Consider the following 56583-nt stretch of genomic DNA (forward strand, 5'->3'; position numbering starts at 1 on the left):
GATGTTCCGATGGGTGAGCATACCATCACCGTATGGGATACCGAGGGGGGGCTGGCCAACAGTTGTGACCCGCTGATTTTAAGTGGGGTGTCTATTATTGACTATCCGCATTATTTCACGCCCAACGGCGATGGCATCAACGAAACGTGGAATGTTGTCGGCTTGCAAAATCAACCTGCGGCGAAGATTTACATTTTTGACCGTTATGGAAAACTCTTAAAGCAAATCAGTCCCACGGCAGCAGGATGGGATGGTACCTACAACGGTGCCTTGATGCCTGCCACCGATTACTGGTTCTTGGTAGAGTACTTTGAGGGGAATGTTGCGAAGGAATTTAGAGCGCATTTTTCGTTGAAACGTTAGTGATTAGTGATTAGTGACTAGTGACTAGTGATTAGTGATTAGTGATTAGTGACTAGTGATTAGTGACTAGTGATTAGTGACTAGACTTTAAATATAGAAGCTGCTCGTACAACCGAGCAGCTTTTTTGTTATTTTAAATTTTAAATTATGTATTTTAAATGTTTTGGAGCATAATGTAACACTAGGTTTTCACGATGTTTCATAAGGTATAGCCATAAACTGGCACCCCCTCTTTTTTTCTTGTTTCTTTCTTCTTGCTTCTAAAAAAGTAAAAACATCACGTTTAATCGGATTAAATAATGTTATTATGGTTGGATTTGGAGCACAATGGGGCACTAGGTTTTCACGATGTTTCACAAGGAATAGAATCGTAGAAATTCATAATTCATAATTTAAAATTCATAATTCAATTCGCGCGAGGGGTGGCAGTGGAAATCCTTGACGCAGCGCAGCGGAGGCAAGATTGCAACGAACGACCCGACCCCGAGGTGGATGATTTCATTCGGAAGAGGGAGGAGAATCCGAGGGGGCGCGCCCAATTAATGTGCCAATGTGTCAATATGTCAATGAGGCGATGTGGCGATGGGTCTAGTGACAGGGTTATGGATAATAAAAAACCTGCATGTAAGGAAATACGATGCAGGTGAATAATTTAAAAAAGTGGGTTGAACTTTAGCGAGCGTTGTATGTTTTTAAAGCAGCTTCGAGTATCGCAATGGCTCGTTGTAGGTCCTCTTTTTTGAGCACATAAGCAATACGCACTTCGTTTAAGCCTACCCCTGGAGTGGAGTAAAAGCCCGCTGCGGGAGCAACCATTACAGTTTCGCCATGAAAATCATACGATTCAAGTAACCATTGCGCGAATTCATCGGCATTGGTAACAGGCAATTGTGCTATACAATAAAACGCGCCTTTCGGGACCGCGACTTTAACTCCGGGGATATTTTGAAGTCCTTCCACCAAAAGGTCACGACGGCCTTTATATTCGGCGATGACATCCTCGAAATACGATTGGGGTGTGTCAAGCGCTGCTTCACTGGCAATTTGTGCATAGGTAGGGGGACTCAAACGCGCTTGTGCAAATTTCATTGCGGTAGCCATCACGTCTTTATTTTTGGAAACTAGGCAACCAATACGCGCGCCACACATGCTGTATCGTTTGGAAACAGAGTCAATCATAATCGCATTTTCTTCGATGCCGGGCACATTGAGCACTGAGTGGTGTTGCACATCTGCATCGTAAATAAATTCACGATATACTTCGTCGGCGATTAGGAACAAGTCGTGTTTTTTAACAATGGCAGCGAGTTGTTGAATCTCTTCTTGTGAGTATAAGTAGCCAGTAGGGTTTCCTGGGTTACAAATAAGAATCGCTTTAGTTTTGGGTGTAATGAGTTGTTCAAACGCGGCAATAGGAGGGAGGGCAAAACCTTCTTCTAGCGTAGAAATGACGGGAACTACTTTGACCCCTGACGCCGTAGCAAATCCGTTGTAATTGGCATAAAACGGTTCAGGAATGATGATTTCGTCGCCTGCATCCATCGTGCTTCCAATTGCGAAGAGCAAGGCTTCTGAACCTCCCGTAGTGATGATGATATCTTGCGTTTCCACGGGAAGACCATAGGAGCGGTAGGAAGCCGCCAACTTGGTACGGTAACTCTCAAAACCCGCGGAATGGCTATACTCTAGCACTTCGATAGCTGCATTTTTAACCGCTTGCAGGGCTACTTCAGGCGTTTTAATATCGGGTTGCCCAATGTTTAAATGATAAACTTTTACCCCTTTCTTTTTGGCTATTTCTGCATAGGGAACTAACTTACGGATGGGCGATTCGGGCATTTGTTGGCCTTTGTTCGAAATCTTTGGCATAGTGATTTGTTTTAGCTGTGCAAATTTGCAAATTTTAAGATGATTTTGACGTTAATGCTATCGTAAAAAGCGCTATTTTTTTTAATTTTAGAAAAATTACCCGATGAAGTCCCGAATCTTATTTCTTTTATTGGTTTTACTTGTGTCCGGCGTTCTTGCCCAAGTGGGATTTCAGTTGCCAGAACACCGGAAGAAAATCGTGCTTCCCTTCACATTTGTTCAAAATCTTATCATCATTCCTGTAGTTCTGAATGGGACTCCTCTGAATTTCATGCTCGATACGGGCGTTGAGCATACGCTATTGTTCAGTTTGGAAGACACTGATCAAGTGCAGTTAAATCAGATGGAAGCGGTAAAAGTACGCGGCCTTGGGAACTTGGATGCAATTGATGCGTACAGCTCTGAAAATAATCGGTTGGAAATTGGTTCTATGACTGATAGGGCCCACAAATTATACCTCATTCTCGACGAAAAAGTGAACATTTCTACCTCCGTGGGAATGCCGATTAATGGGATTATAGGGTACCATTTTTTTAAGTCTTACAGCGTTCGTATCGATTATGTTAAGCAAAAGATTATCCTCTCGCGCGAAGTCAATAGGCTCATGAAGCGTCGGGAACCCTTTACAGCAATTCCTCTGACGTTTATACAAAACAAACCGTATCTCCATGCAACGACTGCCTTGGGAGCCAAAGTCACCTCTGCTTTTTATTTACTTGATACCGGAAATACCGATGTAGCCTGGTTGTTTCCCAATGCGCAGCCAGCGTTCTCATTTCAACCCTATCCTTATGTCGATGACTATCTTGGTCGGGGCTTGTCGGGTGATATTTATGGGCAACGGGGACGAATCGATTCAATTGCACTCGGACCGTTTAGTGTCAAGAGACCCCTGGTGGCGTTTCCGAAAGGCGATTTTATACAGCATCTGCTCCAAATCAACGGACGCAACGGTTCGCTGGGTAACGAGCTCTTGAAGCGCTTTCATCTAGTTTGGGATTATCCGAATCAAAAAATCTATGTGTATCCCAATGCTTTGATCAAAGACCCTTTTGTGTATAATATGTCTGGAATTGAAATCGTGCATAGCGGTTTGGAGTGGGTAACCGAAACCAAGGATTTGACTGTTCAATCAATTTATGCCAAAAATGTATTTTCCAATAGCGGGCAGCGCATTAATGATCAAGTCAAGGTTTTGTTTGCCTTGCGTCCCACTTATGTTGTAGATTTGATTCGGGTCAATTCCCCTGGCGATCTAGCAGGGCTGCGTAAGGGAGATCAACTCTATAAAATTAACGGTTACCTCTGTACGAATATCACTCTCGATGAAATCAACGGTTTTTTGAAAATGCGCGACGGAAAAACGGTAGACATCGAATACATTCGAAACGGGAAAACGGTCACGACTTCTTTAATTTTAAAAGACCTTTTACCATAAAAAAAACCTGCCGTAGCAGGTTGTTATTTTTAGGAACGATTCATCAAAATATTTGTTTTTTTCTCTAGAGGATTGGGTTCTTGTTTGACAATTACTTCTCCTTTAATCTTTAGCGCTACCATGCCACCTTCAACATTTACTGCATTGGTTTCTACTGTGATTGTTTTGCGAATGGGCCCCGGATTCATATTGTATTTCACCTTAATTTCACCTGTTTTACCGGGCATAATCGGTTGGTCGGGTTTACTTGGAACCGTACAGCCACAAGTCGATTGTACGTTTTTGATAATTAGCGGTTGATCGCCTGTATTGGTGAACTCAAAAATCCGCTCTCCATTATCAGTTTCCTTGGTTACAGTACCGTAATCTATCGTATTATCTTTGTCTTTAAAAACAATTTTTGGCCCCGTTTGCGCCAAAGTAAATGCTGTGAAAAAAAGAAGACAATAAGGTAAAAATCGTTTCATGACTCTGTTTTTTGTAAAATTACTACTTTCCGTTGGGGTACAAAATTTTAAATCTTAAATTTTTCGTAACGTACTATTTTCAGTACTTTTGCCCACATAGGTACAAAAAACATACCAAAATTTCAGGTGTTAGGATTATCAATTGTTTTATCCACATCACCTCCCGTTTTCGCTTTTATCACTTCATAACGTTAAGTAGATATTGGCTCTCCCTGCTTACCGGCAGGCTGATCGGGGCAATAAGGGAGTTTTTTTTCCAATTCAAAATTTTACACACATGATTCCAGCACAGTACAACGCCCAAGATGTCGAGCAAAAGTGGTATGCCTATTGGATGCAACACGACTTTTTTACCTCCAAACCCGATCATCGTACCCCCTATACTATAGTCATTCCTCCGCCTAATGTGACCGGAGTATTGCACATGGGGCATATGCTCAATAATACCATTCAAGACGTGTTGATTCGTCGTGCCCGCTTGAAAGGATTTAATGCATGTTGGGTTCCCGGTACCGATCACGCTTCGATTGCTACGGAAGCTAAGGTAGTGGCAAAATTGAAAAGTGAAGGCATTCAAAAAAACGATTTAACGCGTGAAGAATTCTTGAAACACGCTTGGGATTGGACCCATAAATATGGAGGTACGATTTTGGAGCAACTCAAACAATTGGGCTGTTCTTGCGATTGGAGTCGCACCAAGTTTACTATGGATCCCGATATGTCGGCTTCTGTAATCCGTTCTTTCGTCGACTTGTATCGCAAAGGATTAATTTATCGTGGTTATCGTATGGTCAATTGGGACCCCGAAGCCAAAACTACCCTTTCGGATGAAGAGGTAATTTATGAAGAGCGCCAAGGGAAGTTATATCATTTGCGCTATGCCATTGAAGGTTCGCAAGAATTTGTAACTATTGCCACTACACGACCTGAAACCATTTTGGGCGATACCGCAATTTGTATTCATCCCGAAGACGAGCGATACCAACATTTGCGTGGTAAAAAAGCTATTGTTCCCATTTGTAACCGTGTGATTCCTATCATTTTTGATGCTTACGTTGATCCTGAGTTTGGAACGGGATGCTTAAAAGTAACGCCCGCTCACGATGTCAACGATAAAGAATTGGGGGAACGTCACAATTTGGAAATCATCGATATTTTCAACGAAGACGCGAGTTTGAATAGCTTCGGATTGCATTATGCGGGCAAAGACCGTTTTGAAGTACGTGAAGCGATTGCCATCGAATTGGAGGCAATCGGTGCCTTGGTGAAAACGGAAAACCATTTGAATAAAGTGGGAACGTCTGAGCGCACCAAAGCGGTAATCGAACCCCGATTATCTGATCAATGGTTTTTACGCATGGACGAATTGGTCAAACCGGCCATTAAAGCTGTACTTGAAACCGAAGAAGTGAAGTTATACCCCTCCCGATTTAACAATACCTACCGTCATTGGTTGGAAAATATTCGGGATTGGAATATTTCTCGTCAGTTGTGGTGGGGCCAACAAATTCCGGCCTATTACTATGGCGATGGAAAAGAAGATTTTGTGGTTGCAGAGACCAAGGAAGAAGCACTTGCTTTAGCCCAAGAAAGAACAGGAAATTCAGCCCTTACCTTTGACCAGCTTACGCAAGATGCCGATGCCCTCGATACTTGGTTTTCGTCGTGGTTATGGCCTATGGCGGTATTTGGCGGAATAATGGATCCCGAAAACAAAGATTACAAATATTACTACCCTACCAACGATTTGGTTACGGGTCCCGATATCTTATTCTTCTGGGTGGCTCGAATGATTATTGCGGGTTACGAATACGCCGACGCCAAGCCGTTTACCAATGTGTATTTAACCGGATTGGTTCGCGATAAGCAAGGCCGTAAAATGTCGAAATCGTTGGGGAACTCACCCGAGCCATTGGAATTGATTGAGCGCTTTGGCGCCGATGGTGTTCGCGTGGGCTTATTGCTGAGTGCCTCGGCGGGTAATGATATTTTGTTTGACGAAGAATTGTGCCAACAAGGGAAAGCGTTTGCCAACAAAATTTGGAATGCCTTCCGCTTGATCAAAGGTTGGGAAGTGGCCGCTATTCCCCAACCCGAATCCTCACGTGTTGCGATAGCATGGTATGAAGCTAAATGGCAACATACCTTAGTAGAAATCGAAGATAATTTTGACAAATACCGTATCTCCGATGCGTTGATGGCCATTTATAAGTTGTTCTGGGATGATTTCTGTTCTTGGTTCCTTGAAATGATAAAACCGGGATACCAACAACCAATAGATCAAGTGACTTTTGATAAAGCGATTGCGCTTTTGGAAACCAACTTGAAATTATTGCATCCGTTTATGCCGTTTTTGACAGAAGAAATTTGGCAATACATCAAAACGCGTACCCCTGAAGAGGCGCTTATCATTGCCCAATGGCCAACTTCGGTTGCTTATGATGCCTCATTGGTGGATGATTTTGAGTTTACCAAAGAGGTTATTTCTGGGATTCGTACGCTACGCAAAGACAAAAATATTCCATTCAAAGAGGGAATTGAATTGAAGGTAGTCAACAAAGAGGGGAGTACCTCCTTTTTTGACAGTATTGTTGCAAAATTGACCAATCTTTCTTCCCTTACTTATGTCAATGAAAAAGTGGACGGTGCTTTATCGTATCGCGTCAAGTCCAACGAATACTTCATTCCAGTAACCGGCGCCATCGATGTTGCCGCTGAGATTGAAAAATTGACGGCTGAGTTGGCCTATACCCAAGGTTTTTTGAAATCGGTTCAAGCCAAGTTATCCAATGAGAAATTTGTTTCGGGGGCCCCTGAAAAAGTAATTGAAATGGAGCGCAAAAAAGAAGCCGATGCCTTAGCCAAAATTGCCATGCTTGAGGCGAGTTTGACAGGTTTGAAATAAAGTAATTGAGTACAAAAAAAAGGAGTATTCTTTCGAGTACTCCTTTTTTTATTTTGAGAAGGTGTTTATTCAAACTTGACCTTCACCGTTTGTGAAACGCCATTTCGTGAAAACACCACTTCGACTTCATCGCCTGGGTTGATTTTGGCTAAAGCTTCCATATACCCATATACATCTTTAATCGGTAACGCACCAATTTTGGTAATGACATCACCTTCCTGAATACCTGCTTTTTGCGCGGGTCGGTTATCGGTTACACCATCGACATGCAGTCCGTCAGGGTGTTCGGTGTAATCGGGCATGATTCCCATGGTTACTTTGTACTTGGGACGTGTTTTACCAGCATTCGCTTTGGTTTTGGTAAACGGAATTTGTTCCATCACATCCAGCGCTTGGGTAATTCGGAACACGTATTCAACGATGTTTTTAACTCCGTAGTAATTGATTTTATCTGCATCGTCACTTGGTTTATGGTAATCGCTGTGCGTTCCAGTAAAGAAATTTAAAACAGGAATGTCTTTTAAATAAAACGAAGTGTGGTCGGTGGGTCCGGTGCCGCTTTCCTCCAGGGTAACATGAAATCCAGCAGGTTTGTTTTTCTCGATGATTTTTGGAAATTCGGGACTCGTTCCTGTTCCTCCAATAATTAGGTCTTTGGAGGCATTCAAGCGACCAATCATGTCCATGTTGATCATGGTAACTACATTGGGGGATTGCGCTTTAATGATGTCTGCGAGTGCTTTGGATCCGATTAATCCGTCTTCTTCCCCAGAAAATAAGGCAAAGATATAGTTCGCCTTTTCTGTCGTTATGTTTTGGGATAGCATTCGCGCCAACTCGAGTACACCTGCGACTCCAGAGGCATTGTCGTCAGCGCCGTTGTGGATTTGTCCTTGGGAATTCATTTGGGTAGAATTTCCGTGTTCGTTTCGGCCTAAATGGTCATAATGCGCCCCAATTACAATCGTTTTGGAGGCTTTATTGTCTAGATAGGCGACTACATTATGGGCTTTGATTTTTACCTCTTGGCTATTCAACGAATCTTTTGGATTGTTTTTGTAAGTATATTCAAAGGGAATTAGATGGGATTTTCCTTGATAGGGCTTGAGTTTCCACTTTTTGAATTGATTCTCCAAATATTCGGCGGCCTTCAGTTCTTCCTTAGAGCCCACCAAACGTCCATTCATAGCATCGGAGGCCAAAAAGGTAATGTGTTTTTGGAGTAATGGCTCTTCAATGTATTCTGCGGGATCGGTATCGACCCAGTCGGCGATGAAAACATTGGTTTCCCGTGCAGCTTCTTGTTGGCGATTGCTCGAGAAAACTAATTTTTTACCGTTGGGGGAAAACATGGGAAATGCGTTGAATTCACTTTCAAAGGTGATTTGACGCAAATGCGTTCCATCGGTGTTGATCATATAAAGTTGAAAATCGTACCCACGTGTTGCATGATGGTTGGAAGAAAAAATAATTTTTTGATCCGAAGGATGGAAAAAGGGCGCCCAGTTTGCCTTTCCTAATTGAGTGATTTGCTTTAAATCAGAGCCATCGACATTGCAGGTGTACAATTCCATTTCGGTGGGAGCGACTACATTTTCTTGAAGGAGTGCTTTGTATTCGTTAATTTCAGCCTCCGTTTTGGGTCGGGAAGCTCGAAACACAAGTTTTTTACTGTCGTGCGAGAAAAAGCTTCCTCCATCATAGCCTAAACCGAAAGTCACTTGTTTCAAATTGGAACCGTCTATATCCATGGTCCAAAGTTCCAAATCCCCAGATCGCGTCGAGGTAAAGGCAATTTTTTTTCCATCGGGAGAAACTACCGCCTCGGCATCGTATCCAGGAGTATTCGTGAGTTGTTTGACAATATTTCCGTTTAAATCAGCGATATACAAATCAAACTCGGGATAAATGGCCCATAAGTATTTACCATCGCGGGGTTTTGGGGGAGCAGGACATTCTTTTTGTGCCCCGTGGGTCGACGCAAAAATAATATGTTTGCCATCGGGCATAAAGTAGGAACAGGTGGTTCTTCCTTGTCCGTTGGAAATGCGTTTTAGACTTTGGGGAGAAAAGGTTTTTTCGTTAAGATTTAAGCTAAAAATTTGATCGCATTCTGCTCCCAAGGCTTTATTGGTAACTTGTAGGGTGAGCAGTTGGTTGTTGGGACTGAAGTAGGCTTCGGCATTGTCACCGCCGAACGTTAGTTTTTGAATATTTTTCAAGTTGTGTTCTTGTCCAAAAAGCGATACAACACAGCCTAAAAAGAAGAGGCAAATTCGGTTTTGAAGCATGATTAATTTTTTTCTCAAAGATAAAATTTACCACTCATTTGCGACCTTCTTTATTCAAAAATTTGCATTAATTGCTCTTTGTCAAGCGGTTTCTCAAGATATCCTTTCAATCCAAGGTAGCTTTCTGCTTTTTGCTTGTCTTTATCGTTGAGCGAAGAGGTGAGAATGTATACTTTATGTTGGTTTAAAAAGTCGGGTAAAACCTTAATAACTTCATCCAAAAATTCAAATCCAGTTAATTCAGGCATATTGATATCCAAGAAGATATACGCATGATTCTTGACTTCTTCATGAATATTTTCAAATACAAAAGTGAGTGCCTGCCGACTAGATAAAAAGGTTTTTATCGAGCAATCGGGACATAAATTACGTATTGTTTTTTCGTGCACGTAATTAAAAATAGCATCATCGTCAATTAGAATACAATACATAAAAATAAATATATTCCTACAAATGTAAGTTATTTTTTATTAAGTGAGATAAAAAATCGAGAACCTTTACCCAATTCAGAGTACACATCAAGGACACCATCGAGTTTTTGAGTGATTTCTTTACAGATAAATAAGCCCAGTCCGGTGCCTACTGCACTGTTTGATCCTCTAAAAAACATTCGAAAAATTTTTGGAAGGTGTTCAGGAGCGATCCCTTCTCCGTTATCTTCTACTTCAATTATTATTTTTTGGGAGGTTTCTGTGAGTTTGCAACGCACAAAAGGATTTGGAAGGCTTCGATTTCGGTATTTGACTGCATTTCCGATAATATTTTTTAACAAAGTTGCCATTCGATAGCGATCGGAGGTAATCCAAGCATTGCCATTGTCTTGAAACGTCATTTCCATTTGTACATCGGATACATATTTTAAATCTTCAAATATCCCATGGATCATTTCTTTAAGATTAAAATGTTCGTACGTCACATCCAATCGTGCATTTCGTGAAAATTCTAAAATTTCCTGAATGGTATCGTCGAGTCGAGCTACACTGACATCAATGAGCTGTATGTATTCTTTTAGGTTGGGTTCTAAATTTTCAGTGGCAAAAATTAAATTAACAAGCCCTTTAATCGAGAGCAAAGGGGCTCTTAAATCATGCGATACACGATATACAAAATTATCCAACTCGTTGTTCAGTTTTTGCAGCTCTTGATTTTTACTTACAATCGTTTTTTGTGTTTTCTTGAGTTCTGAAATATCTACTCCATTGATAATGACATATTGTAGTTGATCTCCAATAAAATAAGGAAACACATCAATTAATCGGTAGCAAGTTTTCTGGTTTGGTGTTGTGATAACATCGGTGTAATGGATTAGTTTTTTCAAGTCAACTGCGTCACTGACTTTTTGAGCCATTCGACGCATATTTTTTAATGGATGTCGTTTGAGACGTAATTGCGTTAACTCACTTATATTTTTTCCAATAAAAGTTTCCCAGTCGGGTTGAACTTTAAGCAATGATTCATTGATAAAGGCAACATTCAAGTTTTTATCGAGGACAATTTTTTGAGAGGGAGAATGGTTAAAAAGACTTTCATAATACTTCTTCAACGCATCCAATTGCATTTCAGCTTCGTGCTTTTCGGTTATATCCAAATTGCTACCGATAAGTTTGATGATCTTACCTTCGGGCGTTCGCTCGGCAATGAGTAAAGTTTTTACATAGCGAATTTCCTTTGCGTTTTTCAATTGTATGCGATATTCATACTCCAAATGACTTTCATTAGAACGCATAAAGTTATGCAAACGCTCTACTGTAGAATTGCGATCTTCGCTATGTACACAATTTTTCCAAAAAGGATAAAAATCGACAGGGGCTAAGTTTCTTGGTATCCCTAATTGAAGCTCTAAAATAGTATTCCATTGGGTTTTTTGACTTTCGGCTTCCCATTCCCAAATACCGATTTGTGCTTTTTCAGCGATAGTTTCAAAGCGTTTGTTTATGCGTAAAATTTCATTTCGCGCCTGTACTTCTTTGGTGATGTCTTTTTGAATCGAAATGAAGTTGGTATGATTTCCAAGTGGGTCAAATACAGGGATTATTTCAATTTGGTTATGATACGGTTTCCCATTTTTAGTGTAATTAATCAATTCAACAGCTACACTTTTTTTGTCGCGTAAAGCATCGACCAATCGTTTGTGTTCGGCCTCAGATTGGGGAGCTCGTTTTAAAAAATCCTTAGGTTTTTTACCAATTATTTCTTTGCGTTGATATCCTGTTGTTTTAACAAATGAATCATTCACCCACTCAATCTCTCCATGGTGGTTTGCTATAATCACATTGTTATTGATTTTCTTTGCTATTAATGAGAGTTTGGTCAACTCCATTTTTGAATTATTGATTTCATCCAACTGATGTTGAATTTTTAAGTGCTGTTGTAATCGTATTGTTAAAGCCAGGAATTGTTGACTAAAAATTTGGAACAGTGTTTCCAATGTTGGATTAAACGCACTAAATAATGGTGACTTTTGCTTGCTGATCAAACCCATACATCCGATATGAATTCCAGCTAAAGTATCTTCAATAACAGTTATCACTCCTCGATCATACGCTTTAAGTTTTTCTACTTTTCTTAGCTGTGAATCCTCTAGTAATGTTATTGAATGGGGAGGAAATTCTTTAAAGAATCGAAATAATGCTGTATTCTTTTTTGATGGTTTTTGAAATTGCAATGGAATCCCTTCTGAAAAAAGTTTTTGTATTCCAGTTTCGGGATGCATAAAAACAATAAGCGAGGCTTCAACTTCGAGAATATCAACCATTGTCTCTACAGCAAGCTGGCCTAAATGTTCAAGACTGGTCGATTGTAAGGCTTTGGAGTTGAATTCAGACAGACGTTTATATAATGTCAGTTCATGATCTAAACGGTCCTGAGCAGCAATTAACTTCTGTTCCGTAGCAGAGAAACGGGTAACGCGAAGTTGAAGCTGTTCATAGGCTTGTTGTAATCCTATGGCATTATTTGAGTTCATGGTAATTTTGGGGCTATTTTGTTTTTATTTTCTGTAAATTACATAAAGTGCTGTAGTATAGTTGTGATATGTGTTCTTTCCATTCAACCGTGCAAATTCACCAAATCCATACATGCCCAACCATGGTGGACAAACCTCGCCCGAGTAAAATGGAGTTTGCATTTGGTGGACCAATTCTTCTTTTAAAACGCGGTTGGTGAGGTAGCGTCCTCGTGCTAAACAATCGGCGTGAAATACCGCTACTGGTTTTTTTCCACCTGCACGTTGGCACATCGATGTTACCATTCGATCCATTTCTTTAAAAATTAACTCTTCATCCCGTATGGTAAACCAAAGCTGGGTACCTTCGTTACACGAGGTGGCATAGTAAATGTGTTCGCCTTCATGCTTGGTAACCACACGCAAAATGTGTTGATTTCCATATTCCTCCGCTACTTCAGGGGGCAGTAGTTCGGCCAATGCCCCTACGGGAATAGTGTGTCCACAATCGGCCTCTTTGGGTAATCCTAATCGCTCCAGAAAAGTCGACCAAGCGGGTTTTCCATTCAGTTCTTCAATAATATGTCCGTTGGATTTAGTTACCGTCATAGGTTCACCTATAGCCATAAAACCATGGGTTGCTTGCGTATCAATGGTTAAAGAAGGATCGCAAAATCCAATGGCAAAAGCTCCATGTTCGGTGACTTGTTGCGCAAACGCTTGGAAACTAACATATCCTTTCATATTATCGGAAGTGGTAGCGCCAAATACGGTTACGTCTTCCCCAAAAACAGTTTCAAATCCCCGAATACACTCTGAATTATTAATATCAATTCCCGAGGCAATAAAATAAATCATATTGATTCCGGTTTTTTGGGCTTGTAAGGCCTTGGCCATTTTGACACATTCGTCGTACGAATTATGACCATAAATAGATGAACTTCCGGCGAGCGCAAATTCATTGCCCGTAAGCGCCATCAAAGCCATATCTTTCATGGATTCACTCACGCCCTCGCGCCCTACAACGCCACAACAAGAGGCAGCTACAATTTGTGCTTGGGGAGCCATTTCATGAGCTTGTTCTATGAGATCTTGAAAATCATGCCCCACAGAAGCATTAAAAATGAGGAGTGAAGCTTGATCGAGGTGTTCCCCTAGGGCAATTTCTAAACATTCCGTAACACTTCTTTTGGTATTAACAATACGAGTAGAGGCAGAATAAAATTGTAGCATAGTAGTAGATTTAATATTCGTAAAAGAACTTTGAAAATGAGTTCGTAAAGCGGTATATTAAATGTACTATAATTAAAATAGATAAATTTATTTTATCGACGAGAGTCCATTTTAATGGCGACGAAAGCTGTTTAGCTGTAGACGAATGAATTAGGGTGTGATAGCCTCTTCAAATTTTTCAGCTACTTTATCCCAATTGATATGTTTGAAAACACTTTCTACATATTTTTTACGACGATTTTGATACTCCAAATAGTAAGCATGTTCCCAAAGATCAATACCTAATATAGGTTTTCCGGGAACTTCTGCACGCGGCATCAGCGGATTGTCTTGGTTGACGGTATTCGTGATTTCAAGTTTTCCTGATTTATTGACAATCAACCATGTCCAACCTGATCCAAAAACCTTTCCTGTAGCATCAATAAATTGATTCTTAAAGCTATCAAACGAACCAAAATCACGGTCGATGGTGGCCGCCAACGAATCTTTGGGTTGGGCTTGCCCTTTGGGAGTTAAGATATCAAAATACAAACTATGATTGTAATACCCTCCTAAGTTATTCTTTAAATCAACATTAGAAATGTCGAGTTTCTTAAAAATTTCAGTAATGGGCAACGGTTCCAAATCGGTTCCGCTTAGTAGTTGATTCAGGTTGTTGGTATAGGTAAGATAATGTTTGGAATAATGCGTTTCCATAGTCAGTGCATCGATGTCAGGCTGAAGGGCATCGTAACCAAAAGGAAGTTTTACCAATTCAAAAGCACCCTCTTGGGCTTTAACATCATCGGGAACCCCAAGCGTCACTTTTTGTTCTTTGGAGGGTAGCGGTACTTCAACGACTTCGGTATATTTTTTCCGTTTACAGGAAGCTGAGGAAATAATGAGAAAACATCCCCACAAGAGCACACACTTTTTCATTACTTACTTTTTTTTTGTGCCAATTCCATAATGGCTTGAATATATTGTTCTTTGGCTTCGTCTTGAGTGAGGTGGTTAATTTGTATCCACGCATTCATTTTGAAAGCATTTCGCAAATCTTGGGGATACACAAATCGATGGGTAGCCCTTCCCAAGGTAGATTGTTTGTATAAAGCATACAAACGCAACTGCACATCTTGGGGCAGGGAAGCTTGTGTCATTGTGTTGGCAATGTCAACTGCTTCATCGAATCGTTCTTCCAACGGGCGATTATCCATGGTTTTTTACAGCAATAATCGTTTGATTACCTACAGCTTTTTGACCGAGTTTTACGTTTACTTCGGTTCCAAGGGGAAGATAAATGTCTACCCGGGAACCAAATTTAATAAATCCAGCATCAGCCCCTTGACGCACCGTCATGCCTTCTTCGGCATAATTGACAATACGTTTGGCCAGCGCTCCTGCAATTTGACGGTATAAAATTTCACCAAAAATACGGTTCTCAATAACCACGCTTGTGCGTTCATTTTCAGTGCTCGATTTTGGGTCCCAAGCTACTAAATACTTTCCAGGATGGTATTTACTGTATTTTACCTTGCCGCTCGTACAATAACGCGTTACGTGAACGTTAATGGGCGACATGAATATGGAAACTTGTAAGCGCTTGTCTTTAAAATACTCTGCCTCGTAGACTTCCTCAATAACAACTACTTTCCCGTCTACAGGCGCTACAATTTGATAATCATTAACTTCCAAAGGCCGCTTCGGATTTCGGAAAAATTGCAAAACCATGATCAATAAAAAAAGCAGTACCAATTGCACCGACTTAAGAATCCAAGGGTTTGCAATTACATACGGTGAACCGAGTAGGAGGACCGTAAAACTGAACGTTGCGATTAAGATGATTTTGGCACCTTCTTTATGAAACATAATCTAGAATTTGGTAAAACAAAAATACAAAGGGCGTGACAAATATAATACTATCTAAGCGATCCAAGATGCCCCCATGTCCTGGCATGATTTTCCCACTGTCTTTCACGCCAGCAATACGTTTAAATTTGGATTCAATCAAATCACCCAACGTACTGAAAACACTGATGATTGCTGCACTTACCGTCCAAATCAACACCGAAGTGTCTGCATATTCAGGTTTGGGTTGAAAATAATAGCGCGAAATCAAGTAGCCGACGAGAATTGTAAACAACATGCCACCCAAAAAGCCTTCGATGGTTTTTTTGGGTGAAATTTTTTCCAATAACTTATGTTTACCTATCGTTTTCCCAACAATATAAGCAAAGGTGTCATTAGTCCAAATCAGTAAAAAGATGCTGATGATGATTTTTGGACGGTATTCATTGTTGGAAAAAGGAATTTTAACTAAAATCAAAAAAGGAAGGATTACATACCCCAAGGTAAAGAGATAGCGTGACCAAACACCAATGTGCTCTTTTTTAAAATTAAACAAAAGCAATAAGCATTTGATGGAGATGAATAGGGTTACTATAAGCAGTAAAATATCGTTGGTTTTATTGGTCCGAAATTGAGATGCCCAGTAAAAGGCAGCAGCACCAATAATCAACGGAGCAATTCGGTTAATATGCACTAATCCACAGAATTCGTAAATCGCAATGAGCATAAAAAACCCAAACAGGATAAAAAAACTATCCATAGAGTAGGAGGTAGCGCCCAGTAACAAGGTTACATAAACGATACCAGAAAGGAATCGGGTGAGGGATTCACTCATGATTACAAATCTTCTAAAAGCAACAAATAGAGGTTTTTATGGCAACTCCCGTACGTGAGAAAGTCCTCCTCCTGCGCTTTTTCAAAGTATTTAATGGTCGTGATATTGGTTGGGTATTCTTTGTCGTATTTCTTTTTGATCACCCGCAGACCGTCACTTTTCGACTCCAAAATTTGACTAGTGGTTGCAAGGATAACAATATTGTCTGGAAGTTCGTTGGGCTTCTTTTGCTTGATTTGGTTGGAAGAAAATAACACAGAACCTTCGTCAGCGATTAAGTTTTCGCAACTGGCAAAAAAGAAGGCAGGCTGAGTCACCGATTGATGGGGAAGACGATTTTCTTCCAATAGACTAAAAAGTTTGGACTCAAAACACAATACTTCTTTTTCAAACCAATCGTTTTCTTCTAATATATTTTCAAATTGTTCTTTAACTTCTGCTAAGTTTTCACAATAGATGAATTTCCCTCCATTTTTTTTAAAATTAAAGGTAAATTGCTCATCTACAGGTAAATTGGAAGGTTTTGGCGAGTTGTATTCGCTTTGGCTTTCCGCTTCGGAACCTTCTTGACCGGAACCAAATATTTTTCTGAAAAGACTCATATATTGGGTATACTTCTTTAAAAAGTTGGACAATTTCAAAGATAAAAAAATCTTAATTCAAAACCGTGCATGAATTAAGATTTTTTAAAATTTTGTTAAAAAGAGATTACAAAGGATTTTCTTCCGTCAAGGTGTGAATTTCCCCAAAAGGGCGTTTGCCAAAAATAGCCTCCAAATCATCTTTAAAAATCACTTCTTTTTCAATTAAGATATCGGCCAACTGCAACAATTTCTCTTTGTTTTCCTTGAGTAATTGAATAGCTCGTTGGTATTGTCCTTCCACCAAAGCAGAGATTTCTTTATCAATCAAAACAGCCGTTTCTTCCGAATAAGGTTTGCTAAAGTTATACTCCGATTGACCGCTGGAATCGTAGTAGGTAATGTTTCCAATTTTGTCATTCAAGCCGTAAATGGTGACCATAGCTCGTGCTTGACGCGTCACTTTTTCGAGGTCGGAAAGCGCTCCTGTAGAAATCGTATCGAAAACAACTTCTTCGGCCGCACGACCTCCCATGGTAGCACACATTTCATCCAACATTTGGTTGGGACGAACAATCAAACGCTCTTCGGGAAGATACCAAGCCGCGCCCAAACTTTGTCCACGGGGAACAATCGTTACTTTGATGAGTGGTGCCGCATGTTCGAGCATCCAACTCACTGTAGCATGACCCGCCTCGTGAACGGCAATAGCTCGTTTTTCCTCAGGAGTAACGATTTTATTTTTCTTTTCTAAACCGCCTACAATACGATCAACAGCATCCAAAAAGTCTTGGCGTTCTACCTGGGTCTTATTTTTACGCGCAGCAATCAAAGCCGCTTCGTTACATACATTGGCAATGTCAGCTCCCGAAAAACCTGGGGTTTGTTTCGCTAGGAACTCCGTGTCCAAATCGTCAGCCTTCTTTAAAGGTGTCAAGTGAACTTCGAAAATTTCCTTACGCTCGCGAATGTCTGGTAAGTCAACGTAAATCTGACGGTCAAAACGACCGGCTCGCATCAATGCTTTATCCAAAATATCGGCTCGGTTGGTCGCTGCCAATACGATGACATGCGTGTTTGTACCGAATCCGTCCATCTCTGTGAGCAACTGATTGAGTGTGTTTTCGCGTTCGTCATTGGAACCTGAAAAATTGTTTTTTCCACGCGCGCGCCCCACAGCATCAATTTCATCAATAAAAATAATAGCCGGTGATTTATCTTTTGCTTGTTTGAACAAATCGCGAACACGTGAAGCGCCCACCCCGACAAACATCTCAACAAAGTCAGACCCTGAAAGGGAGAAGAAGGGCACTTTAGCCTCTCCCGCCACTGCTTTGGCCAATAAGGTTTTTCCTGTTCCTGGAGGCCCAACCAGTAAAGCTCCTTTAGGGATTTTACCACCGAGCGCAGTATACTTTTCGGGATTCTTTAAAAATTCCACAATCTCTTGGACTTCTTCTTTGGCGCCTTCCAGTCCTGCAACGTCTTTAAACGTAACTTTAACATCATTTTTTTCGTCAAACAAACGCGCTTTTGATTTTCCGATGTTAAAAATTTGTCCGCCGCCACCGCCAGCACCACCCGAAGCCATTCGTCGCATGAAATACAACCATACCCCAATAAGGATGATAAGAGGTAAGAAGTTAATAAAGTATTCTGACCAATCACTTTTTTGTTGAAAATCATAAGAAACTAACTGTTTCTTCTTTACGGCTTCCGCTAGCTCTTTTTGAAACAGTTCGTCATTTCCGATATCAAAAGTGTAATGAGGACCTTTATTTACGGTTCCAAATACATCTTTGGCTACTTTTTGGTGTTTTTTCTCTTTCAGCGCTTTTTCGTTAAGATACGCTTCAGCTTTCGTTTTGTTGTAAACAATCACTTTTTGTACCTCACCGCGTTTTAACATGTCGTCAAATTGTGAGACGCTTATTTTAGAATAATCCTGAATGGTAGAACCTCCAATCATGTTCAATACAATGAGCATGAATAAGATAGCGCCAGTAATCCACCAGGGGCTAAATTTTATACCGTTTGGTTTTTTATCTTCAGACATAATTTACTTGGGTTCCTTGTTTTTAGTATTGCGTTTCAATTCGGGTCATTTTGGCATCTCCCCACAATCCTTCAATGTTATAATACTCACGGGGCTCTTTTTGGAAAACGTGGACCACGATAGAAACATAATCCATCAATACCCACTCTCCATTTTCTGTTCCTTCTACATGCCAAGGTTTTTCTTTAAATTCTTTAGAAACAACTTTTTGAATTGAATTTACGATTGCATTCACTTGTGTATTGGAAGAGCCTGTGCACAAAACAAAATAATCACAAACTGCGGTGTCAATTTCTCTTAAATCTAAAAGGTCAATCTCGTTCCCTTTTACTTCTTCGATTCCTTTTATAATGCCCGCCAATAGGACATCGGTACTCACTTCTTTTTTTATCATTTAAAACTGCTTCTTATTTTGCAAAGGTATTATTTTTTGTCATTATTTTTGAGGCTTAACAGAAGTTTAAATCCGAAAATTTACCCCTTTGTCCTATGCAGTTAATCAAACTCGATGCCATAGATTCGACCAATGATTTTTTAAAAGCGTTGGCACGTGCTAAACCCTTGGAAAATTATACCACAGTACTTGCGCATCAGCAAACCAACGGCAAGGGACAACGCGGGGCACGTTGGCTTTCGGAACCGGGTAGTAATTTGATAATGAGTGTTTTGATTCATAATCATCGCGTTCCTACTTCGGCTGTTTTTCATCTTAATGTAGCGGTTGCCATCAGTCTTTTAAAAGTCTTACAACGCTATCACATTCCTGATTTAAGTATAAAATGGCCCAACGACATTTTGTCAGGTAATCAAAAGTTGGGGGGTATATTGATTGAGAATTTGATCAAATCCGATCAATCTTGGGAGGCTGTGGTTGGTATCGGACTCAATGTACACCAAAAAGACTTTAAGGAGTTGCCCAAAGCGACTTCACTTTATAACATTTCACAACAGTCCTTTGGCATTGAACAGCTTGCACAGGAAATCGTTGCCGAATGTCGGGAGAACTATGTTTATGTAGCCCAACAAGAGGTAGCGACGCTATGGCACATTTACCATGCTCATTTGTTTCGAAAAGGGGTTCCTTCTGCCTTTGAATTGCCCAATGGACAGCGGTTTATGGGAAAGATACTGGAAGTTACCACTGAAGGGCAATTGGTTCTCGAAGATGAATGGGAAACGATACGCCATTTTGACCTCAAAGAAATCCAATTATTGTATTAAAAAAAAACCGACTCTACAGTCGGTTTTTTTAACTTTTATAGTTTTCCCATATTGGAAGAAAGTGTTTCTAGAAATTTGGTAATAGGCCCTTTGACCATCATTGCCATCATCGCATTGAATTCGCCTTCAAATTGTAATTGAACAGTAGAAGATGCTTCTCCTGTACCTTCGAGGTGTGCGATTAAAGTGAAAGGGACTTTGTCGCTCGCAGCGCCCAATTTGATATAGCTGTGGGGCGTTTGCTCCTTTAAACGTAATTTGATTTCAGGCATACCGCTTAAACCAAACAAAAAGGTATTTTCATCGGTTACTTCAAATTTAGCGATATTTTCAGGCATCAATTTTTCAAAGTTTTTGACATCTGTCAAGGCGTTGAAAAGGTATTCGGCCGATTTTGGTACGGTTACTTTGGGACTTTCTAATTGCATATGTGTTATTTTACGGCCACATTCCAAGTATCGGGATGCATACGCCAATCGTGTAAAGTAATTAATTCGTTTTCAGTAATGTATTGTTTGGTCACCGCCAAGGGAAGTAAATGCTCGTAATCACTGAGCGTATTTAAATTAACATTTGCTTTTTCAAAGTTGGCTTGCGCCACAGGAAAACCGTACGAAAAAATTGCGGCCATGCCTTTTACATTCGCTCCGGCTTCTCGAAGTGCCTCGACGGCTAGTAAACTGCTGTTTCCCGTGCTGATCAAGTCCTCAACAACAACAACATTTTGTCCTTTTTGTAAAAAACCTTCTACTTGGTTTTGACGTCCATGTTTTTTGGGTTCGGGACGCACATATACAAAGGGTAGTCCCATTTCTTCGGCTACCAAAATGCCGATGCCAATCGCACCTGTAGCGACACCTGCAATCACATCGGGTTTGCCATAGGTTGCTTCAATGTGTTTGACAAATTCATCGCGAATATAATTGCGAATCGCTGGAAATGACAAGGTTAGACGGTTGTCACAATAAATGGGAGAATGCCATCCAGAAGCCCATAAAAAAGGATTTGATGGATTTAATTTAATTGCGTTTATTTGTAGGAGCAATTCGGCGGTTTTCTCGGCTGTTGCGTTACTAAAAATCATAGTACAAATGTATAAAGTTTTTGTGAACGATAAACCACTTTTTTTGACAAACCAAGTGGCCAAAGAAACCGATTTTCAATTGTTTTTATTGGAAAGCATTGACATCGAACAGCTTATTGTGAAGATGTTCAACAATAAGATTAAGAAGGCTTATTTGTACTATCCTGACGAAAAGGAAATCTTAAAAAAGGTTAAAGCCAAAATCCCGGTAAAGAAAGCAGGTGGTGGACTTGTTTACAATCAAAATGGCGAGGTATTGTTTATTTTACGCAATGGGAAATGGGACTTACCCAAGGGTGGCGTTGAACGTGATGAAGCAATTGATGAAACGGCTTTACGTGAGGTCGAGGAGGAGACGGGTGTACATCCGTTGAAGATTACCCGCAAACTTCAAAAAACATATCATATTTTTAAACGGGGTGGTAAATACCGTTTGAAAATTACCCATTGGTTTGAAATGAAAACCCATTTTGAGGGTGTTCCCGTTCCTCAGGCCAATGAAGGAATTGAAAAAGTAGCTTGGCTCAATCCCGAGCAAGTGCAGGAAGCTTTGCAGAACTCCTATGAAAATATCAAATTGCTTTTTGAGGAAATAAAAATGCCGCAATAATGCATTAAGGTTTTACACGTACTGCCGGAGGGACAAGTACTGTATAATCGCCCCCATTGCGCAATACATCCCTTACAATACTAGAGGAAATGTAGGAAGTTTTGGAGGCTGTCAAGAGAAAAACAGTCTCAATTTTGGACAGTTTTCGGTTGGTATGGGCAATGGCTTTTTCAAATTCAAAGTCCGCTGGATTTCGTAATCCACGCAATATAAAATCCGCTTTTTCCTTTTTACACAAGTCGATGGTCAAGCCTTCGTAAGTAATAACGCGTACTTTGGGTTCGTGCTGAAAAGTTTCTTCTATAAAACGTTTGCGCTCTTCCAAGCTAAACATGTATTTTTTTTCGGCATTGACGCCAATAGCCACAATAACTTCATCAAATAAGGATACGCCGCGTTGTATAATGTCGTAATGTCCTAAAGTGATCGGGTCGAAGGAACCTGGGAAAATTGCTCGTTTCATAGCCTCAGTAAAAAAGTTTTGTAAAGTTAGCGAATTAGAATGAATTCAACTTTGATTTTTCAATCCCTTCAATGTAACCTTTAGTTTCCATAGTATTCAGGTCGCTCAATGTTAATGTCTCCTTCTGTTTACTGTAGTTCGACGGTTCATTCAAATCTTCCAAATCAAAAAAAGTATTTTGGATATATGTATTGTGTACAACTTTAAATGTTGGCCCCTTGCGTTCCAAAATTTTAAATGAGGAATAATAGCCGTTTTCCGTTTCATAAAAAACTACATCCCCTTTTTGAAGTTGCTCAAGGGGATAGTCGGTATGCGATTTTACATACCAATTTTTTATAAAAATACTTAGGGACAATAGTATAACCAAAGAACCAGTAAAAGTCCAAATAGGGAAGAGACGTTTTTGATGAGCTATGGCATCTACAGTAGTTTTGCAATCTTGGGAGAGCTCTTCATAAGCAATGGGGGCATTGCATGCTGTACAATGGATACTCCCGTGCCTTTTTACTGGAAATAACGGAATCAGCGTCAGATGCGTATAGTCGCAGTATAATTGTAGTTCTAGGTTGCTGTTGTTCAAATCACAATACGGACATTTCCCTTGTAAGGTACTTTGATATCGAAGGTGAGTCGTTGTTCCAACAATGACCATCATAGCTTAGACCAAATCGGTTTTCGTTCTAAGGCCAACTGAATTTCATTATCCAACAAATCGCCAAACGCCAATTGGGCAAAAGCGGCTTGTTGTGGGAAGATACTTTGCGGAGAAAGTCCGGGATTGGTATTGATTTCAATAAAATTTGGAATCCCGTCCATAATGATGAAATCGGTTCTTGAAAAACCGGTCATGCCTAAGGCCTCATAGACTTTTTTGGCGGTTTCCCGCACCCGTTGCTCGGTAGCGGAGTCCAAGCGGGCAGGCGTAATTTCCTCTGATTTTCCTTGGTATTTGGCTTCATAATCAAAAAAAGCATTCTGAGAAACGATTTCTGTGATACCAAGCACCGTCACTTCGCCTCTGTAGCGCATGACTCCCACCGAAACCTCTGTTCCTTTTAAATAGGATTCGATCAAAATCTCAGGGTCTTCCGCAAACGCAAATGCTAAGGCCTTCTCTAGGTCGTTCAACGATTGTACCATCGACACCCCTAAGGAACTGCCTGACTGGTTGGGTTTAACAAAAAAAGGAAGACCCAATTCTTCAACCAAAGCCGCGCCAGAAATTGCTTCGCCTTTGCGAACATAAACCGATTTTGCTTTGGGAATGCCAAACTTCGACAGTACGGAAAGGGTATCTCTTTTGTTGAATGTTAAAGCCGATTGATAAAAATTGCACCCGGTATACGGCACATTGACCAATTCCCAATAGGCTTGTAAATGCCCATCTTCGCCAGGTGTTCCGTGAACCGTATTGACCGCTACATCAAATTGTATTTTTTGCCCCTTGAGGACACAAGAAAAATCACTTTTGTCGATTGGGTAAGCGACGCCTTCTGCTAAAACATGCCATCCTTCGGGGAGAATATGGACTTCAAATGGGGTGTATTTGTTGCGATCCAATTGTGCTAAAATCAATTGACCACTTCGGAGCGATATTACCGATTCATCAGAATATCCGCCCATGACTACTGCAACGTTCATTCGGTTTATTTTAATTTCTATTCCCACAAAAATAGCATAAATGTGCCACTAAAAATTATATCTTTGTCGAAATTGTTACCTATGAGTTTACGAAAGTATCTAACGAGTAAAGTGTTTTTTGCCCAAATGGGAGCGGCCTTATTGGTTGTTGGGGTATTGGCTTTTTTCTTTTTTCATTGGATCACCTTTGTGACAAATCACGGGCAAGAAATTACAGTGCCTAATTTGAGTAAATTAACGCCTGAAGAAGCCGAGGCTAAACTCGATGAGCTCGATCTTGATTATGAAATTATCGATACCGTTGATTACATTGCTGACTTTCCTAAGCTTTCTATCGTTCAACAAGAACCCACAGCAGGAAGTAAAGTAAAAGGCGGTCGTACCATTTACATCAAGTTGAATGCCTCAACCTATACAATGGTTGCCGTACCTGATTTGATTGAAAAAACCTATCGTCAAGCTGTTCCTACCTTAAAAGCTGTTGGGTTGCAAGAAGGTGAGATCACTTACAAACCCTACATCGGAAAAGATATGGTTATTGAAATGTGGATGAATGGTAAAAAAATAAAGGAAGGAACTAAGGTACTTAAATCCTCCAAAATTGATTTGGTTTTGGGCGATGGTAAGTTGGTGTATCAAGAAACCGAAAACGATTCCATACCCGAAATTGAAACCCCTGTAGATACTTTGACCAATGGACTTTAATGAAGAATGGAGTGAACCCGAAGAGGCCCTTTTTGAGCATTTTCGGTTTGAAGTCCCCAAAGGACAAGGGTTGATGCGAATCGACAAATATTTACAACTACAAATTCCCAATATTTCACGCAATAAATTACAGAATGCGGCCGACAGCGGTCAGGTTCTTGTCAATGAAACGGCTGTAAAATCCAATTACAAAGTCAAACCCGATGATGTGATTCGGATTGTTTTATCGCATCCGCCTTTTGAGCATAAAATAATTCCCGAAGATATCCCTCTCGATATCGTTTATGAAGACGAAGCGTTGGTGGTGATCAATAAACCACCGGGCTTGGTGGTTCACCCTGGCCATGGTAATTATACGGGAACTTTAGTCAATGCCTTGGCCTATCATTACGGCAACCGATTGCCACTCAATAGTTCAGAACGTCCAGGTTTGGTGCATCGCATTGATAAAGATACATCAGGATTATTGGTTGTGGCCAAAACAGAACAGGCCATGACGCATTTGGCCAAACAATTTGAAGAAAAAACATCTGAACGTGAATATATTGCCTTAGTTTGGGGGAATGTTGTTGATGATGCTGGCACGATTGAAGGGAACATTGCTCGTCATGTTCGCGATCGGATGCAAATGGCAGTTTTTGACGATCCTGAAATTGGAAAACATGCGGTAACCCATTACCGTGTTTTGGAACGTTTTGGGTATGTGACCTTGGTGGCTTGTCAGCTTGAAACCGGTCGTACGCACCAAATACGTGTTCACATGAAACATATTGGACATACCTTGTTTAATGATGAGCGGTATGGCGGAAATGCCATTTTAAAAGGAACGACATTTACCAAATACAAACAGTTTGTAGAGAATTGCTTCAAAGTGCTTCCTCGTCAAGCGTTACATGCCAAAACATTAGGATTTATGCATCCGATTAGTAATGAATTTATGCGATTTGATTCGGAAATCCCTCACGATTTAGTCGAATGTATCGACAAATGGCGTACCTATTCAAAGTCGCATACCCTAGACGAAGATTAAAAAAGCCCCCAACGTTGGAGGCTTATTTTTTATTGGATAATTACTTTTTGCGTGATTGATTCTTTCCCAGATTCCATTTTGAAAAAATAGAAACCACTTGGAATATCTTTTATTTCCAAGGTATTGTTGGAAAAAGTGGGCTGTTCCAATTGCATAATTTCTTGCCCATTTATAGTATAAACTACGATGCGATCAAGGGTTGTATGGGTTTGCACATAAACCGAATGGGTGTTTGAAGGATTGGGAAAAATGCCGACATCGGTGGTATCAAAAGTATCTTGATTTAAGAAAATAGTGGGCCAGCGGTTTTGTGCCACAGGGCCTCCCCAAATACGTGTCGCCAAATACGGATTATCGATAAACGGATTGCGATTCCCTTGGGCAAAGTTGTTGAACAAATTGCTCATGTAGGTGTTGCGGTTGTCTTCATATTGCGAAACGGGATCTTCAGCATTCCATTGCAACAACAAATCAATCATATTGGTATCAGATGCCACTGGATTTCCCACGGCAACCATAGAGGGCAAACATTGTGCGCCGTAGTGCAAATACATGTACATCAAAATTCGAGCGACATCCCCTTTCCATTCATCCCCAGGATACCAACTTGTAGTACCAATGGTGTAGGAAGCTGTTCCCGATCCGTTGGCGTACAAACGATTCCCACGACTCGCGTTGCGTTGTACGTCACAAGCACGGAGCATGTGTGCATCGGCACCGGGTCCCATTTGCCCCAAGTCGGGATTTCCCAACGATTGTGCATAAATGTGTTCCCGATTCCAGTCGCCATTGTTACCGCTGTTTGAATTTCGGTCACGCGTTCGGTCATTGGTTGCATCGGCGTCTTGTCCAGATTCCCAGCCGTAAACGAGCAAAACATTACTGGTGTTCGTAGGATCCAAATCAACCGCTTTAATTGCATTCCAAACTCCAGGCGTATACGAAAGTTCCACCGTATGCGTGTCAATAATTTTATTGGCTAAAGCATCTTGCAAGGCACTTCCCGTGAGCGTCCAGTTGAACCCATTGTAGTAAGGCGAGGCGGGTGCGCCATTTTGAGCGGATGCCATACCGATGGCACAGGATGCCAAAAGGGATAAAAATGTTGTTTTCATGTATGTTATTTTCTTTGAAGTAAAGCCATGTAGAATCCGTCAAATCCAGATTCAGAAGCGAGTATTTTTTCGTCTTTAACGAATTGAAAATCCTTTCCGTTTTCGGTTATCAAAAAGCGTTGAACTTGCTCTTGATTTTCAGAGGGTAAAACAGAACATGTCGCGTAGACCAATTTTCCGCCTGGCTTTACCATTTTGGAATAGGTTTCCAATACTTCGGCTTGAACGGCTCGAATGTTATCGATAAACTCCGGTTGAAGTTTCCATTTGGCATCGGGATTCCGTTTTAACACGCCCAAACCACTGCAAGGTGCATCGATCAGTACGCGGTCGGCTTTTTCATAAAGTTTTTTGATGACTTTAGTCGAATCAATAACGCGGTAATCGATATTATGAGCCCCATTTCTTCGGGCACGCAATTTTAATTCTTTCAGTTTGCTTTCATACAAATCCATGGCAATGATTTGCCCTTTGTTTTGCATTAAAGCCGCAAGGTGTAAGGTTTTACCTCCCGCACCGGCACAAGCATCGATGACTTTCATCCCGGGTTCTACCTCAAGAAAGGCTGCCACTTTTTGCGAGGAACCGTCTTGAACTTCAAACCAACCGTCTTTAAAAACATCGGTCATAAATACGTTGGCTCGTTCGGGAAGAATGAGTCCTTCAGGCAAATGAGGTATGGGCTCGGTAACAATATCCAAATCCATTAAACGGGCTCGTACTTGCTCCCGGGTAGCTTTTAAGGTGTTGACCCGAAGTACCACATCGGCCATACGGTTTTGAGCCGCTATTTCTTTGGTCCAAGTGGCTTCCCCGAGTTCTTGTACGCCCAATTCATCCATCCAATCGGGAATGGATTCACGGAGTTTACGGACTTTGGATAATTCGTCAAAACGACCTTTTATTTTACGTTGGGGTGTGGTTTCAAAATATTTCCAATCGGGAAGCGGATAGCCGCGAAGGACCGCCCAAACGGCAAACATTCGCCATAACTTATCCCGGTCAAAGGGTGCTTTTACTTCGGCAATCTCGGCATACAATCGCTTCCAACGCACCATGTCGTAAATGGTTTCGGCAACGAATTTACGGTCGTGACTTCCCCAACGTTTGTCCTTTTTTAAAGCACGAGCTACCACTTTGTCGGCGTACTCTCCTTCATTAAAAATAGCATCAAGGGCATCAATGGTCGTAAATACCAAGTTACGGTGTAATCTCATTATTCAAAATCTAAGCCTGCAAAGGTAACTTTTTTTTCCATTGGGTTGGAAGTGCATACGGATTATATGGCCAAAAAAAAGCAGCTCCGAAGAACTGCTCTGTTGTTATTTTTCAGTTTCACAACCGTGATGGTCCAAGCGGCGCATTTCTATACGTTCAGGGGCATGCAGTACCATTGGGAATTGCTCTACTTTTACCGAACTGGCATCCAAACCAAAAGCTTTTTCTTCGGATAAGGAGTACTTTTTCAATACAAAATAGGAGTTCATGACTATGTTTTCAAAGAAAGTAATGTCACTATCATTGGATAAGAATTTTTCGGATAGTACAAATTTGAAATCTCCGATAATATTGTTTTTATTCAACGATTCATAGCGGCTAGTTACATCAACCTCGCCATTCTGTACCATGTCTTTGATTACTTCTTTAAACATCAAATTGATCTTCGTTGCTTCACGGAAACCAAGGTAGAAATCAATTCGGTACAAATCGTCTTTAATAATTTCGGTTACTTTGTATTCTTTGCGATAGGGTTCATTCAGTACATTCACGTGTATAAACCAGTACATATCGGCACGTTTGGGTCTTTTTTGAAGAATGGAATACATCACTTTTTCTTCAATTTCATCGACGCGATTGGAGTTGGTCATGTACACCAAATGGGTCGCATATTTGGGGATAGATAGGTCCAAACTCAACTCAGCCAATACTTTTTTATAATTGTCGATTTTAACAATCTTGGTATAACTCTTACTAATTTTCTTCGCCAAATACCAAGTCGACATAATGCTAATTAGGATGATGGCGATGAATAGCGTCACAAAACCACCGTCCATGAATTTTACAATATTGGCAGCCAAGAAGCTGAATTCAATAGCCAAATAAACAATGATCAGCGGGGCGATGAAATACCATTTCACTCTTTTTAAAATCAAATAATAATTGAGCAAAATAGTGGTCATGATCATACACAAAATGATGGCTAAACCATAGGCATGCTCCATATTGCTTGATTCTTTGAAGTAAAGCACAATGCCCACACAACCTAAAAACAAAAGCCAGTTGATGGAAGGAATGTACAATTGTCCTTTTTGATCGGAGGGAAATTTAATGCGCACTTTGGGCCAAAAATTGAGTCGCATCGCCTCGTTAATTAAGGTAAATGAACCACTAATTAAAGCTTGTGAAGCGATAACTGCGGCAAGGGTAGCCACCACAATTCCGATGGGTTGAAACCACTTGGCCATGATTAAATAGAAGGGGTTCGGATTGGAACTTCCCAATTCCATTAAGGTTAGTCCTTGATGGTCTAAAAGATAGGCCCCTTGTCCGAAGTAGTTCAAAATCAAAGTGGCTTTGACAAACATCCAACTTACCCGAATGTTTTTTCGCCCACAATGTCCCATATCGGAGTATAAGGCTTCAGCACCCGTAGTACATAAAAATACGGCTCCTAAAATGAAAAAGCCCTGTTCACTGACATCGCTCGTTAATAAATGGTAGGCATAGTAGGGATTTAGTGCCCGAAATACATCCAAGTTTTGGGTCATTTGAATCACGCCCAAAACACCGAGCATGGTAAACCAAATCAGCATCATTGGGGCAAAGAATTTTCCCACTAATTTGGAGCCAAATTGTTGAATGGTAAACAGGACAAATAAAATACTAATTACAATGGGAATGGTTGGGATATCGGGATTAAAATTGCGCAATCCCTCTACCGCAGAAGATACCGATACGGGTGGCGTAATAATTCCATCCGCTAACAAGGCGCTCCCTCCAATAATGGCAGGCACAATAAGCCACTGTATTTTGGTTCGTTTGACCAAAGCATATAAGGCAAAAATTCCTCCCTCCCCATGGTTGTCGGCACCTAGCGTGATGATTACATATTTTAGGGTGGTTTGTAAGGTAAGCGTCCAGAAGATACAGGAAAGTCCGCCTAAAATTAAATCTTGCGAAATGACGCTGTCGCCGATGATGGCTTTCATTACATACAAAGGAGAAGTACCTATATCGCCATAAATGATCCCCAAGGTTACCAATAATCCCGCAGCTGAAAGTCTGCTGTGAAGATTTTGATGTGAATGCGAACTCATAAAAAAATATTAAAAAAGTTCACAAATGTATTACTTTTCAAAGTTCTAAAATAAAAAAGCACCGAAATTATTCGATGCTTTGGGTATGATTTTTTTAACTTTCCTTTAACGACCTCTATTTACAAATTAATTTCTTGAAAGTCGCGAGGAAGTACTCGTCTCTGAACGCATGCTACGACTCGAACCCGAACTGGAATAGTCTTGACGCGAGGGTCGAGGTGCGCTGTAGTCTTGTCGTACAGGCCGTGGACTTACACTGCTCGCACTTGGCGTATAGTCTTGACGAGAAGGTCGAGGCGTGGGTGCACTATAGTCTTGTCGTGTGGGGCGCGGACTTACACTGCTCGCGCTTGGCGATGGCGTATAGTCTTGACGTGTAGGTCGGGGGGTGCTATACTCTTGACGTACAGGACGCGGACTAACGGTAGTTGTACTTGGTGTGTAATCTTGGCGAACGGGACGAGGCGTCGCTGTGGTGCTGTAATCAGAACGTGTGGGTCTCGGCGTTGCTGTTGTGGAAGCCAACGTGTAGTTTTCACGAATAGGACGGGGCGTTACCGAGGTGTTGCTATAATTTTCACGAACGGGACGCGGACTGGGTGCTTCGCTATAATTCGCACGTGTTGGTCTAGGATTGGTTGTTGTACCGTTTGTATAATCCTGACGCACCGGACGGGTTTCAGTAGCACTGGTCCAATTGCCCCGTACGGAGCCTGTTTCGGGTCGTGTAGCGGTTTGATTATCACGAGTACCCGCTAAAGGACTACGGGTATCGGGGTAGGCCACATTGCGAACGGTTCGGGTTCGATCCAATTCATAACGATTAGCAATTCCTTGGTTTCGGTAAGCAAATCCTCGTTGCGGATGATGCCGTTCAATAAAGTTGCCGCGTCGGCCAAAATAGTGTGAATATCCCCAATGGCAACGACGGAAATTCACATAATTGTATTGGAATCCAAAGTTGATGCATAATCCGATGTGATGACGGTAGCGAAAAATGGGAAAAGGATGCCAAGCATAATAGTAGCTCGGATAAAAGCCCCAATACCATGAAGAACAGTAGGGCTGGTAATACGGTTGCCAGAAATAATTGTAAATTACAGGTGTTCCCACATAAACCGGTTCATAAATATAGTTGGTGCCGTAAAGGAAAGAATCGCCTACCACTTGCACTTGTACGCGTCGGTTGCGGGTATCTTTTTCAACCTCAACGGTGGCCACGTCTTGGTACTGATCGCGTCCCAGCACGGCTTGCACCACGATAATGTGTTGATTTCCTTCAATCGATTCGACTACTCGTAAATAATCAACTTGGTTGTCAAGGTTTAAATCCAAATTGGATATCGGAGTTTCGGGATTGTTTAAACGGCGTTCAAAATCTTCCAAGTCACGAGCCTCCCCAAAAATTGAGGCAACGGCGCGAAGGTCTAAGTTGTCGCTAATCTCTGAATCGGTAGCGCTCACCGTTGTGCGATTTTGAGCCCCACTCCATGTTAGACTCAAGCCCAACAACATGCTGTATAGTAGTTTCGTTTTCATAACTGTGGAATTTAAAGTTCGTAATACAAAAACCAAACACTGTGCCAAAATGCCAAAATCAAAATTGTCACCTCACCAATTATGTTTATTTTCGTAGGAAATACTGAGGATTATGCGCGTTTTTTTGGGCTTTTTTTGTGGTTTTCTTTTTTGGAATTGTGCTTCTGTAACTTCTTCAAAGGATGCTCAACCGATAACTCGAGTCACGGTAGACACTTTGCTTTTTGAAACGGTAAGTATTCGTGCGATTGCTGTTGCGGAGTCATCCGTTTTTTATGCGGGGAGTCATAGTAAACTGGGTCGAATCGATTTGGTAACGCGCAAACATTGGCCTCAAACACTTCCCACTACGACGCCTACCGAATTTCGTTCGTTGGCTTTACACCAAGGAAAATGGTTTGCCCTTTCCATTGGAAATCCTGCACTTCTCTATTCGGGGCCTATGGAGGGCGAAGGCAATCGCTTGCTGTATCAAGAGGTGCATGAAAAAGTTTTTTACGACGCGCTACATTTTACGGCAACCGGAACAGGTTGGGCCATGGGCGATCCGACGCAACAGGCAATGGCGTTATTGAAATCGGAAGATGGGGGAGCGCATTGGTATCGTATTCCTGAAGATAAAGCCCCTGTTTTGGCTCCTGGGGAAGCAGCTTTTGCTTCGAGTAATACTACCATTTGTAGCGCGGGGAACACACTTTGGATAGTTACCGGAGGCATGAAATCGCGCGTTTGGCGCTCTACTGATGAGGGTAAAACGTGGACGTCGTTTGCTGTTCCTATCGCTCAAGGCAGTGCTATGGAGGGAATTTTTTCAGCCGATTTTTACAACGCCAAGATAGGGGTCGCTGCTGGAGGGAATTATGACCAACCCACCCAAACAGTTGGGAATCTCATTTATACCTCTGACGGAGGGAGCACGTGGAATCCTATTGATGTGCCCCAAGAGCCGGGCTATATTTCGGGGATTCAATTTATTCCGTCGGGCGAAGGTAAGGAATGGTTGACGGTAGGGGCAGGGGGATTGTATTATGCGTTTGACCAAGGGAAACAATGGAAATGTTTGTGGCCTGAGCCTCAATTGTATACCTTGAAGTTTGTCGATAGGCAAACCGTAATTGTGGCCGGGAAAAACAAAATCTTTCGTTTGCGATTGCACCGAAACTAAAAAAAAACAGCCCTTTTTAGGAGCTGTTTTGTATTTAATTTCGGCGGCGTTCTTTTAATTGTTCCACCAATTTTCGATTGAAATCTTCTTCCGCACGTCGCAATTTGATAATCTTCAAAGCGGGGAGCACACCTCGTAAATCGGCAATCAATTTCTTACGGAGTTTGAATAATTCTTCCTCGTTGTTTTCCATTTGGGCCAAGACTGTTTGTGCTTCTTTTTCAGTCATTTTATCCAACTGATCGTCGTCCTTTCGGTCCATAAAAGCTTTTAATTTTTGACGGCGAATTTCAGCTTGTTTATCTTCAAAAGCATTGTATATGGGCCAAAATTTTGCCGCCTCATCCGGAGTTAAGCGAAGTTCTTGGGTAATAAAGGCTACTTTTTGTGACTTTACTTGTTCTTTTTTCTCTTGAATGCGTTCCCGTAAACGTCCACCGGGTTGCGCCCAAGCGTTCACTGTTCCCATGAAAAGGAGGGTTAGCACTGTAATTCGAAAGGCATTTTGAATTGTTTTCATAGTTTGATTTAATTTCAATGTTATTGTGTTATGCTGTATTCCAACGCTTCATTTTCAAGAAGCACTTCCTCCAGCGCCTCTGCTTCGGTATCGGAGGTAACGGGTACTTCCGTAGTTTGGAGTTCAATCAATTCCAAATAATGTTCGTCGGTGAGGTCGGTATTTTCGCTTACATACGAGGCAATAGCGCTCCAATGGGCTTCTTCTTCTTTTTGTACTTCCCAACGCCACAGCATGCCAATTCCTAAACCGATGACCAAAATAGCAGCCATTCCATAAAAAGTTTTGGCATTTTTACGCCAAAAAGAAATCGATTTTACAGGCGGCTTTTCCTCAAGTCGGTTTTGAAGTCGTGTCGAAAACGATTCAAAATAGCCTTCGGGTGCGGTAAAACCACTGGGATTCTTGGGCGGGTTATTTAAGTTAAACGGATTCATATACTTTAGATATTGTACGTGTGGATTGGTTTAATTTGTTTTAATAAATTCTTCAATTTTTTTTACCGCGTGATGGTAAGAGGCTTTCAATGCCCCTACCGATGTGCCAAGTATTTCCGACATGTCTTCGTATTTTATCTCCTGAAAGTATTTCATTTTAAAAACCAATTGTTGTTTTTCGGGCAAGCGAGCAATCGCCTCTTGGAGTTGCAATTGAAATGCTTCGCCTTCAAAATATACATCAGTTTCCAATTTAGCCAATGCTTTCTCTTGCCATTCGGAATGCGTGAATCCTTGACGTTTATTTTTTTGTTGTAAAAAAGTTAGCGACTCATTCGTTGCAATTCGGTAGATCCATGAATACAACTTGCTCTCGCCTTTGAAATCTTTTAAGTAGGTATGTACTTTGATGAAGGTGTTTTGCAACACATCGTCGGCATCATCATGATCCAAAACAATACTTCGAATATGATAATATAGGGGTTTTTGATAGTATTGGAGAAGTTTTCCAAAAGCCGCGTCTCGGGTTTTCGGATGCAATAGTTCTTGAATAAAAGCTTTTTCGTTTTCCAAACTACTTTTTTTGATTTAGACCTTTTAGAAAACAAAAGGTTTAAAACAGCTTTGTTAAGGCGAAGGATTTGAATTTACTGCAGGCTCATTTGGCGTTACTACAGCGACAGTATCTTGGATTACAGTTCGCGGTTGACGCGTAGCGGTGGGTTGCACAGGAAGGTAAACTTCGGTCATCCATTGGGAAGGGTGGGGCGTGTCTTCCCCATTTTTGCGGTATATTTCAATTACATTCAAATGGGTTAATCGCGCCCATTTTTTGGTGTTAATGTATTGAATCCCTTTATTCCACGCCTTTTGTAAATGCGAATAATCGCCTTTCAATTGCACGCGTAACGCTTTGAATGGTGGAAGCACTCCAAATGCAATATCACTGCCCTCCTCAATGGCAATGGTGTCCTTTACGGGAATGCATACCGAATAATCCACAACACGGGCTTCTTTGTCCCATTTGTGATAGATGATAAAAGGTTTTCCGGTAGTTTGAACGGCATTTTTTTTGAAAAACCATTGCATTTTAGGCAAGGTTGTTTTGATACTTCGGGTTAGATTTTTTGCTTTACACCGCACAAATTGTTTCAAATAAAACACACGCGGTTGATTGACCAATCCCATCACTTTGACTTGAAACGTCTTTAACTCTCGCGAAATACTTTTCTCTAAACCTACCAAAGTCCTTTCGTATAAATTACCCATTGACGATTGCACTCCTCCTTGAAAAAAGGCTTTGATTTTTGAATTAAAGTCCAAGGTTCCTTTGGCTGTTAATTGAACTTTTGTACCGCCCAAGGTATCTTTAAATTGCCAGGTATAATGGGTAAGTTGACCGTTTTCATCGCTCACATAGCGCAATAATTCGGCATCTTTGTATTCTAGCGTTTTTAAATTTCCATCCCGACTTCCCGTCCACTCGGCATGCGCATTTTTACCCGATGAACTTTCGGGATATTTAAATTGTGTTCCTTGATGTTCTACTATCCAAGCGGCAAAGGTTTCCCAATTACGCAAATCATTGACATAATCAAATACGACAGCGCGTTTGTTTTTGATGTAAAGACTTTTCGTTACAGAATAAGAGGGCTTTTGGGTGGCAACAAAAACTGCAGTGCCCAATAAAAAGAGTAAGGCAATAAAAAATAAGTAGCGTAAAATCTTCATAACCGCAGCTTAGGTGGGTAAAGGTATGAAAATTAATAGGTCTTCTTAATGCTTTGTTGCAAATTTTATGACAAATAAAAGGGCAATAAAGGCAAAAAAGGCAATCAAAATCTTATAATTTCCTTTATAAAAAAGTTGATGCAGTGCTTTGTCTTTTCGGTAGGCAATAACCATGGCAATGACAAAAGCAATAACAAAAAAAACCGCAAACACCAATTGTCCTTTTGTAAACATAGCAAAAATAGTTTTCAACAAAGGTAGGTAATCCGTGGGATTCTTTTTACTTTGTCGTGGTAAAAAAATGAGTTATGCAACGACAATTAGAAGCCGTAGCTGAATTTCATCAAGCCTTTGGTTTGGGAATTCGCACTACCCCTACAGCCGACCTTGGCGAGTCCACCCATCTTCTTCGATTTAATTTAATGAAAGAGGAAAATGAAGAGTATTGGGAGGCAGTACAAAACAAGGATTTAACTGAGATCGCCGATGCTTTGGGTGATATGCTTTATATTTTATGTGGAACCCTACTGGAGCATGGGTTGCAGCATAAAATTGAAGCGGTTTTTGAAGAGATCCAACGCAGTAATATGAGTAAATTAGGAGCCGATGGTAAACCCGTGTACCGCGAAGATGGTAAAGTCATGAAAGGACCCAACTATTTCAAACCTGATGTAGCCAAAATACTCGAACGCTAATTTGACGTAAATCCATGCGACTCCCGTTTTATCTCATTCTCCTCATTACTGGATTTATTCTCCTGCGGTTGGTTTACGTGGTTCGAGGATATCGCCGCTACAAGCGTTCGGGGCAGTTTCGTTATTTTAGGAACGAGCTCCTCTACACGGCACTTTATTTGTGTTTGCTGTTTGGTTTTATTTTTTGGGCACAAGCCAACAATGTTTCTTTTTAAAGAGTATGCGAATTCATGTTTTTTTTGGGGTACTACTGCTATGTTTCGGGTGTAAAGAACCTCCGAAAGAAGTGGCTGCACCCCAGAAAGAGATACTACTGCTTGCACGCCACGAATCGGGAAATATCGTAGAATACCGACACGAATTGAAATGGTATACGGACAGCACATTTGAATACAATTCTAAAGCCAAAGATCACGGGCACACCAAATACGAAAAGTTTGAAGGGAAAGCCTACCTCCAATCGGATACACTCCATTTTAGTCGAAAAGACATGAATGGATCGGGCGGTAAAGCGGTTTTCAAAAATGGGATGCTGGAGTTTGTGGGAGAAACACAAAATTTCCGGTTGGATGTACTTCAAAACAAAACGGCCCTACGTTCGCTTATCGACCTACATCCTTTTCCTGATTATGCTGTTTTTACCTATTCGCCCAAAAAAAAGGACCGAAATACACCCTATGATTTAAGTGAAGAAGAGTTTGAACGGGTGCGTGAGTTGATTGCTTGTGTTTTTGACGAACAAAAAGACGTAGTAAAACCGTCAAACGATTATGTTAAACAATGCATTCCCTACCGTAACCGCAAAGGCGACCTTGAAGTACGTGTCTATTTGCATTGTAAGAACGCTCTAGACCCTAGCGCTTTTCGTTACCAACCCCTAATTCTCAGGGATGTTGGAAATTGTAGCGTGACTTTTGTACTGTCGTTTAAAGCAAATTATTACGTGGATTTTAAAGTTGCCGATACCCCTGAAATCCCTGCAGAAAAATAAGTCTGTGCATTAACTTTTTTCCCGTGAAAGAAATGCCTTGGCCAATTCCATTTTTTCGGTATCCCATTCGATATTTTCAATGTGATGGGTAATGCCATCTTTGGTTTGTAGCGTTATCGAATCGCCATCGACTTCAAAATGCAATATACTGTCCTGCGGTAAGGTGTTGGAAAAAGTAGTTCCCACAATCAACAAACCGTCTCTCTCCCAACGAAGATAGGTGTTGTTGGGTTTTTCAAAAGCATTCGTTATCAATACGAAAGCAAAAAACACACTCACTGTTTCCAAATGATAGGATTGTTCAAAAAAATGCAATCCCAAGCCGGTAAAAATTAATAAAGCAATACCTGCTACCAAACTTAACGATAGAATCGAATGGTGTGTTTGTCTTGGAATGATAAAGGTATTTGCATCAGGTAATGACGGGAACCAAATCGGGACAACAAAAAAAGCCACGTTGTAAAGGATGGTGAGCATATAACTCAGGGTAAAACAGACTTCTATTTTCCAATAAAACCCACAGAATAAAGTGATGCTTTGAAGTAAAAAAGCACAAATTTTAAGTACAAAGGGTAGGGGATAGTTCATATCGGTTGAATGTAAAGCATTAGTTAAGGATTAATTGGACAAAAACACTGTGCAGCCAACGGTCAAATTTGAATCCGGTTTCCTTGAGAATACCTTTTACTTCAAATCCCATACGTTCATGAAAAGCAATACTTGCCGTATTTTCAGCATCAATAACACCAATCATCGTATGAAATCCGTTGGTTCTTGCTGAGGAAATCAAAGTGGATAGGAGCGCTTTGCCAATTCCTTTCCCTTGCCAATCTGGATGGGTGTAAACAGAGTGTTCTACAGTAAATCGATAGGCTTCACGAAAACGAAATTCGCCATAATAGCCAAAACCAACGACTATATTTCCGTGGGTAGCTACAAAAATGGGAAACCCTTTTTGCAATTTTTCATCAAAAAGTGCAACTTGCTGCGCTGCCGTTCGCGGGTTGTAATCATACAATGCTGTGGCATTCAAGATATTGTAATTGATGATCTCGAGTAAAGGCTCCACGTCGGAGGCCGTGTAAGGTCGAATCGTAATTTCCATGCCCAAAAATACAAATTAAAAACAGGTATTTCTACGCTAATTGAACTCCTTTGCATCGCCTAGCTTTGCAGGGTATGACTTTGATAATGCTCCTTATCGAACAAGGCAGTACGGGATTTTTGATTCCCTGTCTGCAAGATCAAGGGAGGTTCCTAGGGCCGGCTTTACTGACTTTTGGCTTGGTTCTGGGACTAACCTTGGGCTACTATTTAATCTTTCAATGTCCCAAAACGCATCGCGATCGCTGTGTTCAATTGCGCCGAATGTTGTTTCTCACGGGAATATTGTTTCTCTTCTTTCTATTTTTTTCAGATACCTTTTAAATACAAACGTCCGTTATAATTTTCTCAAAAAGGTTTCCCATTCCTGAAACCCTTTGTACCTTTGTGGTCCATTTTGAATTACCATGGTTTATCCTAAAATTCCTTTGGCACAATCGGTTATAGAAATATTCCGGCAGCAAGGGATTCAACATATTGTCATTTCACCGGGTTCGCGTAATGCACCGCTCACGCTCGGTTTTACATTGCAATCCTTTTTTACCTGTTACAGCATCGCAGATGAACGATCGGCTGCTTTTTTTGCGCTTGGAATGGCGCAACAATTGCAAAAGCCCGTTGCTGTCGTTTGTACTTCGGGTTCGGCCGTACTTAATTATTATCCCGCTGTAGCAGAAGCCTTTTACAGTCAGATTCCCCTAATTGTCGTTTCCGCCGATCGACCCCCGTCCAAAATTGATATCGGTGACGGTCAAACCATTCGTCAAACAAATGTCCTCTCGCAGCATACCGTTTATAATGCCAATTTGACCGAAATGGCTTCAGTGGAAAACGATCGACTGATTTATGAAGCTTTAGAAGCCTCTATGACACAAAAAGGTCCTGTGCATTTGAATGTTCCTTTTGAAGAGCCCTTGTACGAAAGGGTTCCTGAGCTTACCGTAACCGTGAGTTCGCCTCCCGTAAAAAACAAAGAAGTTGAGGTGCTGGAGTCGTATGTTCCTTTTATAGAGCAATGGAATAAGGCGCAACGCAAATTGGTTTTGGTGGGTGTTCATACGCCCCATTCCATCGCTACCGAGTTGTTGCAGCAGTTGATGCGCGATCCTTCGGTATTGGTGATGACCGAAACTACATCCAACCTGCATCATCCCGATTGTATTGATTCGATTGATACCCTGATTACTCCTTTTGAATCTACAGAAAAAGAGGCTTTTCAACCCGATATTCTGCTCACTTTTGGCGGAATGGTGGTGTCCAAGCGTATCAAAGCGTTGTTGCGAAATTATGCTCCTCAAGCACATTGGCACATAGACCCGCTTCGGGCGTATGACACGTATGGATGTTTGACCCATCATTTTAAAACCACACCAAGCCAATGGTTAGCTACTTTTTTACCCCAAACCCAAGCGGTGACAAGTTCGTATCAGGATACTTTTTTAACCCTACGAAATCATCGCCGTCAAAAAGCCTCGGAGTATCTGGCTGATCTCCCTTTTTGTGATTTAAAAGTTTTTGAAAAACTGTTGCCACACATTCCTCCATACACGCATTTGCAGGTAAGTAATAGCTCGGCCATTCGCTATGCCCAATTGTTTGCTACCGATACCCGCGTTGAGGTTTTTTGCAATCGCGGGACAAGTGGTATCGATGGAAGCACGTCGACTGCGATTGGCGCGGCGGTTGCGAGTGGGGTTCCTACAACATTAATCACAGGGGATATCAGCTTTTTATACGACAGCAATGCCTTGTGGAATGCTTATATTCCCAAAACGTTTACTTTAATTGTCATTAACAATGGCGGTGGTGGAATTTTTAGAATTCTCCCGGGTCATGAAGAAACGCCCACATTTACGACGTATTTTGAAACATCTCATTGTTTTACAGCGCAACATTTGGCAGCGATGTACGGATTAGATTACCATTCAGCTTCCTCCGAACCAACGCTTGAAGCCGCATTAGCCACTATTTTTGGGGAACGTGAGCGGCCACAATTACTAGAAATATTTACCCCAACACAACAAAACGATCACTATTTACGTACCTTTTTTAAATCTTTGGTTTAAAAATAAAAACCACACCTCATGCAAATCGGAAAGACCAATGAATTGACTATTGCCCGCGAAACCACAGTCGGCTTATTTTTAACAGACGGCACTTCAGACGTATTATTGCCCAGAAAGTATCAACCCAAAGTGTATGCTGTGGGTGAAACGCTTGAGGTATTTGTCTACTTAGACCATATGGAACGCCCTGTGGCGACTACGCTAAAACCGTATGTACATGTCAATCAGTTTGCCCATTTGAAGGTGAATTATATCAATGCTTACGGTGCGTTTTTGGATTGGGGGTTGGAAAAAGATTTATTTGTTCCATTTCGTGAACAAGCCCAACCCATGGAAACAGGCAAAAGGTATTTGGTATACGTTTTTTTGGATGAAAAAACCAATCGATTGGTAGCTTCAAGTCGTATTCACCGTTTTGTAAAAGAAACCGATGTTGCCTTGGAACAGGGACAAAAGGTAAATGTGATGATTACCCATTTTTCGGATGCCGGTGTCAATGTGATCATCGAGCATCAATACCGCGGGTTAGCATTTCAAAATCAGGTTTTTGATGAAACATTGCGTTTTGGAAAAACTTATACGGCCTACGTCAAACAAGTACGTCCTGACGGGAAAGTCGATATTGTTTTTCAACCGATGGGGGAATCGTTAATTGAAGCTGCGGTGCAAAAAATTCTTGCCGAACTTCATGCGAATCGTGGCTTTTTGGGATTGCATGACAATTCGCATCCAGAGGACATCAAAACCGTTTTGAAAATGAGCAAGAAAACCTTCAAGAAAGCCATTGGACAACTTTACAAAGACCGCCGTATTTCTATTGAAGAGCAAGGGATTTTTTTAAAATAAAATCGTATAAATGAGTGATAAGTTCTGCACTATTGAACGTAGCTCGATGAAACCTAAAACTACAATATTTCTATTGTAGGATTGATTTTTTTCAGTTCGTGAAGAAAAGTATCCGCGTGTTGTGGCGATACGAAAATATCATCAAATTGATTGTAGGTAATAATGAAACCGTTGATGTCTAATGCAGGTTTCAAGGTCACGGGAACAAACAATCCTTTGTGTTTTTTGATGGATTTGATAGCTCCTACCGGAATCCGTCCCCGGATGGGACCCGAGCGGTAAAACAAAAAGTTTTGTCGCAACACATATCGGGTATCCAACAACACCCAAACAATAAATCCAACAGTTAGTCCAATAACTAAAGCTGCCATAAAAGGAGTTTCTCCTTCTTGATACGCCATGTAGAGCAGTCCTAACATAGAAGCCACCAACAACCAAAGTAGGGAAGTGGTGTAAGCGTTTTTGGTAGAAAAAAAACGGGTCATACGATGTAACTTTAGGGTTTAGGGCTTTTTACCCTACAAAAATAAAGAAATCCTCTAATGGAAAGCGAAAAAGGGTTAAAAAAATCGTTGTATTTGTTCGGTTTTTATTCGGTGATTTTAACCAAATTTAGGATTTGATTTAGCGCACTTTTCTCGAGAATAAATGTATTTTTACGTTTTGGTAAATAATGAAGTTAAATAAAAATACAGAAGACCTATGAGTGCCATCGCATGGAAAACGGTACGTGAATTTGAGGATATTACGTATAAAAAATACAATGGAGTTGCCCGAATTGCTTTTAATCGTCCCAATGTTCGTAATGCTTTTCGTCCAAAAACTACAGCCGAATTATTAGAGGCGTTTCACGACGCTCAGGAAGATACCTCAATTGGGGTTGTACTTTTGTCGGCGGAAGGACCTTCGACCAAAGACGGAATTTGGTCGTTTTGCTCTGGAGGAGATCAAAAATCACGCGGCCATCAAGGCTATGTAGGGGATGATGGGTACCATCGCTTGAATATTTTAGATGTACAGCGAATGATTCGGTTTATGCCCAAAGTTGTCATCGCTGTGGTTCCCGGATGGGCCGTGGGAGGCGGACATAGTTTGCATGTGGTGTGCGATATGACATTGGCCAGTAAAGAACACGCCATTTTTAAACAAACCGATGCCGATGTGACCAGTTTTGACGGCGGATATGGTTCGGCGTATCTCGCTAAAATGGTTGGCCAAAAGAAAGCGCGGGAAATCTTTTTCTTGGGTCGGAACTACTCCGCGCAAGAAGCTTTTGAAATGGGCATGGTGAATGCGGTTGTCCCTCATGAGGCGTTGGAACAAACGGCGTATGAATGGGCGCAAGAAATTTTAGCCAAATCACCAACGGCCATCAAAATGCTAAAATTTGCCATGAATCTTACCGACGATGGTATGGTGGGACAACAAGTTTTTGCCGGAGAAGCTACCCGTTTGGCCTACATGACCGACGAAGCCAAAGAGGGTAGAGATGCTTTCCTTGAAAAGCGAAAACCGAATTTCGAGAAAAAATGGTTGCCATAAAATCAGCGCATTATGTTTCGTTATATAAAGTATAGTTTGTTTTTTATCGTGGGTGTTTTACATGCCCAAGAGGACATAAAAACCATAGAAAAACCGTGGCGCGTTGGGCTGCATTATGTGGGAAATATTCGCAATGAAAATGTGTTTAGTGCGAGTTACAACGGCGTTTTGGGTGTAGACGTTTCTTATGTTTTTGCCCAAACACAAGGCGTCGATTTTCGTGCTGCCATTGATTTACATTTTTTATCGGGTCGTGATGCCGATCGAACCTTTACACGATGGGCCGTCAACGATATGGTGATGCTAAATCCCACCCTTGGGGCATCGTTTAAACTGAGTAGTAAGTTTCGTCCGTATGCTCATATTGGCGTCGCCCTTTTTAAAATCAAGTCCGAAATTCCTCGTTCCAGCTTGCAATTGAATGATCCGTTTGACCCTGTATTTACGCCGGGTGCTACCTTGGAACAGTCCAAAAGTTTTCATGCGCTAACGTTACAAGCGGGTTGGGAATGGATTCTTTTTTCGGACGTGCAAATGCGCATGGGGTATACCTATTTACCTATTGAAAATAATGTAAATGGTCATTTGTTAACTTTCGGCTTGGGGTACCGATTATAAACTATGTTGTATGGAATTTACCAATGAACCTTTAACCATTGAGCAGCTCCCACAATTTGAGCACGTTCCTTTGCAACCCCTGCAGGCTTCGTATGCCAAAGTCGTTGCGCTCCAAGCATTAGGTTTTGATTTGGTTCTTTTGCTTGTGGCTTGTTTTGTTTATGCCAAAGCCGATGACTTTTCATCGATGGAAGCCCTTGTTTTTTGGGGCGGGAGCTTGCTATGCATCGGATTGGTTGCGGTTATGATGTATATTAGTTATCGAAAAAAAGCGTATGCCTTTCGTGAACATGATGTACTTTTTCAATACGGAATTATTTCGACCAACACCAAAATCATTCCCTACAACCGCGTGCAACACGTGGCCTTACACGAAGGGTTTTTGTCGCGAAATTTCGGGTTGGCACAAGTCGAAATTTATACTGCTGGCGTCCATGGAGGCGATATCAAGATTCCTGGAATTTTGAAAGAAGATGCCGAACGGATTAAGCAATTGTTGATGGGTAAAATTCAAAAAGAACTCTGATGGACTTTCAGTTTCAAGAACCCCAACAACAATCCAAAGTAGGGGTGCTCCTCCTTTTTCTCGATTCATTGCAAAAAATTTTACGTGCCATTGCGCCGATCATTTTAATCATTGTATTAAAAGGAGGGACTCTCAGTGCCTTTATTTTGTTTATGCTTTTGATGGGTACCTTTTTATTGGTGGCTTGTATTGCTTACCTGCGGTTTACCCATTTTACCTTTCATATTGATCGCGCCTTAGGTGAGTTTATTGTCTATGATGGTATTTTGACGAAAACAAAGACCGTCATTCAACTGTCAAAAATTCAGCAAGTTAATCTTACCCAGAATCTGTTGCAACGGTTGATTGGCGTGTACGGAATTCAAGTGGATACCGCTGGAGCTGACCGTCATGAAGCCCAAATCAAAGCTGTTTCTCGCTCGGTGGCGTTGGCCTTAAAAAAAGCATTGATCGAAAATCAAATGGCTGTAACTGCCGAAGAAACGCTCGAAGATCAGCCTGAAAGTATAACCCCAAAGCCCTTTCTCAAAATTCATTTTATCAGTCTGATAAAAATTGGAATCACCTCCAACTATATCAAAAGTGTGGGTTTAATTCTAACCTTCTTTTTTTCCATTTGGGGGAAATTGCACGAAATTGGAGAAGAAGCTTGGCTTGAGGAGAAAATAGCAGAACAAGATTGGCTATTTCAATCGGTAATTTATTCGATTGTGCTCGGAATTGCAAGTCTTTTTACCTTAGTCTTTTTGATTAATCTAGGGCGAACGGTATTGCGCTATTTTAACTATACCATGCAACAGCAGCAGGGCTCGTTGTTGCTTTCCTTCGGGTTGATCAATACCAAAAATACAGTGTTGCGTCCGTCACGGGTGCAATCGGTGGTTGTTTCTCAAAATTATTTTCAAAAAAAGTTAAATGTGCTTGAGATGAAAATTCGTCAGGCCATAAGCGATGAAAAAAATCATCAAAAAGACCGAATTGAAGTCCCAGGCTGCAATACTCGCGAAAAAGAAGCGATTTTGGAGTTGATCTACGGACATCAACCGCCTATGGGTTTGGTGATGAAAGCCAACTGGCGGCGTTTGGTTTTTAATCTGTTCCTCACGGTAGTTCTTCCCGTAATGGCTGCCATCTGTTTTAAACCTTATTTTGAAGAGGTTTCCAGTAGTTTGTTTTTTGGCGTGTTGGCAGTTTATACAATTTTGCTCTCGATATACCATTATTTTTCGTATAAAAATTATACGTTTTATGTGGGTGATCAGTACATTCATCGTCGCTCGGGTGCTTGGGATATTGCGGTTGACATTTTAGAAACCGACAAAATTCAGGCGATTACAACCTCACAGTTGTTTTGGCATAAAAATTTGAATATCGGGTCGGTAACTTTGCATACCGCAGCAGGAAATATCAGTTTTTATTTAGCTAACTTTGACACGTTAAAACAGTATGTCAATCGTTGGCTTTACGGTTTAGAAAGCCAAAATCACAATTGGATGTAATAAAAATAGCGTTTATGAAACAATGGATTGAAGCCGCTCGGGTTCGCACTTTACCACTTTCCATTTCGGGCATTTTAGTCGGAAGTTTTTTTGCGATGTCCCAGTCCCGATTTAACTGGAAAATTGTCATTCTTGCCCTCACAACTACGGTGGGACTACAAGTGTTATCCAATTTTGCGAATGACTATGGTGATGGGGTGAAAGGAACAGACAATGCAGATCGAGTGGGACCACAACGTGCTATACAAAGTGGGGCAATTACGCCAGGCGCCATGCGATATGCTATTTTTGTAACGGCTTTTCTCACTTTGGTATCGGCCATTCTGCTAATTTACAAAGCCTTTGGAGTCAAGAATTTTTTGTACTCTCTAATCTTCTTTGTCCTTGGGATATTGGCTATAGCTTCGGCCATTCGTTATACGGTAGGTAAAAATCCTTATGGATACCGCGGTTTGGGCGATATTTTTGTTTTTATATTCTTCGGATGGGTTAGTACCGTTGGGATTTCTTTTATGATTTTAAAAGAATTGAACCCCGTTTTATTTTTACCGGCAACCGCGATTGGATTTTTAAGCGTGGCGGTTTTAAATTTAAACAATATGCGCGATGAAGCCTCCGATCGTAAAGTGGGAAAAAACACCTTGATTGTTAAAAACGGTGGGGCTTGGGGTAAAAAATACCATCAGTTTTTAATTATCGCTGCCATGGTCTTGTTTTTGGCATTTGCGTATTGGTTTGATAGGCAATATGATGTTAATCCCCACCACTTTAATATTGACAACTATTTCTTTGTGGTGTTTTATTTGCCTCTTATTTTTCATTTAAAACGCGTGCGTCAAAACACCGAACCTCGTTTGTTGGATCCAGAGTTGAAAAAGGTAGCGCTAAGTACCTTTTTTATCAGTGTCGTCATGGCGTTGCAACTTATTTTCTTTTTCTCCGACGAAACCTTGTACTTGCTTTCAACATTATTTGAATAAAACACAAAACACACACATTATGGAAATTACATTTTACGGACACGCTTGTATTTCAATTGCAACGCAGGGCAAAACGCTTTTGGTCGATCCCTTTATCACGGGGAATCCCAATGCGGCGCATATTGATATTATGCAACTCAAACCCGACTATATTTTATTGACTCACGCGCACCAAGACCATATTTTGGATGCTGAGGCTATTGCAAAAAATACAGGAGCCACAATTATCTCCAATTACGAGATTGCTTCTCATTATGGAGCCAAAGGATTGCCCTACCACCCAATGAATCATGGAGGTAGTTGGCGATTTGATTTTGGGACTTTACGTTATGTCAATGCGATTCACACCAGTTCGTTCCCCGATGGAAGTTATGGCGGTCAGCCCGGAGGTTTTGTGCTGGAAGCGGATAAAAACATCTATATAGCAGGCGATACGGCTTTGACGTTTGACATGAAATTGATTCCCATGCGTACTGCCTTAGATTTGGCCGTTCTTCCCATAGGCGATAATTTTACTATGGATGTTCATGATGCGATACACGCTGCCGATTTTGTGCAGTGTTCACGGGTATTGGGCTATCATTACGACACGTTTGGCTACATTGAAATCGATCATGAAGCGGCCCAAAAGGCATTTTCTGAAGCAGGAAAAACACTTACTTTATTGTCAATTGGAGCAACTCTTTCGGTTTAAGGCATGATTTTGGAGGGCAAGTTCGTAAAAGAGAGTACCATGTATATTCGAAGTTTACTAGTTGCATTATCGCTTTTTGTTTCTCCTTCATGGGCGCAAAAGGCGAAAGGACATTGGGATACCATGCGCACCACTTCCGAAACGATTGAAGTACGTGCAGGTGAACGAAAAATGATTAAAACCAATGCTTTTCCCGAAGGCACTACCGAGATTGTCTATCGTATCACGCTCATGGACGATAATCAAAAGTTAGCTTCAAGTTTGGTTTCTGTTTTAAAAGCCATTCCCGACCCCACAGGGATTTCACAAGGTACCGCTGGAGCTGTTTTTTTGGCCTCTACTGTCAGTGGCAATGACAAAGCAACGTTTGCTGTTTTTTTGGATGAAAAAGCGGCCAAAACCTACCTCACGACGGGAAAACCAACGCAAGCTTGTTATACCCAACCCAATCCAATAAACAAAGAAGCCCGACTGTTATCGGCGACACACGGATGTATGAAAGATGCCCCCGAAGCCTTGTGGTTTGTGTTTCAAAGTGACAATTGGTTGATGAAGCAAAAGATTGTTCTTGAAGTAGTGCCATGGATTGATGCCCAAGCCGCTACAGGTTGGAATCCTGACCGAAAAGCTGCTTTTTTGAAACTTGCCGTAAAACGTCCTATTGCCTTCTATCTTTCCCAAAAAGAAACGTTTTCTGTAGCCTTATTGCAACAGGTCATGGAGCAAATGAATTTTGAAACCTACCATCAGTTGCGCCCCGAGGAACGCGAGTTATTCCTCGAGAAATCGGAAAAAGCGGTTTTAAAGGAATTGGGATTGGAAGCCAAGTATGCCCAAAAAATTCACGATCAAGCTCTTCGATTGTTTTTAAAAGGAAAAACCAAGGAAGGAATAGAGCAATTTGAATCTGCGATACAATCGGGCATGCAAGACCCACTATTGTATGCAGGCTTGTCCTATTGCTATCTTCGTACCAAACAAATGACCAAAGCAGCGACCTTGATGGAGCAAGTCTCGGCTTTGTCCTCAACCGACTTGCGTTTGCAATTGGCACTGGCGCATGTGTATTTGTTTACCGATAGAGTCTCTGAAGCCAAAGCATTGTATAAAAAATATGTTATGCAAAATCTTCCCGATGGAACGCCCTGGAAAGTCAAAGCTCTCCTGGATATTCGAGAATTTGAACGTTCGGGATTACCCAACCAAGATTTGCCCAAGATTAAACGCCTTTTGGAATAAATGGAAGCATTTTACCTTCGTTATCAAATGAATTTTATCCGTCCAGTGGGAACCTCCCGCGGGCAAATGGCCTATAAAGAAACGTGGTTTTTAACGCTCAACGACGGTGCCCAAACGGGTATAGGCGAATGCGGTATGTTTCGTGGGTTGAGTATTGACGACCGACCGGATTATGAAGAAAAACTGCAATGGGTTTGCGATCATATTCATTGGGGGGAAGCGGCTTTGTATGAAGCACTTCACTACTTTCCATCCATTCAATTCGGGTTGGAAATGGCCTTTCGTTCTTTGCGAAGTACCCATCCTGCCTTACTTTTTCCATCTGAGTTTACCGAAGGCAAAGCTGCGATTCCAATTAACGGCTTGGTTTGGATGGGTGATACTTCGTTTATGCATCGTCAGCTTTTAGATAAAATTCAAGCCGAATACCGCTGTGTAAAAATGAAAATCGGAGCTCTTGATTTCCAACAAGAGTTAGGCTTGCTCAGTTTTTTACGATCGCAATTTAACGCTGAAAAACTCGAAATACGTGTGGATGCCAATGGCGCATTTGCTCCCGAGGAAGCGCTTTCAAAGTTGAAACAGTTGGCGGTCTATGAATTGCATAGTATTGAGCAACCCATAGCGCCTAAACAATGGGAGGTTATGCGAACTTTATGTCAAGAATCGCCCATCCCCATTGCGCTTGATGAAGAATTGATTGGGGTATCGGGTAGGGCAGCCAAAAAGGAGTTGCTGGAAACCCTACGCCCACAGTATATCATTTTAAAACCTACTCTTGTTGGAGGTTTTCGGGGTAGTTTGGAGTGGATTGAATTGGCTGAATCTATGGGCATTGGATGGTGGATTACCTCAGCCCTTGAAAGTAATGTTGGATTGAATGCGATTGCGCAGTGGACCTACACCTTGCAGTCCAACCGACCTCAGGGATTGGGAACCGGAGCGTTGTATGCCAATAATTTTGATTGTCCTTTGGAAGTTGTCGGGGATCAATTGTATTACCGCCCAGAAAAGTATTGGGGATTGTATGATATTCTCCCAGAGACGAACTAACGCTTCTTGAGTTTTCGTTTTATTTTCGACCAAAAATTTTGTGGGGTTTCCCTCGTTTGGTTTCGTTTGCATTGGGCAATAAAAGCCTGTGCCTCCTCCTCGGTTACATGTTGATCATCGAAAATGTTTTGGTGACATAACGTACAAAAACGCGCTTTTTCGGTGGGATTTAAGTCCAACCAATTTTCAGCACATGATTTTGGAATAGCATGCAAAGACGACATTATTCAACGATTTTAATTTCAAACATCTTATCCCATTTTTTTCCTGTGATAAAAAAGGTTTGGGTCGCTGGATTGAACGCAATGCCATTAAGCACATCAGTCTCGGGAAGTTGAGTGATTTGTTTGAGTAAATCTGATAGATCCAAAATCGCTTCAATCTCTCCAGTTGCAGGATCGATGCGAACGATGGCGTTTTGTTGGTATACATTACTGTAAATCTTTCCATTAACCCATTCGAGCTCATTCAGATTTTTAACTTTTGAATCCGAAGAATATACCGAAATCACATCGATAACTTTTAGCGATTCGGGATCCAAACGATAGATTTTTTCAGTGCCGTCCGATTGGTACAAATGCGTCGCATCGTGGGTTAGACCCCAGCCTTCAATGGCTCGGTCGTAAGAAAATGATTTGGTTTTCTCTAATGTTTGCGCATCGTAGATAAATCCGGTTTGTTCTTGCCATGTAAGTTGGTAGACTTTATTGTTGAAGATGGTTATGCCTTCCCCAAAGTATTTAGGATCCAAAGGCGTACTGAGTAGTACTTTTCCCGTTTTATAATCGGTTTTCATGAGTTTTGATTGCCCGTATTGTCCTGTGCCTTCGTACAAGGCTCCCTGGTGAAACTCTAATCCTTGGGTATACGAACTGATGTCATGTGGAAACGTATTTACTACTTTATATTTGATTATTTTGGGCGTAATTGCCGAGACGATCTCCAATGATGTAGTGTCTTGGGTGGTGTTCCCTTCGGCATAAATGGCGGCAACTAAGGAGTAGGTGCCTAGTTTTTTCTCGGATATCGTATATCGCAACGGGGTGTTTCCTTGGGTGCTTCCAATGCGCTTTTGATTGAAGGTATACGCCACACTATCGATATTGAGTTGATTCGGATTGGTAATCGCGAGGGAAACCGTTGCGCCAGCGGTGTAGGTTGGCTTAATTTGCGAGGTATCGATTCGCAATCCCGATTCGGTGGGCGCACAAGAAATAACCCCGAGACTGGCTAACAAAATGATGGTGAAGGATTTAATGGTTTTCATAGTAAGGTCCTTGCATTTAATACCTCACAAATGTATTATTTATGCGCTAAAGATGTTGTAAAAAATGAAAAAGAATGTATCTTTGCCGCGGCAAGTCCTACACGACCAGCTCCTGCAAAATCCTCCAGGATGGGAACATAGCAAAGGTATGCGGTTGTAGCGGTGCGATGTAGGTCGCTTGCCATTTTTTTTTGCACTTTCTGCAACTACTTTTCCCGCAACTTTATGGAGCTTCAATGGCATATCGTTCGACTTCAATTGAAGGAAACCTTTTCCATTAGCTATGGCCAATACGACTATCGAGATGCTTTAATTATTCAGTTGACCCATGCTGGGCAAACGGGCTATGGTGAATGCACAGCACTGGGGTATTACGGTATTGATTTGAAACATTTTGAACAACTGTTACTACAACATCAAAAAGCGATTTCCAATTTCGGGATGCATTCTCCCCAAGAGTTTTACACGTTATTGACCCAATGGCAACTGCCAAATTTCTTGAAATCGGCCTTGGATTGCGCATATTGGGATGTCATGGGCAAGTTGGAAAAGCGTTCTTTTTTGGAATGGAATGCCCTTTCTACCGATCGAATTCCTCATTCCAGTTGGACAATTTCTGTGGCAGATGCTCCAACACAAATCGCAAAAATGCAGGCGTCACCGTGGCCAACATTTAAAGTAAAATGCCACGGGTTTAATCGGCATCAATTAACACAACTGCTCGCGACTGATTTCCCTTTTGCGTTGGATACCAATGCGAGTTGGACTCCCGACGAATGTTTGGAGTGGACCCAAATGTCGGGGCGGCATCGCGTTCGTTATGTTGAACAGCCCATGCCTACGGGTTTTGTCAATTATCAACACCTTTCAAAAGAGGACGGGGTGCTGTGGATGGCCGATGAAGATGCCCAAAGTGAAACCGATTTGTCATTATTGGCCAACCATTATCCTGCGGTGAACGTAAAAGTCATGAAATGCGGGGGACTCACACCGGCGCTTGCTATGATTAAAGCCGCCAAAGCAAGGCACTTTAAGGTGATGATTGGATGTATGACCGAATCCACGATTGGAATTTCTGCAGGGGCTGTTTTGGCGCCCTTGTGTGATTACGCCGATTTGGACGGCTCCAATCTCATAGCCAATGACATCGCTACGGGAACTTCCATTAACGCAGGAGTAATCGAATTATCGACCGAACCAGGCTTAGGCATTCGCAGGAAATAAGTATCTTTAACCCAAAATAGATTTCATGAAATTTGAACCGATAGTTCCGTTAATTTGGACGCATCACTTGAACGAGACGGTGGCATTTTATACCGAAAAGTTAGGCTTTCACTTAGGTAATTACAGTGAAGAATGGGGTTGGGCCACGCTCCATCGCGATGCCTGTGAATTGATGGTTTCCCGACCTACGGCACAAACCCGTTTTGAACATCCTTTTTTTACAGGAACTTTTTATATCAAAACCGATGATGTTAGCGCCTTGTGGGATCACGTTAAGGATTCGGTCAAAGTAGCGTATCCTATGGAGGATTTTGATTGGGGAATGCGCGAGTTTGCCATTTACGACAACAATCATTATATACTGCAATTTGGACAGGAATTGGAATAACAAACAGCCGTGAAAGGCAACTACACATTTTCAATAACAACAGCATCATGCAACAAGTGGTTTTCATTACGGGCGCTTCCTCAGGAATTGGGAAAGCGATTGGAACATATTTACACGAAAAAGGATATCGCGTTTTTGGAACGAGTCGCTATCCCGAACGGTATCCCCATTCTGTTTTTCCGCTGGTAGCGCTTGAGGTACGCGATGTATCCAGTATCCAAGCTGCAGTTGCAAACGTTTTGGCTCAGGCGGGACGTATCGATGTGGTGATCAACAATGCTGGGGTAGGCATCACCGGGCCGTTGGAAGAGATCCCGACAGAGGAGATTCGTCAAAATTTTGAAACCAACCTCTTTGGTCCGATTGAGGTTATGAAAGCAGTGTTGCCCCAAATGCGGGCACAGCATTCGGGATTGATTGTCAATATCACTTCGATTGCGGGGTATATGGGACTGCCATATCGCGGGGTCTACTCGGCCTCAAAAGGGGCTTTGGAACTCATTACGGAAGCAGTGAGTATGGAGGTAAAAAGTTTTGGAATAAAGGTGACCAATGTGGCGCCGGGAGATTTTGCCACCAATATCGCGGCAGGTCGCTATCATGCGCCTGTGGTACCGGGTTCGGCTTATGCATCGACGTATGGTAAAACCTTGGCTGCGATGAATGAGCATGTGGACTCGGGCAGTGATCCGCTGGAAATGGCCCAAGCGATTTATACGATTATGCAGGCCAAACAACCCAAATTGCATTATAAGATTGGAGCGTTTATGCAACGGTTCTCCATAGTCTTGAAGCGAGTTTTACCCGATCGGGTGTATGAGAAAATGTTGATGAAGCATTATGAGTTGTAGCGGTTAGCAGTGTACAGTGTTCAGTGTAAAGTCGCAGTCGCAGTCGCAGTCTCAGTCGCAGTCTCAGTCGCAGTTTTCTTATTACTAGTCACTAATTACTAGTCACTAATCACTAGTCACTAATCACTAGTCACCAATCACTAATCACTTAAATCCCAACAAAATTTTCTCAATCAAATCTGGTGTTGTACTTTTGCAATGTTGCGCTAGGGATGGAGGGATTGTTGAAGCTCACCCGAGGTGACGAGGGTAGCGACTCCCGACAGCCCGGCCCCGGAAGCATGGAGGGGAAGCGCCCAAAAACACAAGGTGTAAACACAACTTTTTTATAATTATACTATGAAGTTTTTTATTGACACGGCGAATTTGAATGAGATTCGCGAGGCCCAATCGTTGGGAATTTTGGATGGAGTAACGACCAATCCTTCGTTGATGGCCAAAGAGGGCATTACCGGTTTGGACAACATTTTGAAGCACTATGTGGACATTTGCTCGATTGTTGAAGGGGATGTGAGTGCCGAGGTGAATGCGACCGATTACGAGGGCATGGTGCGCGAGGGTGAGCAATTGGCCGATTTACACCCGCAGATTGTGGTGAAACTGCCCATGACCAAAGACGGTGTGCGCGCGTGTAAATATTTCTCTGATAAAGGCATCAAAACGAACGTGACGTTGGTGTTTTCTGCGGGTCAGGCCTTGTTGGCTGCCAAAGCAGGGGCTACTTATGTTTCGCCTTTTGTGGGCCGTTTGGATGATATCTCCACCGACGGATTGAATTTGATTCAAGAGATTCGCGAAATTTATGATAATTACGGCTTTGAAACCGAAATTTTGGCCGCTTCCGTTCGCCATACCATGCATATAGTAAATTGTGCGAAAATTGGAGCGGATGTGATGACAGGGCCGTTGTCAGCTATTTTAGGTTTGCTAAAACACCCGTTGACCGATATCGGATTGGCACAGTTTATTGCTGATTACCAAAAAGGAAATTCGTAACACACAATACACTACAAAAAAGCCCTGATTTTTCGTCAGGGCTTTTTTTATTGTAAGTCTTCTTCAAAACGGATGTCAAACATATTGGTGAATCCGTTTTTGATCGTGAGGTCTTTGTTGATGATCATGGTGCGGTGTACTTTGGTAATCGCCCATTTGTTTTTGATTTCTTCAAAGTTAGAGCAATGGTATTGCCGGATGGGACCGAAGGAATACTTTGTTAAAGCCTCTTTCCAAGTGTTCGGATTTTTGTCCAAATTAATGGCAATGAATTCGTAATTGGGGTACTTCTTTTGCAATTCCAAGGCCTTTTTGTGCGCTGCGACGAGGTGCGAATTCAATTCTTCACTCCAGAAAAATAGTATCGTATTTTTGGTGATTAGCGAGGACGAATTGACATTTTTACCTGCCGCATCGAGTAAGGTAACGGAGGGTAGTTTTTTACCATCGGTCAATTGGTTGATCGCTTTTCCTAGTTTTAGTATTTCGTTTTTCTTGCTTTTATCGGTGGCGATTTTGTAATAGTGTTTCAAAAACTCTTGGTTGTTGACCATGTTTTGATCTTCCAACAAGTATTGAAAGGCAATGCTGTTGACCACGATATTTTTGACCTTTTCATTTTTGATGAGGGTATCGGCAATTTTGAGTTTGTTGACATTGGTTTTTAACGCCAAGTCGACTTCCGAAAAATGGTTGTGGTAGTGAATCGACCCTACATTGTTGAGCATGTAGTTGAGATACATGACAAACGGACTGAAGTCGGTCATCTTTTCATCACTAAAGTCGATTGTTTTTCGAAAATCGTAGTAATCTTTGGGCAGGGCTTTACTCACATCGTTCCCTGTACGCATTTTGTGTACAATGGGGTAAATTTCTTTACGGGTATAGTGGGGGAAAAGGTACATGCCTTGGGCGTAGACATCAAACTCGTCATTCCATTTAATTTCCTCTTTTTTGGATTTGTAGAAAGCGATATTGTCGGCATTGACTTTGTTGATGTAAGAGAGAAATTTAGGGGCTTCGTAATCCAAGATATCAAAAATTTTGTTTTTCTCTTTCTCGTTACGAAGGTACATTTCCATCAAGAAATTGTTCTTTTGATCGCCTCGGCCACAAAAAATAATGGATTGATCAAAATCTTTGGAATCAATATGAACGCGAATCGAGTCGTTTTTGTCAAAATAAACGTACTGGTATTCCGGCTCATGTTTGAACGTATACAATCCGGGGGCTAGGGAATCAAATTTGACAAAAAACGTATTGTCTGCTTTCAACGGAAGGGTGTCCAATACCACATTGTTTTGGCAAAAAAGGACATAACGCGATTGCGGATTTTCAACTTCACCGCCAAAGTACGCCACATAGTTATCGGCATCGAATTCTTTTTTACAAGACGTCAATACTGAAAGTGCGGCCAAAGCTAGGGCACCATACGTTGAGGCAATTTTGAAATTCATCTACAGTTCTGTTGTAATTCGCAAATGTATTTAGTAGCTGTGCAATATATTGTTAACCATTAGTTAAAAGTGAAGCCTTCAAAATCGGCTGTGGTTTCCAATGCGCTTCAAATTTGAATTATCGGCGGAAACGAACGTACGCCTCTTCTTTTGGAGGGTAGTTTAGGGGGAAATTAAGGCTGTTCGTTTAGGGAGTTTTTTCATGCAGATTGGGCTTTATTTGCTTGTATCAAAGGATAAAAAAACTAGAGGTTGCGGTGGGTAAAGTCGCCCTATTTGCTTACTTTTGCACCGAATTTAAAATCCACTTGTTACATGTTAACTGTATCTAATTTATCCGTTCAGTTTGGAAAACGAATTTTGTTTGATGAAGTGAATACCTCGTTTACCCTAGGGAACTGTTACGGAATTATTGGTGCCAATGGTGCCGGAAAGTCCACGTTTTTAAAAATTTTAGCAGGAGATATGGACCCTACATCGGGGCGAGTGATATTGGAGCCAGGGAAACGGATGTCGGTTTTGAATCAGAACCACAACATGTTTGACGAGCATACGGTGTTGGAAACGGTATTGATGGGGAATAAAGTACTGCATGCGATTAAAACCGAAATGGATGCCTTGTATGCGGATTATTCGGATGAAAATGCCGATCGTATTGGGGAGTTGCAAATTCAATTTGATGAAATGAACGGTTGGAATGCCGACAGTGATGCCGCTGCCTTGTTGTCGAACTTGGGGATTGGTTCGGACTTTCATTACACGCTGATGGCAGAGATGGAGGGGAAGTTAAAAGTACGTGTCCTTTTGGCGCAGGCTTTATTTGGAAATCCCGATGTGCTGATTATGGACGAGCCGACCAATGATTTGGACTTTGAAACGATTGGTTGGTTGGAAAACTTTTTGGCAAACTATGAAAATACGGTTATTGTGGTTTCGCACGACCGTCACTTTTTGGATGCGGTTTGTACCCATATTTCAGATATTGATTTTGGAAAAATTACGCACTATTCTGGGAATTACACTTTTTGGTATGAATCGAGTCAGTTAGCCGCCAAACAACGAGCACAACAAAACAAGAAGGCAGAGGAGAAGAAAGCAGAGTTGGAAGAGTTTATCCGCCGTTTCAGTGCGAATGTGGCCAAATCAAAGCAGGCGAC

At 41.5% G+C, this 56583-nt stretch carries 59 protein-coding genes and 1 other RNA gene (1 of these 60 only partly in view); 27 read left to right on the forward strand and 33 right to left on the reverse strand.

Annotated elements, in window-relative coordinates:
- On the forward strand, positions 1-363 hold a 363-nt coding region (locus BUC17_RS11400; RefSeq protein ID WP_143161788.1), incomplete at its 5' end, for a T9SS type B sorting domain-containing protein.
- 672 nt (positions 364-1035) lie between these two features.
- Here the strand turns inward: BUC17_RS11400 and BUC17_RS11405 are convergent.
- The gene (locus BUC17_RS11405; RefSeq protein ID WP_073364549.1) at positions 1036-2232 is read right to left on the reverse strand and encodes a pyridoxal phosphate-dependent aminotransferase; all 1197 of its coding nucleotides are present in this window, start codon (positions 2230-2232) and stop codon (positions 1036-1038) included.
- Between the two features lie 103 nt (positions 2233-2335).
- Here BUC17_RS11405 and BUC17_RS11410 point away from each other — a divergent pair, with 103 nt between their 5' ends.
- Positions 2336-3670 carry an aspartyl protease family protein gene (locus tag BUC17_RS11410; protein ID WP_073364551.1) on the forward strand — a complete coding sequence of 445 codons (1335 nt, stop codon included), beginning with the start codon at positions 2336-2338 and terminating at the stop codon, positions 3668-3670.
- 29 nt (positions 3671-3699) lie between these two features.
- On the opposite strand, the gene BUC17_RS11415 is transcribed toward BUC17_RS11410, so the two are convergent.
- Complete coding sequence (locus tag BUC17_RS11415; RefSeq protein ID WP_073364554.1) at positions 3700-4137, reverse strand: DUF1573 domain-containing protein; 438 nt, start codon at positions 4135-4137, stop codon at positions 3700-3702.
- 277 nt (positions 4138-4414) lie between these two features.
- On the opposite strand from BUC17_RS11415, the gene BUC17_RS11420 reads away from it, so the two are divergent.
- Positions 4415-7042, forward strand: a complete 2628-nt coding sequence (locus tag BUC17_RS11420) for a valine--tRNA ligase (RefSeq protein WP_073364557.1) — start codon at positions 4415-4417, stop codon at positions 7040-7042.
- Positions 7043-7107: 65 nt separating this feature from the next.
- Here BUC17_RS11420 and BUC17_RS11425 read toward each other — a convergent pair whose 3' ends face one another.
- The 11 genes from BUC17_RS11425 to rsfS form a co-directional block, all read right to left on the reverse strand.
- Positions 7108-9333, reverse strand: a complete 2226-nt coding sequence (locus tag BUC17_RS11425) for a M20/M25/M40 family metallo-hydrolase (RefSeq protein ID WP_073364560.1) — start codon at positions 9331-9333, stop codon at positions 7108-7110.
- Positions 9334-9383: 50 nt separating this feature from the next.
- Positions 9384-9764, reverse strand: coding sequence for a response regulator (locus BUC17_RS11430; RefSeq protein WP_073364563.1), 381 nt, complete (start codon positions 9762-9764; stop codon positions 9384-9386).
- Between the two features lie 29 nt (positions 9765-9793).
- Positions 9794-12298, reverse strand: coding sequence for a PAS domain-containing sensor histidine kinase (locus BUC17_RS11435; protein WP_073364566.1), 2505 nt, complete (start codon positions 12296-12298; stop codon positions 9794-9796).
- A gap of 24 nt (positions 12299-12322) precedes the next feature.
- Positions 12323-13510 (reverse strand): FIST signal transduction protein, encoded by a 1188-nt coding sequence (locus BUC17_RS11440; RefSeq protein ID WP_073364569.1) that lies wholly within the window; start codon positions 13508-13510, stop codon positions 12323-12325.
- A gap of 150 nt (positions 13511-13660) precedes the next feature.
- Positions 13661-14428 carry a superoxide dismutase gene (locus tag BUC17_RS11445; RefSeq protein WP_073364572.1) on the reverse strand — a complete coding sequence of 256 codons (768 nt, stop codon included), beginning with the start codon at positions 14426-14428 and terminating at the stop codon, positions 13661-13663.
- Positions 14428-14706, reverse strand: coding sequence for an acyl-CoA-binding protein (locus BUC17_RS11450; RefSeq protein WP_073364575.1), 279 nt, complete (start codon positions 14704-14706; stop codon positions 14428-14430). Before BUC17_RS11450 ends, BUC17_RS11445 begins: the two co-directional genes overlap by 1 nt.
- A complete protein-coding gene (locus tag BUC17_RS11455) occupies positions 14699-15358 on the reverse strand; it encodes a phosphatidylserine decarboxylase family protein (RefSeq protein ID WP_073364577.1) in 660 nt (219 codons plus the stop codon). Before BUC17_RS11455 ends, BUC17_RS11450 begins: the two co-directional genes overlap by 8 nt.
- Positions 15348-16172, reverse strand: a complete 825-nt coding sequence (locus BUC17_RS11460) for a phosphatidate cytidylyltransferase (RefSeq protein ID WP_073364580.1) — start codon at positions 16170-16172, stop codon at positions 15348-15350. The genes BUC17_RS11455 and BUC17_RS11460 overlap by 11 nt, the downstream gene beginning before the upstream one ends.
- 2 nt (positions 16173-16174) lie before the next feature.
- Positions 16175-16774, reverse strand: a complete 600-nt coding sequence (locus BUC17_RS11465) for an LUD domain-containing protein (protein WP_073364583.1) — start codon at positions 16772-16774, stop codon at positions 16175-16177.
- Between the two features lie 106 nt (positions 16775-16880).
- Positions 16881-18809, reverse strand: coding sequence for an ATP-dependent zinc metalloprotease FtsH (gene ftsH, locus BUC17_RS11470; RefSeq protein ID WP_073364586.1), 1929 nt, complete (start codon positions 18807-18809; stop codon positions 16881-16883).
- Positions 18810-18831: 22 nt separating this feature from the next.
- Entirely contained in the window at positions 18832-19203 is a 372-nt protein-coding gene (gene rsfS, locus BUC17_RS11475) for a ribosome silencing factor (protein WP_073364589.1), read from the reverse strand.
- A 95-nt stretch (positions 19204-19298) separates the two neighbouring features.
- Here rsfS and BUC17_RS11480 point away from each other — a divergent pair, with 95 nt between their 5' ends.
- Entirely contained in the window at positions 19299-20030 is a 732-nt protein-coding gene (locus tag BUC17_RS11480; RefSeq protein WP_073364592.1) for a biotin--[acetyl-CoA-carboxylase] ligase, read from the forward strand.
- 35 nt (positions 20031-20065) lie between these two features.
- Here BUC17_RS11480 and BUC17_RS11485 read toward each other — a convergent pair whose 3' ends face one another.
- Complete coding sequence (locus BUC17_RS11485) at positions 20066-20458, reverse strand: orotate phosphoribosyltransferase (RefSeq protein WP_073364595.1); 393 nt, start codon at positions 20456-20458, stop codon at positions 20066-20068.
- A gap of 5 nt (positions 20459-20463) precedes the next feature.
- The gene (gene pyrE, locus BUC17_RS11490; RefSeq protein WP_073364598.1) at positions 20464-21114 is read right to left on the reverse strand and encodes an orotate phosphoribosyltransferase; all 651 of its coding nucleotides are present in this window, start codon (positions 21112-21114) and stop codon (positions 20464-20466) included.
- Between the two features lie 7 nt (positions 21115-21121).
- Here pyrE and BUC17_RS11495 point away from each other — a divergent pair, with 7 nt between their 5' ends.
- Positions 21122-21724, forward strand: a complete 603-nt coding sequence (locus BUC17_RS11495) for an NUDIX hydrolase (protein ID WP_073364601.1) — start codon at positions 21122-21124, stop codon at positions 21722-21724.
- A 4-nt stretch (positions 21725-21728) separates the two neighbouring features.
- Here the strand turns inward: BUC17_RS11495 and coaD are convergent, their stop codons facing one another.
- The 3 genes from coaD to BUC17_RS11510 are packed head-to-tail and all read right to left on the reverse strand — an operon-like array spanning position 21729 to position 23831.
- On the reverse strand, positions 21729-22187 hold the full coding sequence (coaD, locus tag BUC17_RS11500; RefSeq protein WP_073364603.1) for a pantetheine-phosphate adenylyltransferase: 459 nt from the start codon (positions 22185-22187) through the stop codon (positions 21729-21731).
- A gap of 34 nt (positions 22188-22221) precedes the next feature.
- On the reverse strand, positions 22222-22845 hold the full coding sequence (locus BUC17_RS11505; protein ID WP_073364606.1) for a hypothetical protein: 624 nt from the start codon (positions 22843-22845) through the stop codon (positions 22222-22224).
- Positions 22842-23831, reverse strand: a complete 990-nt coding sequence (locus tag BUC17_RS11510) for a D-alanine--D-alanine ligase (RefSeq protein WP_143161789.1) — start codon at positions 23829-23831, stop codon at positions 22842-22844. The genes BUC17_RS11505 and BUC17_RS11510 overlap by 4 nt, the downstream gene beginning before the upstream one ends.
- 81 nt (positions 23832-23912) lie before the next feature.
- Between BUC17_RS11510 and BUC17_RS11515 the strand changes: the two genes are divergently transcribed.
- Both BUC17_RS11515 and BUC17_RS11520 read left to right on the forward strand, forming a co-directional pair.
- A complete protein-coding gene (locus tag BUC17_RS11515) occupies positions 23913-24536 on the forward strand; it encodes a PASTA domain-containing protein (protein WP_073364609.1) in 624 nt (207 codons plus the stop codon).
- Positions 24526-25566: an RluA family pseudouridine synthase gene (locus tag BUC17_RS11520; RefSeq protein WP_073364611.1), complete on the forward strand. Its 1041-nt coding sequence runs from the start codon at positions 24526-24528 to the stop codon at positions 25564-25566. The genes BUC17_RS11515 and BUC17_RS11520 overlap by 11 nt, the downstream gene beginning before the upstream one ends.
- A gap of 29 nt (positions 25567-25595) precedes the next feature.
- On the opposite strand, the gene BUC17_RS11525 is transcribed toward BUC17_RS11520, so the two are convergent.
- The 4 genes from BUC17_RS11525 to BUC17_RS11540 form a co-directional block, all read right to left on the reverse strand.
- Positions 25596-26681: an endonuclease gene (locus BUC17_RS11525; protein ID WP_083544946.1), complete on the reverse strand. Its 1086-nt coding sequence runs from the start codon at positions 26679-26681 to the stop codon at positions 25596-25598.
- 5 nt (positions 26682-26686) lie between these two features.
- Positions 26687-27898, reverse strand: coding sequence for an RsmB/NOP family class I SAM-dependent RNA methyltransferase (locus BUC17_RS11530; RefSeq protein WP_073364615.1), 1212 nt, complete (start codon positions 27896-27898; stop codon positions 26687-26689).
- A gap of 105 nt (positions 27899-28003) precedes the next feature.
- A complete protein-coding gene (locus tag BUC17_RS11535) occupies positions 28004-29998 on the reverse strand; it encodes a KUP/HAK/KT family potassium transporter (protein WP_073364618.1) in 1995 nt (664 codons plus the stop codon).
- Positions 29999-30124: 126 nt separating this feature from the next.
- The gene (locus BUC17_RS11540) at positions 30125-31537 is read right to left on the reverse strand and encodes a hypothetical protein (RefSeq protein ID WP_073364621.1); all 1413 of its coding nucleotides are present in this window, start codon (positions 31535-31537) and stop codon (positions 30125-30127) included.
- A 112-nt stretch (positions 31538-31649) separates the two neighbouring features.
- Here BUC17_RS11540 and BUC17_RS11545 point away from each other — a divergent pair, with 112 nt between their 5' ends.
- On the forward strand, positions 31650-32702 hold the full coding sequence (locus tag BUC17_RS11545; RefSeq protein WP_073364625.1) for a WD40/YVTN/BNR-like repeat-containing protein: 1053 nt from the start codon (positions 31650-31652) through the stop codon (positions 32700-32702).
- Positions 32703-32736: 34 nt separating this feature from the next.
- On the opposite strand, the gene BUC17_RS11550 is transcribed toward BUC17_RS11545, so the two are convergent.
- The 5 genes from BUC17_RS11550 to BUC17_RS11570 are packed head-to-tail and all read right to left on the reverse strand — an operon-like array spanning position 32737 to position 35624.
- Positions 32737-33222: a hypothetical protein gene (locus BUC17_RS11550; protein WP_073364628.1), complete on the reverse strand. Its 486-nt coding sequence runs from the start codon at positions 33220-33222 to the stop codon at positions 32737-32739.
- A gap of 20 nt (positions 33223-33242) precedes the next feature.
- Positions 33243-33659 carry a hypothetical protein gene (locus BUC17_RS11555; RefSeq protein WP_073364631.1) on the reverse strand — a complete coding sequence of 139 codons (417 nt, stop codon included), beginning with the start codon at positions 33657-33659 and terminating at the stop codon, positions 33243-33245.
- Positions 33660-33689: 30 nt separating this feature from the next.
- Positions 33690-34232, reverse strand: coding sequence for an RNA polymerase sigma factor (locus BUC17_RS11560; RefSeq protein ID WP_073364634.1), 543 nt, complete (start codon positions 34230-34232; stop codon positions 33690-33692).
- Positions 34233-34286: 54 nt separating this feature from the next.
- A complete protein-coding gene (locus BUC17_RS11565) occupies positions 34287-35390 on the reverse strand; it encodes a GyrI-like domain-containing protein (RefSeq protein ID WP_073364637.1) in 1104 nt (367 codons plus the stop codon).
- A 45-nt stretch (positions 35391-35435) separates the two neighbouring features.
- Positions 35436-35624, reverse strand: a complete 189-nt coding sequence (locus BUC17_RS11570; RefSeq protein ID WP_073364640.1) for a hypothetical protein — start codon at positions 35622-35624, stop codon at positions 35436-35438.
- A gap of 74 nt (positions 35625-35698) precedes the next feature.
- On the opposite strand from BUC17_RS11570, the gene BUC17_RS11575 reads away from it, so the two are divergent.
- The 3 genes from BUC17_RS11575 to BUC17_RS11580 are packed head-to-tail and all read left to right on the forward strand — an operon-like array spanning position 35699 to position 37076.
- Complete coding sequence (locus tag BUC17_RS11575; RefSeq protein WP_073364643.1) at positions 35699-36085, forward strand: pyrophosphohydrolase domain-containing protein; 387 nt, start codon at positions 35699-35701, stop codon at positions 36083-36085.
- A gap of 14 nt (positions 36086-36099) precedes the next feature.
- On the forward strand, positions 36100-36300 hold the full coding sequence (locus BUC17_RS14015) for a hypothetical protein (protein WP_143161790.1): 201 nt from the start codon (positions 36100-36102) through the stop codon (positions 36298-36300).
- 5 nt (positions 36301-36305) lie between these two features.
- A complete protein-coding gene (locus BUC17_RS11580) occupies positions 36306-37076 on the forward strand; it encodes a hypothetical protein (RefSeq protein WP_073364645.1) in 771 nt (256 codons plus the stop codon).
- 9 nt (positions 37077-37085) lie between these two features.
- On the opposite strand, the gene BUC17_RS11585 is transcribed toward BUC17_RS11580, so the two are convergent.
- Together BUC17_RS11585 and BUC17_RS11590 are read right to left on the reverse strand one after the other, a co-directional pair.
- Positions 37086-37664, reverse strand: coding sequence for a hypothetical protein (locus BUC17_RS11585; RefSeq protein WP_073364648.1), 579 nt, complete (start codon positions 37662-37664; stop codon positions 37086-37088).
- Positions 37665-37683: 19 nt separating this feature from the next.
- Positions 37684-38181 (reverse strand): GNAT family N-acetyltransferase, encoded by a 498-nt coding sequence (locus BUC17_RS11590; protein WP_073364650.1) that lies wholly within the window; start codon positions 38179-38181, stop codon positions 37684-37686.
- Positions 38182-38587: 406 nt separating this feature from the next.
- Here BUC17_RS11590 and menD point away from each other — a divergent pair, with 406 nt between their 5' ends.
- Together menD and BUC17_RS11605 are read left to right on the forward strand one after the other, a co-directional pair.
- Positions 38588-40246: a 2-succinyl-5-enolpyruvyl-6-hydroxy-3-cyclohexene-1-carboxylic-acid synthase gene (gene menD, locus BUC17_RS11600; protein ID WP_073364656.1), complete on the forward strand. Its 1659-nt coding sequence runs from the start codon at positions 38588-38590 to the stop codon at positions 40244-40246.
- An 18-nt stretch (positions 40247-40264) separates the two neighbouring features.
- On the forward strand, positions 40265-41092 hold the full coding sequence (locus BUC17_RS11605; RefSeq protein WP_073364659.1) for a CvfB family protein: 828 nt from the start codon (positions 40265-40267) through the stop codon (positions 41090-41092).
- Between the two features lie 59 nt (positions 41093-41151).
- Here the strand turns inward: BUC17_RS11605 and BUC17_RS11610 are convergent, their stop codons facing one another.
- Positions 41152-41577: a PH domain-containing protein gene (locus BUC17_RS11610; protein WP_073364661.1), complete on the reverse strand. Its 426-nt coding sequence runs from the start codon at positions 41575-41577 to the stop codon at positions 41152-41154.
- 217 nt (positions 41578-41794) lie between these two features.
- Between BUC17_RS11610 and BUC17_RS11615 the strand changes: the two genes are divergently transcribed.
- The 8 genes from BUC17_RS11615 to menC are packed head-to-tail and all read left to right on the forward strand — an operon-like array spanning position 41795 to position 49243.
- Complete coding sequence (locus BUC17_RS11615) at positions 41795-42634, forward strand: 1,4-dihydroxy-2-naphthoyl-CoA synthase (protein ID WP_073364663.1); 840 nt, start codon at positions 41795-41797, stop codon at positions 42632-42634.
- 12 nt (positions 42635-42646) lie between these two features.
- Positions 42647-43252 (forward strand): outer membrane protein, encoded by a 606-nt coding sequence (locus BUC17_RS11620; protein WP_073364665.1) that lies wholly within the window; start codon positions 42647-42649, stop codon positions 43250-43252.
- 10 nt (positions 43253-43262) lie between these two features.
- On the forward strand, positions 43263-43778 hold the full coding sequence (locus tag BUC17_RS11625; RefSeq protein WP_073364667.1) for a PH domain-containing protein: 516 nt from the start codon (positions 43263-43265) through the stop codon (positions 43776-43778).
- Positions 43778-45277 (forward strand): PH domain-containing protein, encoded by a 1500-nt coding sequence (locus BUC17_RS11630; protein ID WP_073364669.1) that lies wholly within the window; start codon positions 43778-43780, stop codon positions 45275-45277. Before BUC17_RS11625 ends, BUC17_RS11630 begins: the two co-directional genes overlap by 1 nt.
- 14 nt (positions 45278-45291) lie before the next feature.
- Positions 45292-46257 (forward strand): 1,4-dihydroxy-2-naphthoate octaprenyltransferase, encoded by a 966-nt coding sequence (menA, locus tag BUC17_RS11635; RefSeq protein ID WP_073364671.1) that lies wholly within the window; start codon positions 45292-45294, stop codon positions 46255-46257.
- A gap of 19 nt (positions 46258-46276) precedes the next feature.
- Positions 46277-46951 carry a metal-dependent hydrolase gene (locus tag BUC17_RS11640; RefSeq protein ID WP_073364748.1) on the forward strand — a complete coding sequence of 225 codons (675 nt, stop codon included), beginning with the start codon at positions 46277-46279 and terminating at the stop codon, positions 46949-46951.
- A gap of 39 nt (positions 46952-46990) precedes the next feature.
- Complete coding sequence (locus BUC17_RS11645; RefSeq protein ID WP_073364750.1) at positions 46991-48190, forward strand: tetratricopeptide repeat protein; 1200 nt, start codon at positions 46991-46993, stop codon at positions 48188-48190.
- On the forward strand, positions 48191-49243 hold the full coding sequence (gene menC, locus BUC17_RS11650; protein ID WP_073364673.1) for an o-succinylbenzoate synthase: 1053 nt from the start codon (positions 48191-48193) through the stop codon (positions 49241-49243).
- On the opposite strand, the gene BUC17_RS11655 is transcribed toward menC, so the two are convergent.
- Together BUC17_RS11655 and BUC17_RS11660 are read right to left on the reverse strand one after the other, a co-directional pair.
- Positions 49240-49467 (reverse strand): hypothetical protein, encoded by a 228-nt coding sequence (locus tag BUC17_RS11655; RefSeq protein ID WP_073364675.1) that lies wholly within the window; start codon positions 49465-49467, stop codon positions 49240-49242. The two genes, menC and BUC17_RS11655, sit on opposite strands and share 4 nt — an antisense overlap.
- Positions 49467-50510, reverse strand: coding sequence for a glutaminyl-peptide cyclotransferase (locus BUC17_RS11660; protein WP_073364677.1), 1044 nt, complete (start codon positions 50508-50510; stop codon positions 49467-49469). The genes BUC17_RS11655 and BUC17_RS11660 overlap by 1 nt, the downstream gene beginning before the upstream one ends.
- 88 nt (positions 50511-50598) lie before the next feature.
- On the opposite strand from BUC17_RS11660, the gene ffs reads away from it, so the two are divergent.
- The 5 genes from ffs (at position 50599) to fsa (ending at position 53969) form a co-directional block, all read left to right on the forward strand.
- Positions 50599-50697, forward strand: an RNA gene (gene ffs, locus BUC17_RS11665) — signal recognition particle sRNA small type.
- Between the two features lie 38 nt (positions 50698-50735).
- On the forward strand, positions 50736-51734 hold the full coding sequence (locus BUC17_RS11670; protein ID WP_073364679.1) for an enolase C-terminal domain-like protein: 999 nt from the start codon (positions 50736-50738) through the stop codon (positions 51732-51734).
- A 25-nt stretch (positions 51735-51759) separates the two neighbouring features.
- Positions 51760-52122, forward strand: a complete 363-nt coding sequence (locus tag BUC17_RS11675) for a VOC family protein (RefSeq protein WP_073364681.1) — start codon at positions 51760-51762, stop codon at positions 52120-52122.
- 47 nt (positions 52123-52169) lie between these two features.
- Positions 52170-52973, forward strand: coding sequence for an SDR family oxidoreductase (locus BUC17_RS11680; RefSeq protein WP_073364682.1), 804 nt, complete (start codon positions 52170-52172; stop codon positions 52971-52973).
- 339 nt (positions 52974-53312) lie between these two features.
- The gene (gene fsa / locus BUC17_RS11685; RefSeq protein WP_073364684.1) at positions 53313-53969 is read left to right on the forward strand and encodes a fructose-6-phosphate aldolase; all 657 of its coding nucleotides are present in this window, start codon (positions 53313-53315) and stop codon (positions 53967-53969) included.
- A 47-nt stretch (positions 53970-54016) separates the two neighbouring features.
- Here the strand turns inward: fsa and BUC17_RS11690 are convergent, their stop codons facing one another.
- Complete coding sequence (locus tag BUC17_RS11690; protein ID WP_073364686.1) at positions 54017-55426, reverse strand: TlpA family protein disulfide reductase; 1410 nt, start codon at positions 55424-55426, stop codon at positions 54017-54019.
- Positions 55427-55741: 315 nt separating this feature from the next.
- Here BUC17_RS11690 and BUC17_RS11695 point away from each other — a divergent pair, with 315 nt between their 5' ends.
- On the forward strand, positions 55742-56583 hold the 5' portion of the coding sequence (locus tag BUC17_RS11695) for an ABC-F family ATP-binding cassette domain-containing protein (protein WP_073364688.1). It continues 775 nt past the right edge of the window; the window shows 842 of its 1617 coding nt (coding positions 1-842); the start codon lies at positions 55742-55744; its stop codon lies beyond the right edge, outside the window.

Source organism: Flavobacterium fontis (assembly GCF_900129405.1).
In the GTDB taxonomy this organism is placed as follows: domain Bacteria; phylum Bacteroidota; class Bacteroidia; order Flavobacteriales; family Flavobacteriaceae; genus Flavobacterium; species Flavobacterium fontis.

What these genes read in the sequence shown, in the direction of transcription:
- BUC17_RS11405 (WP_073364549.1), bottom strand. Translation starts at nt 2,232, where the DNA reads ATGCCAAAGATTTCGAACAAAGGCCAACAAATGCCCGAATCGCCCATC.
- BUC17_RS11410 (WP_073364551.1), top strand. Translation starts at nt 2,336, where the DNA reads ATGAAGTCCCGAATCTTATTTCTTTTATTGGTTTTACTTGTGTCCGGC.
- BUC17_RS11415 (WP_073364554.1), bottom strand. Translation starts at nt 4,137, where the DNA reads ATGAAACGATTTTTACCTTATTGTCTTCTTTTTTTCACAGCATTTACT.
- BUC17_RS11420 (WP_073364557.1), top strand. Translation starts at nt 4,415, where the DNA reads ATGATTCCAGCACAGTACAACGCCCAAGATGTCGAGCAAAAGTGGTAT.
- BUC17_RS11425 (WP_073364560.1), bottom strand. Translation starts at nt 9,333, where the DNA reads ATGCTTCAAAACCGAATTTGCCTCTTCTTTTTAGGCTGTGTTGTATCG.
- BUC17_RS11430 (WP_073364563.1), bottom strand. Translation starts at nt 9,764, where the DNA reads ATGTATTGTATTCTAATTGACGATGATGCTATTTTTAATTACGTGCAC.
- BUC17_RS11435 (WP_073364566.1), bottom strand. Translation starts at nt 12,298, where the DNA reads ATGAACTCAAATAATGCCATAGGATTACAACAAGCCTATGAACAGCTT.
- BUC17_RS11440 (WP_073364569.1), bottom strand. Translation starts at nt 13,510, where the DNA reads ATGCTACAATTTTATTCTGCCTCTACTCGTATTGTTAATACCAAAAGA.
- BUC17_RS11445 (WP_073364572.1), bottom strand. Translation starts at nt 14,428, where the DNA reads ATGAAAAAGTGTGTGCTCTTGTGGGGATGTTTTCTCATTATTTCCTCA.
- BUC17_RS11450 (WP_073364575.1), bottom strand. Translation starts at nt 14,706, where the DNA reads ATGGATAATCGCCCGTTGGAAGAACGATTCGATGAAGCAGTTGACATT.
- BUC17_RS11455 (WP_073364577.1), bottom strand. Translation starts at nt 15,358, where the DNA reads ATGTTTCATAAAGAAGGTGCCAAAATCATCTTAATCGCAACGTTCAGT.
- BUC17_RS11460 (WP_073364580.1), bottom strand. Translation starts at nt 16,172, where the DNA reads ATGAGTGAATCCCTCACCCGATTCCTTTCTGGTATCGTTTATGTAACC.
- BUC17_RS11465 (WP_073364583.1), bottom strand. Translation starts at nt 16,774, where the DNA reads ATGAGTCTTTTCAGAAAAATATTTGGTTCCGGTCAAGAAGGTTCCGAA.
- ftsH (WP_073364586.1), bottom strand. Translation starts at nt 18,809, where the DNA reads ATGTCTGAAGATAAAAAACCAAACGGTATAAAATTTAGCCCCTGGTGG.
- rsfS (WP_073364589.1), bottom strand. Translation starts at nt 19,203, where the DNA reads ATGATAAAAAAAGAAGTGAGTACCGATGTCCTATTGGCGGGCATTATA.
- BUC17_RS11480 (WP_073364592.1), top strand. Translation starts at nt 19,299, where the DNA reads ATGCAGTTAATCAAACTCGATGCCATAGATTCGACCAATGATTTTTTA.
- BUC17_RS11485 (WP_073364595.1), bottom strand. Translation starts at nt 20,458, where the DNA reads ATGCAATTAGAAAGTCCCAAAGTAACCGTACCAAAATCGGCCGAATAC.
- pyrE (WP_073364598.1), bottom strand. Translation starts at nt 21,114, where the DNA reads ATGATTTTTAGTAACGCAACAGCCGAGAAAACCGCCGAATTGCTCCTA.
- BUC17_RS11495 (WP_073364601.1), top strand. Translation starts at nt 21,122, where the DNA reads ATGTATAAAGTTTTTGTGAACGATAAACCACTTTTTTTGACAAACCAA.
- coaD (WP_073364603.1), bottom strand. Translation starts at nt 22,187, where the DNA reads ATGAAACGAGCAATTTTCCCAGGTTCCTTCGACCCGATCACTTTAGGA.
- BUC17_RS11505 (WP_073364606.1), bottom strand. Translation starts at nt 22,845, where the DNA reads ATGATGGTCATTGTTGGAACAACGACTCACCTTCGATATCAAAGTACC.
- BUC17_RS11510 (WP_143161789.1), bottom strand. Translation starts at nt 23,831, where the DNA reads ATGAACGTTGCAGTAGTCATGGGCGGATATTCTGATGAATCGGTAATA.
- BUC17_RS11515 (WP_073364609.1), top strand. Translation starts at nt 23,913, where the DNA reads ATGAGTTTACGAAAGTATCTAACGAGTAAAGTGTTTTTTGCCCAAATG.
- BUC17_RS11520 (WP_073364611.1), top strand. Translation starts at nt 24,526, where the DNA reads ATGGACTTTAATGAAGAATGGAGTGAACCCGAAGAGGCCCTTTTTGAG.
- BUC17_RS11525 (WP_083544946.1), bottom strand. Translation starts at nt 26,681, where the DNA reads ATGAAAACAACATTTTTATCCCTTTTGGCATCCTGTGCCATCGGTATG.
- BUC17_RS11530 (WP_073364615.1), bottom strand. Translation starts at nt 27,898, where the DNA reads ATGAGATTACACCGTAACTTGGTATTTACGACCATTGATGCCCTTGAT.
- BUC17_RS11535 (WP_073364618.1), bottom strand. Translation starts at nt 29,998, where the DNA reads ATGAGTTCGCATTCACATCAAAATCTTCACAGCAGACTTTCAGCTGCG.
- BUC17_RS11540 (WP_073364621.1), bottom strand. Translation starts at nt 31,537, where the DNA reads ATGAAAACGAAACTACTATACAGCATGTTGTTGGGCTTGAGTCTAACA.
- BUC17_RS11545 (WP_073364625.1), top strand. Translation starts at nt 31,650, where the DNA reads ATGCGCGTTTTTTTGGGCTTTTTTTGTGGTTTTCTTTTTTGGAATTGT.
- BUC17_RS11550 (WP_073364628.1), bottom strand. Translation starts at nt 33,222, where the DNA reads ATGAAAACAATTCAAAATGCCTTTCGAATTACAGTGCTAACCCTCCTT.
- BUC17_RS11555 (WP_073364631.1), bottom strand. Translation starts at nt 33,659, where the DNA reads ATGAATCCGTTTAACTTAAATAACCCGCCCAAGAATCCCAGTGGTTTT.
- BUC17_RS11565 (WP_073364637.1), bottom strand. Translation starts at nt 35,390, where the DNA reads ATGAAGATTTTACGCTACTTATTTTTTATTGCCTTACTCTTTTTATTG.
- BUC17_RS11570 (WP_073364640.1), bottom strand. Translation starts at nt 35,624, where the DNA reads ATGTTTACAAAAGGACAATTGGTGTTTGCGGTTTTTTTTGTTATTGCT.
- BUC17_RS11575 (WP_073364643.1), top strand. Translation starts at nt 35,699, where the DNA reads ATGCAACGACAATTAGAAGCCGTAGCTGAATTTCATCAAGCCTTTGGT.
- BUC17_RS14015 (WP_143161790.1), top strand. Translation starts at nt 36,100, where the DNA reads ATGCGACTCCCGTTTTATCTCATTCTCCTCATTACTGGATTTATTCTC.
- BUC17_RS11580 (WP_073364645.1), top strand. Translation starts at nt 36,306, where the DNA reads ATGCGAATTCATGTTTTTTTTGGGGTACTACTGCTATGTTTCGGGTGT.
- BUC17_RS11585 (WP_073364648.1), bottom strand. Translation starts at nt 37,664, where the DNA reads ATGAACTATCCCCTACCCTTTGTACTTAAAATTTGTGCTTTTTTACTT.
- BUC17_RS11590 (WP_073364650.1), bottom strand. Translation starts at nt 38,181, where the DNA reads ATGGAAATTACGATTCGACCTTACACGGCCTCCGACGTGGAGCCTTTA.
- menD (WP_073364656.1), top strand. Translation starts at nt 38,588, where the DNA reads ATGGTTTATCCTAAAATTCCTTTGGCACAATCGGTTATAGAAATATTC.
- BUC17_RS11605 (WP_073364659.1), top strand. Translation starts at nt 40,265, where the DNA reads ATGCAAATCGGAAAGACCAATGAATTGACTATTGCCCGCGAAACCACA.
- BUC17_RS11610 (WP_073364661.1), bottom strand. Translation starts at nt 41,577, where the DNA reads ATGACCCGTTTTTTTTCTACCAAAAACGCTTACACCACTTCCCTACTT.
- BUC17_RS11615 (WP_073364663.1), top strand. Translation starts at nt 41,795, where the DNA reads ATGAGTGCCATCGCATGGAAAACGGTACGTGAATTTGAGGATATTACG.
- BUC17_RS11620 (WP_073364665.1), top strand. Translation starts at nt 42,647, where the DNA reads ATGTTTCGTTATATAAAGTATAGTTTGTTTTTTATCGTGGGTGTTTTA.
- BUC17_RS11625 (WP_073364667.1), top strand. Translation starts at nt 43,263, where the DNA reads ATGGAATTTACCAATGAACCTTTAACCATTGAGCAGCTCCCACAATTT.
- BUC17_RS11630 (WP_073364669.1), top strand. Translation starts at nt 43,778, where the DNA reads ATGGACTTTCAGTTTCAAGAACCCCAACAACAATCCAAAGTAGGGGTG.
- menA (WP_073364671.1), top strand. Translation starts at nt 45,292, where the DNA reads ATGAAACAATGGATTGAAGCCGCTCGGGTTCGCACTTTACCACTTTCC.
- BUC17_RS11640 (WP_073364748.1), top strand. Translation starts at nt 46,277, where the DNA reads ATGGAAATTACATTTTACGGACACGCTTGTATTTCAATTGCAACGCAG.
- BUC17_RS11645 (WP_073364750.1), top strand. Translation starts at nt 46,991, where the DNA reads ATGTATATTCGAAGTTTACTAGTTGCATTATCGCTTTTTGTTTCTCCT.
- menC (WP_073364673.1), top strand. Translation starts at nt 48,191, where the DNA reads ATGGAAGCATTTTACCTTCGTTATCAAATGAATTTTATCCGTCCAGTG.
- BUC17_RS11655 (WP_073364675.1), bottom strand. Translation starts at nt 49,467, where the DNA reads ATGTCGTCTTTGCATGCTATTCCAAAATCATGTGCTGAAAATTGGTTG.
- BUC17_RS11660 (WP_073364677.1), bottom strand. Translation starts at nt 50,510, where the DNA reads ATGAAAACCATTAAATCCTTCACCATCATTTTGTTAGCCAGTCTCGGG.
- BUC17_RS11670 (WP_073364679.1), top strand. Translation starts at nt 50,736, where the DNA reads ATGGAGCTTCAATGGCATATCGTTCGACTTCAATTGAAGGAAACCTTT.
- BUC17_RS11675 (WP_073364681.1), top strand. Translation starts at nt 51,760, where the DNA reads ATGAAATTTGAACCGATAGTTCCGTTAATTTGGACGCATCACTTGAAC.
- BUC17_RS11680 (WP_073364682.1), top strand. Translation starts at nt 52,170, where the DNA reads ATGCAACAAGTGGTTTTCATTACGGGCGCTTCCTCAGGAATTGGGAAA.
- fsa (WP_073364684.1), top strand. Translation starts at nt 53,313, where the DNA reads ATGAAGTTTTTTATTGACACGGCGAATTTGAATGAGATTCGCGAGGCC.
- BUC17_RS11690 (WP_073364686.1), bottom strand. Translation starts at nt 55,426, where the DNA reads ATGAATTTCAAAATTGCCTCAACGTATGGTGCCCTAGCTTTGGCCGCA.